Source organism: Limnohabitans sp. B9-3, assembly GCF_002778325.1.
GTDB lineage: Bacteria > Pseudomonadota > Gammaproteobacteria > Burkholderiales > Burkholderiaceae_C > Limnohabitans > Limnohabitans kasalickyi.
On record NZ_NESI01000003.1, the window covers coordinates 1 to 56,748 of the forward strand.

General features: G+C 55.2%; 54 protein-coding genes and 1 pseudogene (1 of these 55 only partly in view). 45 read left to right on the plus strand and 10 right to left on the minus strand.

Features of this window, described 5'->3' with window-relative positions; translation table 11 throughout:
* The first annotated feature begins 257 nt into the window (after positions 1 to 257).
* The 3 genes from B9Z42_RS05215 (at position 258) to B9Z42_RS05225 (ending at position 4,502) form a co-directional block, all read left to right on the plus strand.
* The gene (locus B9Z42_RS05215) at positions 258 to 617 is read left to right on the plus strand and encodes a flagellar protein FlaG (protein ID WP_100132315.1); all 360 of its coding nucleotides are present in this window, start codon (positions 258 to 260) and stop codon (positions 615 to 617) included.
* Positions 618 to 723: 106 nt separating this feature from the next.
* A complete protein-coding gene (locus B9Z42_RS05220) occupies positions 724 to 2,850 on the plus strand; it encodes a flagellin (RefSeq protein WP_100132316.1) in 2,127 nt (708 codons plus the stop codon).
* A 50-nt stretch (positions 2,851 to 2,900) separates the two neighbouring features.
* The gene (locus B9Z42_RS05225) at positions 2,901 to 4,502 is read left to right on the plus strand and encodes a tetratricopeptide repeat protein (RefSeq protein WP_100132317.1); all 1,602 of its coding nucleotides are present in this window, start codon (positions 2,901 to 2,903) and stop codon (positions 4,500 to 4,502) included.
* Here B9Z42_RS05225 and B9Z42_RS05230 read toward each other — a convergent pair.
* Together B9Z42_RS05230 and pseB are read right to left on the minus strand one after the other, a co-directional pair.
* Positions 4,494 to 5,114: a pseudaminic acid biosynthesis-associated methylase gene (locus B9Z42_RS05230; protein WP_100132318.1), complete on the minus strand. Its 621-nt coding sequence runs from the start codon at positions 5,112 to 5,114 to the stop codon at positions 4,494 to 4,496. The two genes, B9Z42_RS05225 and B9Z42_RS05230, sit on opposite strands and share 9 nt — an antisense overlap.
* Positions 5,115 to 5,124: 10 nt before the next feature.
* Positions 5,125 to 6,141 (minus strand): UDP-N-acetylglucosamine 4,6-dehydratase (inverting), encoded by a 1,017-nt coding sequence (gene pseB / locus B9Z42_RS05235; RefSeq protein ID WP_100132744.1) that lies wholly within the window; start codon positions 6,139 to 6,141, stop codon positions 5,125 to 5,127.
* Positions 6,142 to 6,294: 153 nt separating this feature from the next.
* Between pseB and pseC the strand changes: the two genes are divergently transcribed.
* Genes pseC through B9Z42_RS05275 form a run of 8 tightly spaced genes read left to right on the plus strand, consistent with a single transcriptional unit; the run spans position 6,295 to position 14,952 of the window.
* On the plus strand, positions 6,295 to 7,473 hold the full coding sequence (pseC, locus tag B9Z42_RS05240; RefSeq protein WP_199171985.1) for a UDP-4-amino-4,6-dideoxy-N-acetyl-beta-L-altrosamine transaminase: 1,179 nt from the start codon (positions 6,295 to 6,297) through the stop codon (positions 7,471 to 7,473).
* Complete coding sequence (gene pseF, locus B9Z42_RS05245) at positions 7,470 to 8,156, plus strand: pseudaminic acid cytidylyltransferase (RefSeq protein ID WP_100132319.1); 687 nt, start codon at positions 7,470 to 7,472, stop codon at positions 8,154 to 8,156. Before pseC ends, pseF begins: the two co-directional genes overlap by 4 nt.
* Before the next feature lie 5 nt (positions 8,157 to 8,161).
* Complete coding sequence (gene pseG, locus B9Z42_RS05250) at positions 8,162 to 9,685, plus strand: UDP-2,4-diacetamido-2,4,6-trideoxy-beta-L-altropyranose hydrolase (protein ID WP_100132320.1); 1,524 nt, start codon at positions 8,162 to 8,164, stop codon at positions 9,683 to 9,685.
* Positions 9,682 to 10,734, plus strand: a complete 1,053-nt coding sequence (gene pseI, locus B9Z42_RS05255; protein WP_100132321.1) for a pseudaminic acid synthase — start codon at positions 9,682 to 9,684, stop codon at positions 10,732 to 10,734. Before pseG ends, pseI begins: the two co-directional genes overlap by 4 nt.
* Positions 10,734 to 11,750: a Gfo/Idh/MocA family protein gene (locus B9Z42_RS05260; protein ID WP_100132322.1), complete on the plus strand. Its 1,017-nt coding sequence runs from the start codon at positions 10,734 to 10,736 to the stop codon at positions 11,748 to 11,750. The genes pseI and B9Z42_RS05260 overlap by 1 nt, the downstream gene beginning before the upstream one ends.
* Positions 11,747 to 13,033: a DegT/DnrJ/EryC1/StrS aminotransferase family protein gene (locus tag B9Z42_RS05265; RefSeq protein WP_100132323.1), complete on the plus strand. Its 1,287-nt coding sequence runs from the start codon at positions 11,747 to 11,749 to the stop codon at positions 13,031 to 13,033. The genes B9Z42_RS05260 and B9Z42_RS05265 overlap by 4 nt, the downstream gene beginning before the upstream one ends.
* A gap of 16 nt (positions 13,034 to 13,049) precedes the next feature.
* A complete protein-coding gene (locus tag B9Z42_RS05270; RefSeq protein WP_100132324.1) occupies positions 13,050 to 14,033 on the plus strand; it encodes a GNAT family N-acetyltransferase in 984 nt (327 codons plus the stop codon).
* On the plus strand, positions 14,026 to 14,952 hold the full coding sequence (locus B9Z42_RS05275) for a hypothetical protein (RefSeq protein ID WP_143474039.1): 927 nt from the start codon (positions 14,026 to 14,028) through the stop codon (positions 14,950 to 14,952). Before B9Z42_RS05270 ends, B9Z42_RS05275 begins: the two co-directional genes overlap by 8 nt.
* Here B9Z42_RS05275 and B9Z42_RS05280 read toward each other — a convergent pair.
* From B9Z42_RS05280 to B9Z42_RS05295, 5 genes and pseudogenes are all read right to left on the minus strand, one after another.
* Entirely contained in the window at positions 14,945 to 15,811 is an 867-nt protein-coding gene (locus B9Z42_RS05280; RefSeq protein WP_233203560.1) for a type II toxin-antitoxin system HipA family toxin, read from the minus strand. The two genes, B9Z42_RS05275 and B9Z42_RS05280, sit on opposite strands and share 8 nt — an antisense overlap.
* Before the next feature lie 99 nt (positions 15,812 to 15,910).
* A pseudogene (locus tag B9Z42_RS16410) lies at positions 15,911 to 16,183 on the minus strand (HipA N-terminal domain-containing protein); the annotation flags it as partial.
* Complete coding sequence (locus B9Z42_RS05285; protein WP_100132327.1) at positions 16,180 to 16,470, minus strand: helix-turn-helix domain-containing protein; 291 nt, start codon at positions 16,468 to 16,470, stop codon at positions 16,180 to 16,182. The gene B9Z42_RS05285 and the pseudogene B9Z42_RS16410, both read right to left, overlap by 4 nt.
* Before the next feature lie 92 nt (positions 16,471 to 16,562).
* Positions 16,563 to 16,781: a hypothetical protein gene (locus tag B9Z42_RS05290; RefSeq protein WP_143474040.1), complete on the minus strand. Its 219-nt coding sequence runs from the start codon at positions 16,779 to 16,781 to the stop codon at positions 16,563 to 16,565.
* 74 nt (positions 16,782 to 16,855) lie between these two features.
* A complete protein-coding gene (locus B9Z42_RS05295; RefSeq protein WP_100132329.1) occupies positions 16,856 to 18,934 on the minus strand; it encodes a flagellin in 2,079 nt (692 codons plus the stop codon).
* A 238-nt stretch (positions 18,935 to 19,172) separates the two neighbouring features.
* Between B9Z42_RS05295 and B9Z42_RS05300 the strand changes: the two genes are divergently transcribed.
* From B9Z42_RS05300 to B9Z42_RS05350, 11 genes are all read left to right on the plus strand, one after another.
* Complete coding sequence (locus tag B9Z42_RS05300) at positions 19,173 to 19,640, plus strand: hypothetical protein (RefSeq protein WP_143474041.1); 468 nt, start codon at positions 19,173 to 19,175, stop codon at positions 19,638 to 19,640.
* A 175-nt stretch (positions 19,641 to 19,815) separates the two neighbouring features.
* A complete protein-coding gene (locus B9Z42_RS05305) occupies positions 19,816 to 23,217 on the plus strand; it encodes a flagellin (protein ID WP_100132331.1) in 3,402 nt (1,133 codons plus the stop codon).
* 55 nt (positions 23,218 to 23,272) lie between these two features.
* On the plus strand, positions 23,273 to 23,557 hold the full coding sequence (locus tag B9Z42_RS05310; RefSeq protein ID WP_143474042.1) for a hypothetical protein: 285 nt from the start codon (positions 23,273 to 23,275) through the stop codon (positions 23,555 to 23,557).
* 63 nt (positions 23,558 to 23,620) lie between these two features.
* On the plus strand, positions 23,621 to 25,099 hold the full coding sequence (locus B9Z42_RS05315; RefSeq protein ID WP_100132333.1) for a sigma-54-dependent Fis family transcriptional regulator: 1,479 nt from the start codon (positions 23,621 to 23,623) through the stop codon (positions 25,097 to 25,099).
* Entirely contained in the window at positions 25,096 to 25,440 is a 345-nt protein-coding gene (gene fliE, locus B9Z42_RS05320) for a flagellar hook-basal body complex protein FliE (RefSeq protein ID WP_100132334.1), read from the plus strand. The genes B9Z42_RS05315 and fliE overlap by 4 nt, the downstream gene beginning before the upstream one ends.
* 19 nt (positions 25,441 to 25,459) lie before the next feature.
* Positions 25,460 to 27,505, plus strand: a complete 2,046-nt coding sequence (gene fliF, locus B9Z42_RS05325; protein WP_100132335.1) for a flagellar basal-body MS-ring/collar protein FliF — start codon at positions 25,460 to 25,462, stop codon at positions 27,503 to 27,505.
* A gap of 23 nt (positions 27,506 to 27,528) precedes the next feature.
* Positions 27,529 to 28,569 carry a flagellar motor switch protein FliG gene (gene fliG, locus B9Z42_RS05330; protein WP_199171986.1) on the plus strand — a complete coding sequence of 347 codons (1,041 nt, stop codon included), beginning with the start codon at positions 27,529 to 27,531 and terminating at the stop codon, positions 28,567 to 28,569.
* The gene (locus tag B9Z42_RS05335) at positions 28,553 to 29,893 is read left to right on the plus strand and encodes a FliH/SctL family protein (protein WP_158235907.1); all 1,341 of its coding nucleotides are present in this window, start codon (positions 28,553 to 28,555) and stop codon (positions 29,891 to 29,893) included. Before fliG ends, B9Z42_RS05335 begins: the two co-directional genes overlap by 17 nt.
* Entirely contained in the window at positions 29,880 to 30,506 is a 627-nt protein-coding gene (locus tag B9Z42_RS05340) for a hypothetical protein (protein ID WP_100132337.1), read from the plus strand. Before B9Z42_RS05335 ends, B9Z42_RS05340 begins: the two co-directional genes overlap by 14 nt.
* A 2-nt stretch (positions 30,507 to 30,508) precedes the next feature.
* Positions 30,509 to 31,828 carry a FliI/YscN family ATPase gene (locus B9Z42_RS05345; protein ID WP_100132338.1) on the plus strand — a complete coding sequence of 440 codons (1,320 nt, stop codon included), beginning with the start codon at positions 30,509 to 30,511 and terminating at the stop codon, positions 31,826 to 31,828.
* On the plus strand, positions 31,825 to 32,265 hold the full coding sequence (locus B9Z42_RS05350) for a flagellar FliJ family protein (protein WP_100132339.1): 441 nt from the start codon (positions 31,825 to 31,827) through the stop codon (positions 32,263 to 32,265). The genes B9Z42_RS05345 and B9Z42_RS05350 overlap by 4 nt, the downstream gene beginning before the upstream one ends.
* A 28-nt stretch (positions 32,266 to 32,293) precedes the next feature.
* Here the strand turns inward: B9Z42_RS05350 and B9Z42_RS05355 are convergent, their stop codons facing one another.
* Positions 32,294 to 33,049: a hypothetical protein gene (locus B9Z42_RS05355; protein ID WP_100132340.1), complete on the minus strand. Its 756-nt coding sequence runs from the start codon at positions 33,047 to 33,049 to the stop codon at positions 32,294 to 32,296.
* A gap of 104 nt (positions 33,050 to 33,153) precedes the next feature.
* On the opposite strand from B9Z42_RS05355, the gene B9Z42_RS05360 reads away from it, so the two are divergent.
* The 8 genes from B9Z42_RS05360 to B9Z42_RS16330 are packed head-to-tail and all read left to right on the plus strand — an operon-like array spanning position 33,154 to position 39,494.
* Positions 33,154 to 33,426, plus strand: coding sequence for a flagellar biosynthetic protein FliO (locus B9Z42_RS05360; RefSeq protein WP_158235908.1), 273 nt, complete (start codon positions 33,154 to 33,156; stop codon positions 33,424 to 33,426).
* The gene (gene fliP / locus B9Z42_RS05365; protein WP_100132342.1) at positions 33,416 to 34,183 is read left to right on the plus strand and encodes a flagellar type III secretion system pore protein FliP; all 768 of its coding nucleotides are present in this window, start codon (positions 33,416 to 33,418) and stop codon (positions 34,181 to 34,183) included. Before B9Z42_RS05360 ends, fliP begins: the two co-directional genes overlap by 11 nt.
* Positions 34,184 to 34,193: 10 nt before the next feature.
* Entirely contained in the window at positions 34,194 to 34,463 is a 270-nt protein-coding gene (gene fliQ, locus B9Z42_RS05370; RefSeq protein WP_100132343.1) for a flagellar biosynthesis protein FliQ, read from the plus strand.
* 12 nt (positions 34,464 to 34,475) lie between these two features.
* Entirely contained in the window at positions 34,476 to 35,246 is a 771-nt protein-coding gene (gene fliR, locus B9Z42_RS05375; protein ID WP_100132344.1) for a flagellar biosynthetic protein FliR, read from the plus strand.
* A gap of 1 nt (position 35,247) precedes the next feature.
* The gene (gene flhB / locus B9Z42_RS05380) at positions 35,248 to 36,396 is read left to right on the plus strand and encodes a flagellar biosynthesis protein FlhB (protein WP_100132345.1); all 1,149 of its coding nucleotides are present in this window, start codon (positions 35,248 to 35,250) and stop codon (positions 36,394 to 36,396) included.
* A gap of 17 nt (positions 36,397 to 36,413) precedes the next feature.
* Positions 36,414 to 37,940, plus strand: a complete 1,527-nt coding sequence (locus B9Z42_RS05385; protein ID WP_100132346.1) for an SPOR domain-containing protein — start codon at positions 36,414 to 36,416, stop codon at positions 37,938 to 37,940.
* A 13-nt stretch (positions 37,941 to 37,953) separates the two neighbouring features.
* Positions 37,954 to 38,418, plus strand: a complete 465-nt coding sequence (locus B9Z42_RS05390) for a hypothetical protein (protein ID WP_100132347.1) — start codon at positions 37,954 to 37,956, stop codon at positions 38,416 to 38,418.
* Positions 38,419 to 38,420: 2 nt separating this feature from the next.
* Positions 38,421 to 39,494: a hypothetical protein gene (locus B9Z42_RS16330; protein ID WP_199171987.1), complete on the plus strand. Its 1,074-nt coding sequence runs from the start codon at positions 38,421 to 38,423 to the stop codon at positions 39,492 to 39,494.
* A 22-nt stretch (positions 39,495 to 39,516) separates the two neighbouring features.
* On the opposite strand, the gene B9Z42_RS05400 is transcribed toward B9Z42_RS16330, so the two are convergent.
* Entirely contained in the window at positions 39,517 to 40,014 is a 498-nt protein-coding gene (locus B9Z42_RS05400) for a hypothetical protein (protein WP_100132348.1), read from the minus strand.
* A 280-nt stretch (positions 40,015 to 40,294) separates the two neighbouring features.
* On the opposite strand from B9Z42_RS05400, the gene B9Z42_RS05405 reads away from it, so the two are divergent.
* Positions 40,295 to 41,200, plus strand: a complete 906-nt coding sequence (locus B9Z42_RS05405; RefSeq protein WP_369806842.1) for an NUDIX hydrolase — start codon at positions 40,295 to 40,297, stop codon at positions 41,198 to 41,200.
* A 14-nt stretch (positions 41,201 to 41,214) separates the two neighbouring features.
* On the opposite strand, the gene B9Z42_RS05410 is transcribed toward B9Z42_RS05405, so the two are convergent.
* Positions 41,215 to 42,378: an ion transporter gene (locus tag B9Z42_RS05410; RefSeq protein ID WP_100132349.1), complete on the minus strand. Its 1,164-nt coding sequence runs from the start codon at positions 42,376 to 42,378 to the stop codon at positions 41,215 to 41,217.
* A gap of 106 nt (positions 42,379 to 42,484) precedes the next feature.
* Between B9Z42_RS05410 and B9Z42_RS05415 the strand changes: the two genes are divergently transcribed.
* The 14 genes in view from B9Z42_RS05415 to B9Z42_RS05480 are tightly spaced (at most 23 nt apart) and all read left to right on the plus strand, a layout consistent with a single transcriptional unit that may run on beyond the window.
* Entirely contained in the window at positions 42,485 to 43,282 is a 798-nt protein-coding gene (locus B9Z42_RS05415; protein WP_199171988.1) for a GntR family transcriptional regulator, read from the plus strand.
* Positions 43,283 to 43,302: 20 nt separating this feature from the next.
* Positions 43,303 to 44,505, plus strand: coding sequence for an ABC transporter substrate-binding protein (locus B9Z42_RS05420; protein ID WP_100132749.1), 1,203 nt, complete (start codon positions 43,303 to 43,305; stop codon positions 44,503 to 44,505).
* Between the two features lie 21 nt (positions 44,506 to 44,526).
* Entirely contained in the window at positions 44,527 to 45,399 is an 873-nt protein-coding gene (locus B9Z42_RS05425) for a branched-chain amino acid ABC transporter permease (RefSeq protein WP_100132350.1), read from the plus strand.
* Complete coding sequence (locus B9Z42_RS05430; RefSeq protein WP_100132351.1) at positions 45,396 to 46,373, plus strand: branched-chain amino acid ABC transporter permease; 978 nt, start codon at positions 45,396 to 45,398, stop codon at positions 46,371 to 46,373. The genes B9Z42_RS05425 and B9Z42_RS05430 overlap by 4 nt, the downstream gene beginning before the upstream one ends.
* The gene (locus tag B9Z42_RS05435; protein ID WP_100132352.1) at positions 46,370 to 47,122 is read left to right on the plus strand and encodes an ABC transporter ATP-binding protein; all 753 of its coding nucleotides are present in this window, start codon (positions 46,370 to 46,372) and stop codon (positions 47,120 to 47,122) included. Before B9Z42_RS05430 ends, B9Z42_RS05435 begins: the two co-directional genes overlap by 4 nt.
* Positions 47,119 to 47,829, plus strand: a complete 711-nt coding sequence (locus B9Z42_RS05440; RefSeq protein ID WP_100132353.1) for an ABC transporter ATP-binding protein — start codon at positions 47,119 to 47,121, stop codon at positions 47,827 to 47,829. The genes B9Z42_RS05435 and B9Z42_RS05440 overlap by 4 nt, the downstream gene beginning before the upstream one ends.
* 8 nt (positions 47,830 to 47,837) lie before the next feature.
* A complete protein-coding gene (locus B9Z42_RS05445) occupies positions 47,838 to 48,806 on the plus strand; it encodes a tripartite tricarboxylate transporter substrate binding protein (protein WP_100132354.1) in 969 nt (322 codons plus the stop codon).
* Positions 48,807 to 48,829: 23 nt separating this feature from the next.
* Complete coding sequence (locus B9Z42_RS05450) at positions 48,830 to 50,095, plus strand: 3-isopropylmalate dehydratase large subunit (RefSeq protein ID WP_100132750.1); 1,266 nt, start codon at positions 48,830 to 48,832, stop codon at positions 50,093 to 50,095.
* Positions 50,092 to 50,577 carry a 3-isopropylmalate dehydratase gene (locus B9Z42_RS05455; RefSeq protein WP_100132355.1) on the plus strand — a complete coding sequence of 162 codons (486 nt, stop codon included), beginning with the start codon at positions 50,092 to 50,094 and terminating at the stop codon, positions 50,575 to 50,577. Before B9Z42_RS05450 ends, B9Z42_RS05455 begins: the two co-directional genes overlap by 4 nt.
* The gene (locus B9Z42_RS05460; RefSeq protein ID WP_100132356.1) at positions 50,574 to 52,292 is read left to right on the plus strand and encodes a hydantoinase B/oxoprolinase family protein; all 1,719 of its coding nucleotides are present in this window, start codon (positions 50,574 to 50,576) and stop codon (positions 52,290 to 52,292) included. The genes B9Z42_RS05455 and B9Z42_RS05460 overlap by 4 nt, the downstream gene beginning before the upstream one ends.
* Positions 52,289 to 54,394, plus strand: coding sequence for a hydantoinase/oxoprolinase family protein (locus B9Z42_RS05465; protein WP_100132357.1), 2,106 nt, complete (start codon positions 52,289 to 52,291; stop codon positions 54,392 to 54,394). Before B9Z42_RS05460 ends, B9Z42_RS05465 begins: the two co-directional genes overlap by 4 nt.
* Entirely contained in the window at positions 54,391 to 55,005 is a 615-nt protein-coding gene (locus B9Z42_RS05470) for a cysteine hydrolase family protein (RefSeq protein ID WP_100132358.1), read from the plus strand. Before B9Z42_RS05465 ends, B9Z42_RS05470 begins: the two co-directional genes overlap by 4 nt.
* A complete protein-coding gene (locus B9Z42_RS05475; protein ID WP_100132359.1) occupies positions 55,002 to 56,402 on the plus strand; it encodes an FAD-dependent oxidoreductase in 1,401 nt (466 codons plus the stop codon). The genes B9Z42_RS05470 and B9Z42_RS05475 overlap by 4 nt, the downstream gene beginning before the upstream one ends.
* 10 nt (positions 56,403 to 56,412) lie before the next feature.
* On the plus strand, positions 56,413 to 56,748 hold the beginning of the coding sequence (locus B9Z42_RS05480; RefSeq protein ID WP_100132360.1) for an oxaloacetate decarboxylase. It continues 519 nt past the right edge of the window; 336 of the gene's 855 nt are visible here — the first part of the coding sequence; the start codon lies at positions 56,413 to 56,415; its stop codon lies beyond the right edge, outside the window.

The window sequence follows — 56,748 nt, forward strand, 5'->3', positions numbered from 1 at the left end:
CTTCAGGTTTTTTGTAATCCGCCAACAGGCGGTCTATGAGTTCGTTGCTTACGGTCATTTCTCTTCCTTTGAAGATGAAGGCAGTTTCCTGCCATTAGACCGTTTACACAAAATCTAGGACACGCCCGGGTTCTGAACTATTTTTAAAAATTTCGCTCAAGTTTTTTTTGAGCGTGTCGATTCACATCTCGTTGAACCTTCTTTGATGCGCTGAGCAATCGTGCTCAGCCTGTTCGTTAGGTTCTGAAAGGCACGATATGGGAATCGAAATTCAACCACGCAGCACCCCTTTGCCAGCGTCGAGTGAGCCTGTGCGTCATGAGCCTGCAACCAAGGTGGCAGCTCCCGTTGCGGCCAAACCCACCACTGAATTGATCGGTGACAGTGAGCGTATGCGTAAAAACTTAGACGCTGCCATTGAGCACATCAACTCGGTGATGCGAGATGGGGGCCGCAACCTTTCTTTCTCTATCGATCCAGCGTTAGGACGTCCTATCGTGGTGGTTCGCAAGCAAGACACTGGCGAAGTGATTCGTCAGTTTCCTAATGAAGTGGTCATCAAAGTGGCCCACAGCATTGACGCACTCAAGGGCGTTTTGCTCAACAAAGAAATTTAAATTTTTCTAAATTTCTCAAGTTTTTTTTGGTGTTGACGATCTATAGCTCATCAAGAAAACGTTCTTGTAAATTTTTCGGTAAATCCATCTTTCTAGGAGAAGCACCATGTCAGTGATTAACACCAACACGAAAGCGCTTGTGGCTCAAGAGTCTATGCGTTCAAGTAACCTTAACCTGAGCAACGCCATGGAGCGCTTGTCCACAGGTAAGAAGATCAACTCAGCCAAAGACGACGCTGCTGGTTTGGCCATCACCAACCGCATGACAGCGCAAATTCGCGGTATCGCCAAAGCAACGCAGAACACCAACGATGCGATTTCCATGACACAAACCGCTGAAGGCGCGATCAGCAACGTGGGTGATGTCTTGCAACGTATGCGTGAATTGGCCGTGCAAGCAGGTTCCGGCACGATGAACGACACAGACCGTTCTTCTATGCAATTGGAAGTGTCTCAGTTGAAAATGCAAATTGACGAAATCGCTACCAAGACTAACCACAACAACATCAAGTTGTTGGACGGGTCCTCTCAAAATGTGGTGATTCAAACCGGCACCAATGCGGGTGACACCATGAAAGTTGGTTTCGCCTCAATGCAAACCAAAGACATTGGTGTGGGTTCACGCGCATCTTTGTCTTCAGTGGGTGGCGCGTACACGGCTAACACCACATTAGATTCAATTTCTGCAGGCGCTTTGTTGATCAACGGTGTTTCAGTGGGCGCGTCCCTTGCCTCCGATGATTCTTCATCACCTGCAACTGCCGCTGCTGCCAGCGCGATTGCCAAAGCTGCTGCCATCAACAAAGTCTCTGACTTGAGCGGCGTTTATGCTAAGGCCGGCCCCACCACTGTTTCGGGTGCCAACTCGCAAGCCGTCGAAGCTGCGGCTTCCACGATTGCAATGACGATCAACGGCGTGACCATTGATTCGTTCTCTACATCGACCATTTCAACGGGTCTTTCCCGTCAAACTGCAGTGAACGCGATCAATGCCAAATCAGCGTTGACAGGTGTGGTTGCGACCGACACCCAAAACGACGATACAGGGGTCACTTTGACTGCTGCTGACGGCCGCAACATCGTCATCACAGGTACCACAACCAACCAAGCAGGTTTGGCTGACGCCAGCACCAACGTTGGTTCCTATTCGCTCTACACATTGGACGGCCGTGATATCAACGTCAGCATGAAAGATGGCGTAACAGGCAACGACGTTGAGGCACAAAGTGGCTTGCGTACAGGCACTTATAAGGCTGATCAAGCCATATTTACCACCATGAAGCGAACCAACCCAGCTGCCGCTACTGCACCTACCTCAGCTTTGCAGGGTTTGATGAACGGCAACAGCATGATCATCAACGGTGTTGCGATTGGCCAAGCCAACTCAAATGACGACACAGCCTCTAACACTGGCCCATTGTCTTCAGTGGCTAAAACAACAGCCATTGCCATTGCGGCTGCCATTAACCGTAAATCAGACATGACGGGTGTGAAGGCCACCGCTGCCCCTAACGTGCTGCGAGGCGAGGGCTTTACCGCTGCCGCTTCCAACGCGCAAGTCATGTTGAACGGTGTTTCGTTTACGCTGAACACACAAACACGTGATGGTGCCGTGGATTCTTACAACCAGTACTCTGGCCAAACCGGCGTGACTGCCCGTGCTGTGGGTGATGGCATTGAGTTGACAGCTGCCGACGGTCGCAACATCAACATTGGCGCTTCTGCGGGTTCTGCTGCGCTTGGTTTGACAGGCCTGACCATTGGTACCAGCGATACCTCGGCGCTTTCAGTGACCTTCATTTCAACCGTCACTTTGAGCTCTGACAACGCGTTCAAAATCGAAGCGGGTTCAAACGGCATCACCAACTTGGAAAAACTTGGCTTCCGCCAAGGTACGTATGGTGGCGCAGACAATGGCATGAAGGTCAACCAAATTGACATCAGCACGGTCACTGGTGCGAACCAAGCCCTTGCCGCGATCGATTCGGCCTTGAACACCGTCAGTGCTGCACAAGCCAAGTCAGGTGCGATCAGCAACCGTTTGGATGTGGTGGTGAGCAACTTGGCAGAAAGTTCGCAAAACATGCAAGCTTCTCGCAGCCGCATCATGGACACTGACTACGCCAGTGAGACCACCAACATGGCCAAGCAGCAGATCATTCAGCAAGCTGCAACAGCAATGTTGGCGCAAGCCAACCAGTCTTCACAAGGCGTGTTGTCTCTGTTGAAGTAAGTTTTGCTTATCTATTAAACTGGGGGAAGGGCAACCTTCCCCCTTTTTTTATGAGTAATCCCAAAAAAATACTAATAAAGGCCGAAAAGGCCATGTCAAGTGGGCACTTTTCTAAAGCCATTGAGCATTTGGATGAATTGCTTTTAGCGCATCCAGAAGAACAAAAATATTTGATGATGCGTGGCGAAGCGCATTTACGGTCTGAAAACTATGAGTCGGGATTGATTGACTTTGCCAAAGTCGTAGAAGCTGACAGTAAAAATATCAGGGCCTTGGTGAACTTCGCTGTGGCATTGATTCGTTGTAACAAACAAAATGACGCCAAAGATATTTTGGAGTATGTGCTTGAGCTCGACCCTGAAAGTTATGACGCACACATTAATTTATGTAACGTCTATCAAACATTGGGTAAGTCTGAGGAGTCTTTGAAGCTCTCTATTAAGGCAATTCAAATCAAGCCTGATTCTGTTGTGGCTTTTAATAATTTAGGTACCGCGTTTGCTGATCTGAATATGGTTTCAGAAGCGCGTGAAGCACTCATTATTGCAAACCAAATTGATCCCTCCTACATTCCTACGGTCATTAATCTAGCCCAGATTCAAGTAAAGCTAGAAAATTATGCTGAAGGTGCAAGACTTTATGAGGAAGCGCTTCTGCGCAAGAATATTTCTCCCAACGAAGCTGCGCTTGTCAAGTACTACCTTGGCTATGCCTATTTGCATCAGGGTGAATTGGGCAAAGGTTGGGACTATTATGAAAATGGTTTTGGTTCGTTACTGCCAGTGGCTGCTTTGCGATCTAAAAGAAAATTCCAACAGCCGCAATGGCAGGGCGAGCCAATTGGTGATAAAACCTTGCTTATTTGGCGTGAGCAGGGCTTAGGCGACGAAATAGAGTTTGCAACCTGCTTGCACGATGTGTCTTTGATGGGCATCAACGTCATTCTCGAATGCGAGCCTCGTTTGATTGATATTTTCAATCGTACTTTCCCCGCATTCACGGTGAGAGCGGAATCGATAGGGCCAGATTTTTTCCCTGCGGCACACGACTTCGATGTTCAATGCGCGATTGGCTCATTGCCACGTATTTTCAGGCGTGAAATGGCGTCTTTTACGCAACCTGCCACGCCACTGGCCTTGCGTGACTCGAGTTTGCAAACCTACAAAGAACGCTTATCTGGCTATTCCTCCAAGAAACTTGTGGGCATCTGTTGGCGAAGTGGTTTGTTTTCGATGGCCAGAAATTTCAATTACACGGCACTTTTAGACTGGAAAGAACTGCTTGTTCAGCAAGACTTTCAATTTGTAAATTTGCAATATGGCGATTGTGAAAATGAGTTGCTTGAAATTGAGGCCGCACTAGGCATTCAAATTCTTCGCTGGCCAGACCTAGATTTAAAAAAAGATTTAGAGAACGTATTAGCACTGATTAAGAATCTAGATGCAGTTGTGACTGTTGGAACTGCAGTCAGTTCATTGGCTGGCTCATGTGATGTACCAACGTATTTGTTAGCTAAGCCAGGCTGGATGATGCTCGGACAAACCGATCGCTACCCATGGTATTCATGCGTCACACCGCTTCTGGCTGCAAAAGGTGAACACCTTGCAGAAAAGATCCCACACATTCCGGAGTTAATCCGAAAATTAGGATGATTTTTCCATCAAAAACCACGTGGTGTCGTCGTTTGTGAAATACGCATCTCGGTGGTAATTGAACCCATAATCGATCAAGCGCAAGTTGTACTTTGAAATTAACTCGCCAGCAAAATCTCGTTTGAACAAGCGATCTTGATGGCCACGATATTCAATGGCCACGGGCGACGGGTTGTAGTACTCGCACACCATGATGTAACGATTGGACAGTTTATAAAGGTTTTCATAAACCGTATCCAGTTTTTCTGGATTGATATGAATAAGCACGCCTTTCGTGAAAGTCAAATCGAATTTTTTATCCATACCCAATGGCTCGGTGATGGTCGTATTGATAATTTCGGCCATCTTTTGATCTGCAGCGGATTGGGCTGCTGATTGGTTGATTTCGTAACCGCGAAGATCGAATTGCCGATGAATCCGATTCAGGGCTGATAGGTTGAGGCCAATGTTGCAACCCAACTCAGCCACCGATTTGACGGTGGACGCAGAACGAAATATTTTGGAGAATAGTGCGATATTAGATGCAATGAGCGCTTCACCTTCATTGCGGCTTGGGTAGTCGTTGCCAAAATCTGTGGCCCAAAACTTCTCTTGTTCAGTTTGGTAGTTCATTGTTAATTCCTCAAATAGGTTCGAATGCTGGATCCATGTGGAGTTTGATGAGCGAACGAATTTGTTCGACACTCAAAAAATCGGGATTAGAGCCTGACTCGTAAGCAAACCCAGCTGGCACGGGTTTGGCTTTTAATGCTTCAAGGTACTCAGGCATTTTGTTTTGTAAGCCCGCGCCCAAAATGGCGTAATACCCACCCAAGTCAATGGTGCTAGGGCTGTCGCTGCTGGTGATCATTTCTTCATGCAGCTTTTCGCCTGGGCGGATGCCGACAATCTCGTGCTTGCAGTTGGGTGCGACGGCCTCGGCCACATCGCCAATGCGGTAGCTGGGAATTTTGGGCACCAAAATTTCACCGCCCAATGCATGCTCTAAGGCCCAAAACACCATTTCTACGCCATCTTCCAAAGGTATGTTGAAGCGTGTCATGGCCATGTCGGTGATGGGTAGCACGCCTGTTTTGGCTTTGCTCATGAAAAAAGGAATCACGGACCCGCGTGAGCCCATTACATTGCCATAGCGCACCACAGAAAACCTCAGGTCGCGGTCGCCGCGAAAGTTGTTGGCTGCAATAAACAGCTTATCGCTGCAGAGTTTGGTGGCGCCATACAAATTGATGGGTGCTGCGGCTTTGTCGGTCGACAGGGCCACCACGCGGCGTACGCCTTTGTCAAGGCAAGCTTCGATCACGTTTTGCGCGCCCATGATGTTGGTTTTGATGAACTCAAAGGGGTTGTATTCGGCGGCAGGAACTTGCTTCAAGGCGGCAGCATGCACCACGGTGTCAATGCCTTCCATGGCGCGTGACAAACGGCCAGGGTCTCGCACGTCGCCAATGAAGAACCGAAGTGCAGGGTATTTGACTTGGGGAAACTCTTGCTGCATCTCGTACTGCTTCAACTCATCGCGGCTAAACACCACCAATCGTTTGATCTTGGGGCAGTGGTCCAGCACAGACTTGACAAACGCCTTGCCAAACGAGCCAGTTCCCCCTGTGATGAGGATGGATTGGTCGCAAATGTCCATGTTTTGATGCATACAAATGGCGTCGGTAAATCGACGATTTAATGAGAATGCAAGTTATCAAGCAGAAGGCGTGCCAACCTTGTCATTGCTGGTCTGCTAATTGCTTTGATCCAAGACGAACACCTACACATGACGGGAATTCGACATTCTTTTATGAAAAATTCACACGAAATAATTCCTTATGGACGCCAATCCATCTCAGAAGCCGATATCCAGTCGGTGGTAGATGTGTTGCGCTCTGACTTTTTGACGCAAGGTCCTGTGGTGCCCGCGTTTGAGCAAGCGCTGGCAGCGTATTGCCATGCGCAGCATGGCGTTGCCGTGAGCAGCGCCACCTCGGCCCTGCACATCGCGTGTTTGGCTTTGGGTTTAGGCTCCAGCGACTGGTTGTGGACCAGTGCCATCACCTTTGTGGCGTCTGCCAACTGTGGTTTGTACTGCGGCGCACAGGTGGACTTTGTGGACATCGACCCCCGTACCTTCAATATGTGCCCCATGGCGCTAGAGGCCAAACTGAGAGAGGCACAACAACTTGGCAAGCTGCCCAAAGTGGTGGTGCCCGTGCACATGTGCGGTCAACCCTGCGACATGGCGGCCATTCACGCCTTGTCAGTTCAATATGGCTTCAAAATCATTGAAGACGCATCGCACGCCATAGGCGCTCGGTACAAGAACGAGCCCGTGGGCAACTGCCAATACAGCAACATCACGGTGTTCAGCTTTCATCCCGTCAAAATCATCACCACCGCAGAGGGCGGCATGGCCGTGACCAACGACGCTGCGTTAGCCAATAAATTGGTCCAATTGCGAAGCCATGGCATCAGCAGCACGCCGTCAGACATGCAAGCGCGACCCGCAGATGAAATTTGGAACTACCAACAACTGAGCTTGGGCTTCAACTACCGCATGACTGAGCTTCAAGCCGCCTTGGGTTTGAGTCAGCTCAAAAAGCTGGATGAGTTTGTGCAAACCCGTCACGTTGTCGCCACTCATTACGACGAAGCTTTCAAGGAACTGCCTGTTAAAACACCGTGGCAGCACCCTGATGCTTACTCCAGCTACCACCTGTATCCCATTCAAGTTGAATCATCCATATGTGGCAAGTCTCAAAAAGAGGTCTATCAGGTATTGACCCATGCGGGCATTCGCGTGAATTTGCACTACATCCCTGTTTACAGGCAACCATACTTTGAGCGCATGGGCTTCAAGCCAGGTTACTGCCCCCATGCCGAGCATTACTTCAAGTCCAGCATCAGCATTCCTGTGTATGCATCCATGAGCGATGAGCAACAGGGCCGAGTGGTTGAAGAAATAAGGAGCGCCTTGCTATGAACATCGCTGTCATTCCAGCGCGTGGCGGCAGCAAACGCATTCCACGAAAAAACATCAAAGAATTTGGTGGCAAGCCGATGATTGCTTATGCCATCACGGCTGCAAAAAACTCAGGTTTGTTTGACCATGTGTTGGTGTCCACGGATGACGCAGAAATAGCAAAAATTGCGCAAGCGTGGGGAGCCGAAACACCCTTTGTGAGGCCAGCAGAATTGGCCAATGACTACACGGCCACAGTGCCCGTCGTGGTACATGCCATTCAGGCCTGTGAGGCGTTGGGTTGGGATTTTTCCAACGTGTGTTGTATTTATCCGGGTGTGCCATTCATTCAAGTGGAAGATTTGCAAGGTGCGTTCAAACACCTAGAAGCAGGCAGTGCTGACTATTGTTTTCCCGTCACAGAGTTTCCGTCAGCCATCCAACGCGCATTGAAGCAAGGTAGTCATGGGGTGATGCAACCCTTCTTTCCAGAGTTTCAACTCACCAGAACACAAGACCTAGAGCCTGCCTTTTACGACGCTGGGCAGTTTTATTGGGGCCAAAAAAAGGCTTGGTTAAGCAATCCACGCATTCACAGCAGTGGCGCAGGGTATGTCATTCCAAGTTGGCGCGTGGTCGATATTGACACGCCCGCAGATTGGGACCGTGCCGAGCGTTTGGCACTGGCCACAGACGTCAGGTAATTCACATGGCTTCGCAACGCATCGCATTTAGAACAGACGCAAACAGCGAAATAGGCACAGGCCATTTCATGCGCTGCTTGACATTGGCTGACGCGTTAAAAAAACAGGGTTCTGATATTTGCTTTGTTGCACGAGGAATACCTGAGCATTTGTTGCAAATGCTTCATGAAAGAAACTTCGCTTTCCATGCCTTGCCAGAATCTGTCAGGGTGGAAGGTGTGGATGAGTTGGCACATTCCAAATGGTTGAAAACAAGCCAACATCTAGACGCCGTTCACACACTGGAAAAGTTGGGACACCACAAATTTGATTGGCTCATCGTTGACCACTACGCCATAGACCAACGCTGGGAATCCACATTAAGAGTCATCGCCAACAGGCTCATGGTGATCGATGACTTGGCGGACAGGTCGCATGATTGCGATGTGTTGCTTGATCAAAATTACTACCGTGATGCACAGTCGCGTTATGTCAGTAAAGTCCCTGCTCATTGCCAGATGTTGCTCGGGCCAGCCTATGCTTTGTTGAGAAAAGAATTCACCGAGATGCGAAAGCATGTCATGCCAAGAATGGGAGAAGTGAGGCGTGTGTTGGTTTTTTTTGGCGGTGTTGACGCTGAAAATTTAACGGGCATGGCCCTGAAGGCATTGATAGAACTTAATTTGGATATCCATGTGGATGTCGTGATTGGTCAACAACACCCCAAAATTCAAGAGATAGAGTCCCTTTGCAAAACGCATTTCTTTGCGTGTCATGTCCAAACTAAGCAGATGGCTCATTTGATGGCCCAAGCTGACCTTGCGATTGGTGCGGGTGGTGCTTCTATTTGGGAGCGCTTTTGTATGGGGTTGCCGTCTATTTGCATTAGCACAGCAGACAACCAGCGACAACAAATCGCGGATTTACAGTTTGAAGACTTGGTTTTTGCGCCAAAACAAAAAATGCCCGCAATTGAATTCCTAAATCAAGTACTGCGTGAGCTTAAAAGTGGCTTGAACTTTCGGGCGGAGATGTCTGAAAAAATTTACCAATTGGTAGATGGGCATGGCGTGGTGAAAGTTAGCAATCTAATTTTTTCAGGCGATATCACCATGCGCTTGGCTGACAAATTAGATTCAAAAAATATCTTCACTTGGCGCAACCATCCAACGATTCGAAGTAAATCACTTTCTGCCGATGAAATTCAGTGGGTTGCGCATGAGAAGTGGTTTGACCAACGATGCGGGCAATTGCACAACCCCCTACTCATTGGTGAAATTGACAAAAAACCAGTTGGTGTCGTTCGGTTTGACATCACAGAAACCTTGGCCGAAGTTTCAATCTATCTCGTACCTGAGTCGGGCAACCATGGGCATGGACGCAAGTTGTTGGGGGCCGCTGAAGATTGGTTAAAGACGCATCATCCTCACGTGGATGCATTGCATGCCAAAGTGTTACAACAAAATGAGTCGTCAAAAAGGCTGTTCGCAAACTTGAATTACATCAAGCACGTTGATGCAGATCCAATTGAATTTGTAAAAAAATTATGACAAATATTTTGAAAATTGCTGGCAGATCGATTGGCAGGGGTTCGTCACCTTTCATCATTGCCGAAATGTCAGGTAACCACAACCAGTCGCTTGAGCGTGCTTTGGAAATTGTGGAGGCTGCGGCCAAGACTGGTGCGCACGCACTCAAAATCCAAACCTACACCCCTGACACGATGACGCTAGATTTGGACGAACGCGAGTTTCACATCAGCGACGCCAAAAGCCTATGGGCGGGCACATCGCTTTACAAGTTGTACGGGCAAGCGTACACACCTTGGGAGTGGCACGACGCTATCTTCAGACGTGCCAAAGAGCTGGGCATCATTGCGTTCAGCACGCCGTTTGACGACACGGCGGTTGATTTATTAGAGTCTTTGGACGTGCCCTGTTACAAGATTGCCTCTTTTGAAAACACTGACCTTACTTTGATTCGTCGGGTGGCTGCCACGGGCAAGCCCATGATCATCTCCACAGGTATGGCCAGCATTGCCGAGTTAGATGACACGGTCCGTGCGGCCAGACAGGCTGGCTGCAAAGACTTGATTTTGCTCAAATGCACCAGCACCTACCCAGCCGCTGCTGACAACACCAACATCTTGACCATCCCGCACATGCGTGAGTTGTTTGGCTGCGAGGTGGGCTTGTCTGATCACACCATGGGCGTGGGCGTGTCCGTGGCCAGCGTGGGTTTGGGGGCGACGGTGATTGAAAAACATTTCACCCTCAACCGTGCCGATGGCGGGGTGGACAGCGCCTTCTCAATGGAGCCCGCTGAAATGAGTCAGCTGGTGATTGAAACCGAACGTGCATGGCAGGCATTGGGCCAAGTGAGTTACGGCGCGACGGCGGCAGAGCAAAAGTCGTTAATGTTCAGGCGCTCACTTTACGTGGTGAAAGATTTAGAAGCGGGTGACGTGCTGACCCAAGACAACGTGCGTGCCATCCGCCCAGGTCTTGGCTTGCCCACCAAATACACCGAGCAGGTGCTGGGCAAAGTGGTGAAATATGCGGTGCCGCGTGGCACTGGCGTGAGTTGGGACATGTTTTGATGGCAGAGCAGGCCTACAAAGTCTTGATCATCGGTTGCGGCAACATGGCCGGCGGCTATGACCTGCTTCAGTCAGAAGACGCCTTGCCTTTGGGCCATGCCAAGGCGTTTTCAAAGCATGGCGGGTTCACCGTGTCTGCCTGTGTCGACCCCGACGCCGCCAAACGCGAGGTCTTTCAGCAGCGCTGGCAAGTGCCTGTTGGCTATACCAGTCTGCAAGAGGCCGCAGCTGTTGGCCCGTTTGACGTGGTCAGCATTTGTTCGCCCACGCATGCGCACGCCACAGACATTCAATTTGCCTTAGCACTCAAACCCAAGCTCATTTTTTGTGAGAAACCCATCACCGTTAACCTGCAAGAAAGCCAGCGCGCGGTGCAAGCCTGCGCTGACCAACAGGTTTTGCTGGCGGTGAACTACAGCAGACGGTGGTCGCCTCAGGTGGCCCAGCTCAAGGCAGATTTGGCTGAAGATCATTGGGGCGCTGTGCGATCGGTCTCAGCGGTTTACAACAAAGGGATTTTGAACAACGGCAGCCACATGCTGGACCTGTTGCTTTGTTTATTTGGGCCTTTGCGCATTTCCAGCGTGGGTCAAGCTGTGGACGATTTCTTTCCAAATGACCCAACGGTCGACGTCACCTTGCAGACAGAGCAGGGGCTGCCCATTCAGCTGAATGTGGCCCACGCCCAAGACTACACCTTGTTTGAGATGCAAATCGTCACCGAGAAGGGCGTGATCAACATGGAAGACGGCGGCGCGCGCTGGCGTTTTCGCCATGCCAAGCCCAGCGAGCAGTTGGCGGGCTACCGTTTTCTCAATGCGGGGGAGTGGGTTTCTCCTCAAGGCTCTTATGCCTTGACGGGTGCGGTTGCCAATATTTTTGACGCCCTGCAAAACGGCGCACCTTTGGCCAGCTCGGGCAGCAATGCCTTGCAGGCGCAAGCTTTGTGCGAACAAATTCAACACATGGCCTCGGCACAAGCCGCAAGCCTGAACCATCAGAAAGCGGCCGTATGAGCGCCAAACTTGCCTTGCTGGGCGGACCAGCCACCATCACCCAAACTTTCAAGCATTACAACCCGATTGGGGCTGAAGAGGTGCAAGCCGCCAAAGAGGTGATCGAGAGCGGTGTGCTGTCGCAGTTCATTGGCGCATGGCATCCAGACTTTTTGGGCGGGCCCAAAGTCAAAGCCTTTGAAGCCCAGTGCGCCAGCTACTTTGGCGTGAAGTACGCCATCACGGTGAACTCTTGGACCAGCGGTTTGATTGCCGCTGTGGGTGCTATTGGCATTCAGCCAGGTGACGAAGTGATCGTGCCGCCCTGGACCATGTGCGCCAGCGCCACGGCCATCTTGCATTGGAATGCCATCCCTGTGTTTGCAGACATTGACCCGGCCACATTTTGCCTAGACCCCAAGTCGGTTGAGGCGTGCATCACGCCCTACACCAAGGCCATCATGGCCGTGGATATTTTTGGTCAATCTGCCGACATGGACGCCTTGATGGCGATTGCCAAGCGCCATGGGTTGAAAGTGATTTCAGACACCGCACAAGCCCCTGGTGCGATGTACCAAGGCAAATACGCGGGCACCTTGGCCGATGTGGGGGGCTTTAGTCTGAACTACCACAAGCACATCCACACGGGTGAGGGCGGTATTTTGGTGACCAACGACGACGAGATTGCGCAACGCTTGCAACTGATCCGCAACCATGCCGAAGCGGTGGTCGAAGGCATGGGCGTGACCGACCTCACCAACATGGTGGGCTACAACTTTCGCTTGGGCGAAATTGAATGCGCCATGGGTATCAGTCAGCTCAAAAAGCTGCAAAACTTTTTGGACAGTCGTCAGCATGTGGCTCAACGGCTGAATGACAAACTGACTGGGTTAACTGGCTTGACCACACCCTACGTGATGCCAGACTGCACCCATGCGTACTACGTGTACCCGATGGTGTTGGACATTGAAAAACTGGGTGTGAACCGAAACACCTTGGTCAAGGCATTGCAAGCAGAGGGCGTTACAGGCTTGGGCAATGGCTACCAAAACGTGCATTTGTTGCCCATCTTTCAAAAGAAAGTGGCGTATGGCTCCAACGGTTTTCCTTGGACGTCAGACATTTGCCACCGAGAGGTCAGTTATGCCAAAGGCATTTGTCCCGTGGCTGAAAAACTGCACGATGAAACTTACCTGGGTTTTGCCATGTGTTTGCACGACTTGAGCGATGCGGATGTGGATCTGATTGCACAGGCCTTTCACAAGGTGTGGGGTCAGTTAGAGCAGTTGAAAACCATTTCTTAATCGTTTGCCGATCGCTATGCAAGAAAACGCTACAACGTCTTCATCACCTTATGTTTTGAGCATTTGCTCTGACATGTCGGCGTGGGACGCTTTGGTGAATGAGTCGCCACAAGGTCATGTGTTTTCCTGTCACGCCTTTTTAGAGTCTTTAGGTGCGCCTTTTGCATGCTATGTAGTGACTACTCCGCAAGGGGAAGTGCTGGCGGGGGCCGCGATCTTGAAAGATGGCAACAAAATGGCAAGAGCGCCTTTCGCGTTCACACCGCATCAGGGTATTTTGTTTGCCCAAAGTGTTTCGTCTTTAAGTCATCAAAAACGCCTGACAGCAGAATTTCGAATCACCACATTTTTCATAGATTCATTGCTGAATGTTTTCTCTAACTTCAGCATGGCTTTGTCGCCTTATTTCAGAGACCTGCGTCCTTTTCAGTGGCATAACTACGGCAAAAGTGAGCTGCCTCAATTTGAAATTCGGCAGCGTTACACAGGTCATGTGTCTTTGATCGATTTTGAGATCACTGGCTACTTATCGACGGTGCGAACTGTTCGACGGCAGGAGTACAAGAAAACACAGGCCGTCATTGAACCCTCGCAAGATTTAGATTTATTTCAGAAGCTTTACCGTCTGACGTTTGATCGACAAGGCATCGCCATGGATGCGCAAGCACTGGCGCGGGTGGAACGCATTTGCCAAAAGGCCATGGCCGACGGTTACGGATATTTGTCCTGCGCACACGTGGGTGGGCGTGCAGCGTCCATGGCTTTTTTTGTGACAGACAATAAATGTGCCTATTACTTGTTTGGCGCGAACGATCCTGATCTGCGCATTGCCAATGCCTCGTCCAAACTGCTCATTGACAACATTGCTTCGTTTGCCGCACATGGTCTAGAGCGATTCGATTTTGTGGGCGTTAATTCACCACAGCGGGGAGACTTCAAACTCAGCTTCAATGCCGAGTTGGTCCCCTATCAAGAAGTACATCTCTCAGCCCATGGTTGACCAGACGAACAATTGCTCTGCCGAGCTTCGTTCACCTGTGGCTGTGGTGTGTCACGATGCGGGTGCTGCCAACCTTGTTTTTGCATGGTTGCGCAACTGGTCGCAGTCAGGCTTTTTAGACCAACATGAGTTTCGTTTGGTGTTGCAAGGCCCTGCACACCTTGCATGGCAGGCACAAGCTTTGTCTTTGCCGCACATGCAAGTGCACTCTGAATTGAATTCAGCCTTGGCTGGCGCACACTGTGTGTTGACAGGCACAGGCTGGGCCAGCAGCCTAGAGCACGATGCCAGAAAATGGGCCATCTCGCAGCACATTCCTTGCATCGCAGTGATCGATCATTGGGTGAATTACCAGCCAAGGTTTGAGCGTGCCGGTGAGGTGGTGCTGCCCAACACCATTTGGGTGTCAGACCCATACGCAGTCGATATCGCGAAACAGACGTTCAACGACATCACAGTGATTGAACTGCCAAACGTTTATTTACAAAACATGGTCAAGGCGATTCCACCTGTTACACACGACTGCCGCAATGTGCTTTATGTTCTGGAGCCAATCCGCCATGACTGGGGCAGGGGCGTTGCGGGTGAATTTCAAGCGCTCGATTTTTTTGTGCAATGTTTGCCACAGATGGTGGGTCACCAAACGGTGAGCATCGCTTTGCGGCCCCATCCGTCAGACCCACGGGGTAAATACGACGCTTGGATTCAGGCCCATTCACATTTAAATGTTTGCCTCGATGCGCACCCGAGCTTGAACCAAGCCATTGCAAATGCCAAGTGGGTGGTGGGCGCAGAGACCTTTGCGATGGTGGTGGCCGCTGAGGCGGGCCGTCAAACTTATTCTTCTTTGCCCCCTTGGGCACACCGCTGTAGCTTGCCGCAAACTGCGATCAAGCATTTGTGTGATGGGGTCAATTAGCGGCAAAAGCTGAAGCGGTCAGTTCAATGTCGGCGTTGGAAATGCCGACTTGTCTTGCGGTTTGCCGCCAAGTGCTGGTGACCGTCAGCACTTCGTCAACGGTTTGTTTGGCTTGTGTGGGTGTGAGGCCATAAAACTCAGCAGTTGTTAAGAGGGTGTTCAGATCGGGGCGGTTATCGATCGCGTCAATGTTCAGAACGTGTTCTGATTTGTCGATGTTGGGGTTGACATCAAAGGCAGGTGACAGGCGCCAGCCTGTGGCCGCCAAGATAAAGCCATGGTTGCGAAGATGATCATCCCGGTTGCCGACGGCCACGTTAAACGCTACGCGTCGAAATAGCTGGGCGAGGTCTTTGGCGGTGTTTTCACCATCGCCTTGTGTTCGCAAAAATTGAGCGATCTCAAGGTAGCTGCACCCTTCGCTTTGTTCTTTTCTTAGCAAGGTCATAGCAGACGCATAAAACCGCCGCTTGCCCGCCAATCGGTCAAACCTTTGCGTGCAGTAGGTATGAAAGTCGTTATTGAGGCGCATCAGTCGAGACGCTGGCACATCGATGCCCGCTTTGAGCGCCATTTGATGAGTGGCGTATTCCCAGGCGCCCACATCACGGTCGTCATCGCGCGCGGGAAATTTGGCCATCCACAAAGAGCCGTCAGACTCCGTGAAGTTCGCCTTAGGCCTTGCGCCGCCTAGCGATGCGCCAGGCGCCACTAAAACGGACAGCCATCGTCTAAGTGCATCTAAGTCGTCAATACGGCGATGGCTCAGTTGATAGGCCACCGCCTCTAACTCGCGCAACGTGGAAATAGGAGGGGCAGCCAATGCGTCGTTGTTCAAAAAATCTTGGGTTCCTGACATGCGAAAACGAAGACCACCTTGGCGCGTCAGGTCCTGTACGCCAATTAAAAAATCCCATGCGTAGAGTGAGCGTGCAGCTCGGTTTTCGTCTTTGGCTTGAAGTGCCTCTCGACGCTTCATCAAAGTTTGTCCCCACCTGTCAGGTGAAGAGTCTAGAAATATGCCAAAGTTTCCCAGCTCAGGCTTAGGAAAAAAGGGGTGATCGTCCAGTGATAAGTCTGGATCAAGGACAAATGCGCTGGGGTGTTGCAGCCATTCTCGGTTGTAGTGAAACCTGATTTGCCCTCGGTCATGTGCCAGGGTACCGACGAGCATGGGTGGGGCCAAGTCGCAATCCAGCCAGACCTCGAGCATTTTTTTGGGGGGAGTCATTGGGTCAACGCCAAATCTTGAAGCTTTCGGCCGACTTTGTCGTCTGCAGCCAGTTGCTTGATGTCTCCGTCTAAGCCTAGGACCGCGAGTACACGAAGGTAAGTGCCAAGCGTGGCGCCGGCGTCACCCTTTTCAACTTTGTATAGTGATGTGCGAGAGATACCGGCACGTTGAGCGACCACCATGCTGCTGAGTTTGCGGCGTAATCTTGCGAGTTTCAGTCGCTCGCCCAGGTCGGTGAGGTTTTGTTGCTCTTGTGGAAAAACGGGTGGTGGTTTTTTAGGCATGTTTCTATTATGGACATTAAATTAATATTTTGTCCAAAATAGATTTATTTCTGTGGTGGCAGTTCAGCCAACTTGGTTGAGGTGGGGCGAAGTTACTTGATGCGAATGATGCGCCAGCCATGGTCCATTTTTCGAAACACAAACTTCCTGGGCACATTGCGCGTTCTGACGAAGTAATACGAAAGCGCTCGTAAGCTGTGCGCTTTCTTCATGTCTTCGCAAAAAATGCTGTCACCGATATCTAGCTTTTCAATCGTGACGATGTTGCTGCTGAGCGCTAGGTTGTTGAGTTCGAGTCTCTCGATGATCATGTGCTTCTGCCCAAAGATGTACCTTGTCAGAATCGGCATGACCTCCTATTTCTTAAGCCGCTTTGCGCAAAAAATTAATTGATGTATTGCTTGAGCAAATACGCCACCATGTCTTGGGACATATTGGCTTGCGCCAGCATGGCCATCGCACCGTTTTGTTTGGTTTGGGCCACCGCCAATGCGGTGGTCTCTGTGGCTAAGTCATAGTCCATGATGTTGCCGTAAGCGGTGCTGGCATGGGTGCTGAGGTCTTCTTGATAGCTGCTCTGGTAGCCCATCCGGGTGAGTTGTGCGCCTGCAATGGCTTGGTAGCTTGAAACCATATCGATGGCATCTTGGAGGGTCGCGATTGCATTGCTGCCGCCAGTGGCGGTAGAAATGTCTAGGTCTGACACCTTGGTGTCGCCGGTGGTTCCGCCATAAGTCCCCTCCCTGAAGCCAACAGTTTCTAAGCTGGTGTTGCCATTGGTGCCTGCGGCCACGGTGAAGGTGGAATCTGAGCTTAAGGTGACGGTTGCACGGTAGGTTTCGGCCGTTGCGGCAGTTTTGGCTGCTGTATTCATGCCCGAGATGCCCAGGGTGGCGCCAACGCCATCTGTGCTGCCAATTGAAATATTGCGGCCATCCGAGGCGGTCAGGGTGACACCACTGGTGTTATTTGTGGCGGTGACGCCGGTAAGGCCCGTGTAGGTGTTAAGCAACGTCACTACGCTCGCGATGCTGGTCAATGAACCTGCCGCGATGGTTTGACCATTTAAGAAAATTGAGGTGACGCTACCCGCTACAAACCCCGTGCCCACCACCACATTGGGGTTCACGGTAGCGGTGACGCCGGTGTTGGTGGTTTGGCGGTTGATGGCAGCTGCCAGGGCGATGCCACTGGCCACTTTGGTGGACGAGGTGGCTGTGGCATCTGATGCCGTGTCGTCTGAACTGAACGAGGCGCCAATGGCGTAGCCATTGATGGTCATATCGCCACTGGTGATGGCCGTGGCCGCGGAGGTGGAACCACCTAAGTTTTTACTGGCTACTTGAGCTGTATTGGCCGAGTAGGTGCCAAGTGCCAAGTCGGCATTGGCCAAGGTGCCGCCCACGTTGCTGCTGATGACGATGTCGCTTTGGTCCAAGCTGCGCAGGGTGTAGGTGCCGGCATAAGTACCCGCCGCTGCCACGCCCGTGTTGAGTTTGGTCAGGGTGCCACTGTAGGCAACGGTGATGTTGCGGCCGTCGCTGGCCGTGAGGCTTACACCTGAAGCCGTGCTGTAGTTGTCAACGGCCGTGACACCTGTTTGGCCGGAGTTGCTGTTGATCGCAGTGACCACAGAGGCACGGTTGGTGTCGTAGCTTGTGCCAGCCAGGGTGACCGAGATGGCGGTGCCATTGATGATGATGGTTCCTGTGGCGGTGGCAGACGACGTCATGGTGGTGCCGCCCACATCGGTGGTGCCAGCGGTCGCCTCGACATTGGTGGTGCCAGATATCAGGTTGATGGCCGCCGCTTTGGCAATCGCGCTGCCGGAAGCGGAGGCGTAGGAGGTGGTGTCGTAGCTGGCCAGCGAAGCCCCCACGGTGTAGCCATTGATGACCAAATCGCCTGAGGCTAGGGCGGTGGTCGATGCACCGAGTGAGCTCAGTGCCAACGCATCGCCAGAGCCCAAGGCTGACGACAACACGGAGCCAAAGCTCAGTGTGGTGGTGTCGCCGACGTTGATGCCACTTTGAACTTTCAGGGTGGGCGTGTCGCCATTGAGCAAAGAGGTGCCGTTGTACAAGGCGTTGTTGGCCAACGTATCAATGTCCTCAATGTAAGACGCAAACAGGGTTTGATTGCTTGCAAGCGTGGTGCTGTCTGTCGAACTGGCGGAGGTGGTGGCCAGTTCCAGCATGGCTGCTAATGTGGTTTGAATGCTCGACAGGGCCGTGTCTACGGTGTTCACTGCCGTAATTCCGGCGTTGATGTTGCCCACGGCTTTGGCATAAGAAGCTATTTTGGCGGCCCATTTGTTGGCGATGCCTATGCCCACGGGGTCGTCTTTGGCGCTGTTGACCTGCAGTTGTGTGCTGATGCGCGTGCTGGCTTGCGCGTAGGCCGTGCTTGCCGTTTTATAGGCATTGGCTGCAACGATTGCATTTGTATTGGTTCCGATGATCATGGCTTCACCTCATAGACGTTGGGCAACCTATCGGCAATGTTTTGCCGGTGGCAAAGCAAGTATGTGTGAGAGCGAAACCTGAACTTTAAAAACTTTAGCGATCTTTACACTTTTTACATTTTTTAAAGGTGTTGATAGTGTCGTTGAAACATGGCATACGTTTTGCTTTGGACAATTCATGAGCCAACGCATTTCGGCGAATGGCATGTTTTTCCGACACTTCAAGCAGGAGCTTTCCATGACCCTTATTCAAGAATTGATGAACCAAGCCGCCGTGGGTGGTTTGTTGAACGTCCAGTCAATCCAGCGCTTCACGCCTGCTGAGATTCGCGAAACCATTCAATCGTTGGTGGCGACAGAGCAATTTGATTTGGCCAATGCCTTGGGTGATGCTGGCATGAGCCTGCATCCACACAGCGCAGACATTTTGGCGATCACGAGCTTATTGGCCATGATGAACCAAGACTGGTCTTTGGCGGTTGAATTGATCGACGAGTTGATTGAAATTCAAGGTGCAACCACACCGGCATTTACCCACGTGATGTTGGTTCGTGCTTTGCGCTGTAACTTAGATCCTGCTCGCGCACTGGCTGCAGCCCATCAAGGTTTGGCGGCTTACCCAGAGCACACAGAATTGACGGCAGAAGCCATCGACCTCGATGCTTATGCCGACACCATGCAAGCCCCTAGCGGGTACGTCCACTAATTGGCAATTGCCGCTGGCAAAACTTAGCCGCTTTCAGCGAACAAAGCTTGCCGCAGCAAACAAAAGATTACTTTCAACCCCTTATTTGAACCGTCAAAAAAGCGCTAAAACACTTGGCACGCAGTTTGCTTTAGGGTTTGGGTAGTTAAAGACCGCATCGGTCAGGAGAATACAAATGGCAGTTATCAACACCAACGTCAAAGCGCTGTTTTCACAAGCAGCATTGAAGTCCACAGAGCGTACGCAGTCAACGGCTATGCAGCAGTTGTCGACCGGTAAACGCATTAACTCGTCACGTGACGACGCGGCTGGTATGGCGATTGCCACACGCATGACGCATCAGATTCGCAGCTTGAACCAAGCTGTGCGCAATGCGGGTGATGCTGTCACTTTGATTCAAACGGCTGAAGGCGCGACCAACGAAATCACGGACATGATGCAACGCATGCGTGAGTTGGCCATCCAAGCGTCCAACGGCACCAACGACAACAACCAACGTAGCTACTTGGACCTTGAGTTCCAGCAGCTGAAAAAACAAATTGTCCAAATTTCTGACAACACGGAATGGAACGGCTTTCCAGTCCTCAATGGCAGCACGGGCGAACGGGTGGGTATCAAGCCTGTTTATAAAACAACGTCTGAGCCATTGGTCGACAACAAAGTCAAGTTTGATGCTGCTCAGCCCACCACCACCTCTGCCACCGTGGGTGTTGCAGGCGTGAACCAAGTTGATACGGTCACTTTTTCTGCCATGGCCAACGGCGAAACCATCACGATTGCAGGTTTGACCTTCACCGCAAACCAAGCGAACACGGCCTCTGAAGTGGCTGCTGCGTTTGCCAACATTGCTGCTGGCACCGCTGCGCCTTTGTTGTCCAACCAGAAGGGCACTTATTCCGGTGCTTTGGCAGGTTTTAGTACGGGTAACAACACAGCCAGTACCGTCACAACCTCCAGCGTTGCGCAAGCGGCTACAGCCCCAGCTGTCGCGGTCACAGGAACTGCCACAGCAACATTGGCATCCCCAGCCACTGTGGTGGGTGTCCCCAATACGCTGGGTCGCACGCAAAGTTCGACTGTGACCTTCCCAGCACTGGGTGCAGGCCAGAGCATGACAGTGGCAGGTTTGACCTACACCGCCACAGTAGCCAGCAGTGGCTCTGAAGTAGCGACCGCGTTTGCCAATTTGGCAGCCGGTACAGTCGCAGCGACTTTGACTGGTCAAAAGGGTACTTATTCAGGCACTTTGACAGGTGTTAATACAGGTTCTGTGGCTGGCAGCGGTGTGACGTTCACAAGCACCACACGATTTACGGCCCTCACGCCCGTCACTGTGACGCCAGGGGGTGGTGCCTTGATGCCCACCATCACCACCGAACTGGGTGTTGCGGGTGGCGGTTCTTACTTGGGTGGCACGGCTACTTTTTCTAAGGCAGGTACCTTGTCCATCTTGGCCGCTGGCCCATCCTCAGTTTCAAAAGCCACTTACACGTTGGAGGATGGTCAAACTTTGGACATCTCCGCCAGCGTCACGATTGCAGCGGGTGTGATCACCTTGGACAAACTCAAGCTGGATCAAGCAGGACAAAACATTTTGTCGGGCCCTAGTACCGGCACTTTGACCATCACCCAGGTCGTCCCCGCCGGCACTGCGGCTGCATTTGCAGCGGCCGACCGCGTGTCCTTGAACGTGTCGCGTTCCTTGAGCAACTTGGAGCCCTTGTACGCCAGTGATGCGATCATCAACGGGGTCCAAATCGGCGCCTCTCGCGCAGCGGATGACTTGTTATCACCCAAGACCAACGCCATCGCCAGTGCCATCGCCAAGGTGGCGGCAATCAACGAAAAATCCCTTGCCACAGGCGTTCAAGCCACGGTCAACCCCAACTTGATGACCGGTGCAGCCATGTCGGGTTCGGGTCAAGCCACAGGTACGGTGCGTATCAACGGTTTCATCACACCCATGGTGACCACCACCTTGGACAACCCCCGCGATTCACGCATCAACATGGTGAAAGCCATCAACTTTATTTCTGACCAAACAGGGGTGAAAGCGATCGACACCTTTGCGGACAACAAAGGCATTACCTTGGTTGCAGCAGATGGTCGCAATATCGAAGTGATGTTCAACACAGCCAGCACTGACGCAGACTTCTCACGTTTGACGGGTCTGAATCAAGGCGTGCAATCAGGCAGCTACTCGTTAGAAAGCTCGGTGGAAACGCCGATCGACGTCACCAGTGGTACAAATGGCAGCATTGCCCGCGCGGGTTTGGAAACGGCCAAGTACGACAGCCAAACCTTGACCACCGTCACCTCTAAGCCACGTTTGCAGGCTTCGACGGTCAGCGATATCAAGATGCTGGCTGTGGGCGATTTGCGCATTAATGGTGTCGACATTCGCCCAGCTGTGCCTGGTGACGACACGCTGTCCAACACACAAAGTGTGACAAGCAAAGCCGTGGCCAGTGCCATCGCCACAGCGGCCGCGATCAACGCCAGCACTGCGAAAACGGGTGTCACGGCTGTGGCTGTTCCTGTCACCGTGACCGGCAACATCACCAGTGTCGCTTTGCCAACGGCGGCTAACTTGGCAGCTTCGAACAACGTGCAGTCCTTGTTCATCAACGGTGTGAACGTTCAAGTTGAGATGTCGTCGACACAAACAGAATCGGCACGTCGCACCGCTGTGGTGGCTGCGATTCATAAAAATGCAGGCTTGACGGGTGTCGATGCAGAGGACACCGGCAACGGTGGCGTAACCTTGAAGGCGGTCGATGGTCGTAACATTTCGATTTGGTACGACAAAACCAAAGCCACCGCCGGTAGCTTCGGTTTGGGCTTTGGCACAGAGACCAACAACCCATCTGGTGTGACGGGTATTCCCAACGCCACCCAGTTGTCCACTACAGCAGCGACGGCCTACGGCTCTATTGCTTTGCAATCGACCAAAGCCATCACCGTGGAGCCGGGTGACAACGGTTTCAACTCGGACGGCGACTTCAACAACCTTGGGTTCTCTCAAGGCACCTTTGGTGGTGAAGTGAACGAGGCGACCTCTAAGATGAGCCCACCACGCACAGGCCGTTTGGCCTTCCAAGTGGGTGCCAATGCCAACCAAACGATCAACATCGACTTGGCCGACTTCGGCAAAGGCGGTCCGATCACAGGTGAAATCACCTGGGACGTGGACTTGACGCCTTTGGGTGTCAACCAACCGATTCCTACGCCTGACGCAGGGGGACCCAAGTTGTTTGGCAAACCTTTGACACGCACGTCGATCAGCACCATGGATGGTGCCCAAGCGGTACTTTCCAAGTTGGACTCAGCTATGGACAAGGTCAACCAAACCCGCGCTACCATGGGTGCGGTGATGAACCGACTGGACCACGTTATCAACAACCTGTCCAACGTGTCGATGAACTTGTCGACATCGCGCAGCCAGATTGAAGACGCCGATTACGCCTCGGCTTCGACCGAATTGGCGAAAAACCAAATCATGCAGCAAGCTGCGACAGCGGTTTTGGCGCAGGCCAACACCAGCCAGCAGTCTGTGATGAAGTTGTTGGGCGGTTAACCGAGCCCCTCCTGACGCTGTGAAAGCTGAAGAGGGCGCTTCGCCTGGACCCAAATTGTCTAAGTCACCCAACTTACCCAAGGGCCCCAATTGCTGGGACTGTCGTTACTTGACGACCACCTGGGACGTGAATGCGCCGTATGGCTGCAAGTTCATGGGTTTTCGTTCGCGTGTGATTCCCTCGCTGGAAGTGCTGCGCACGGACGGCCGTTTTTGTGGCGCGTTTGTGGCCAAACCTCCCCGTGTAGAAAAAAAGACAGACAAGCCTGTCGAGCAACCGTCGGATCGTCAGAAAACTGACTTTCGCAGGCCTGTTGTGCGCATCAACTTAATTACATAGGTTACAAAAACACCTGGCACGCACCTTGCATAACAGTCTTACCTTTATTTCAGGCTGTTCAAAGTGATTGCTTCTTCTGTCAACGTTATTCATGCCGTGTGGTTGGACCCCTTCAGTCCACTGCAAGCGGCAGATCGCGCCCAGCTGGATGCCGCCGGTATCAGCTTGCAAACCGTCTCAACATTGGGCGACCTCACCTTGGCTTTGCGCCGTGCGCATGTGTTGGTGATTCGTCTGGGCGACAGCGCTGAGCTGTTGCAAGAAGTTCAAACCCTCGTGGCCCAACTGGGTCACACCGTGCCTGTGCTGTGCCGCGTCGAGCGTCGTCGCCTAGAAGTGGCTGTGGACGCGATGCGCATGGGCGCTTTGCATGTGTTGCCTGCGGACGAGTGGTCGGCTGGCGCTTGGCAAGATGCCGTCAAAGGCTTGAACGCCCCCGAACTCAAAACCAAGAGCTACGTGTTTGTGGACCCGACCAGCCAACATTTGCTGGCCTTGGCCCAACGTGTGGCCCAAACTGAAGTGACCGCCTTGTTGGTGGGACCCACGGGCGCCGGTAAAGAAGTGTTGGCCCGTGTGCTGCACGAATCGTCACCGCGCGCCAAAGGCCCGTTTGTGGCCTTGAACTGCGCGGCCATGCCTGAGCATTTGATCGAAGACATGTTGTTTGGCCACGAGAAGGGCGCATTCACCGGCGCTTTGAAAGAGCACAAAGGTTTGTTTGAACAAGCCCATGGCGGCACCATCTTCTTGGACGAAATTGGCGAGATGCCCATGAACTTGCAAGCCAAGTTGCTGCGCGTCTTGCAAGAGAAAAAACTCAACCGTTTGGGCGGCGAAGGCACCATTGACCTCGATGTACGTGTGGTCGCTGCTACCAACAAAGATTTGAAGCTGGCCATTGAGCAGCGCGAATTCCGCGAAGACTTGTACTTCCGCATCAGCACCTTCCGTTTGCGCATCCAGCCTTTGAAGGACCGTCCAGGCGACATCGTGCCATTGGTGGCCCAGTCTTTGGCGCGTCATGTCAAGGGCGGTGTGCCGTTCACCGTGACCGAAGATGCCCAAGTGTTGTTGCAAAGTTACCCTTGGCCCGGCAATGTGCGCGAACTCGAAAACGTGGTGCAACGTGCTGTCGTGTTGTGTGGTGGCCGCACCATCAGCCCTGCACATTTGATGTTTGACGATGCGTCCATGGACGACCAAGCTTTGCCCGCGCTGCACGCTGCGCCTGCTGCGTCTGTCATGTCCGCTTTGAACGAGGCCTTGGCCCAAGCCATGCCGGTAACTCAAGAACCGCAGATTCCTGCCTTCAACGCGGCTGTGGCTGCGATGGCGCCCATCGCAACACGCGACGCGTCTGCCCCTGTGAATTTGGGCCATGCGGTGAAAGCCAGCGAGCACCAAGTGATCATGGCTGCTATTCAAAGCACCGAAAGCCGCATGGAGGCTGCTGCCAAGTTAGGCATCAGCCCACGCACCTTGCGTTACAAACTCGCGCAGTTGCGCACCTTGGGTATGCCTGAAGGAGTGTCCGCATGATTGACCGTATTTCTAACGCCAACATCATGTCGATGATGGAAACGCTGCGTGCGCACCAAGCGCAGGCGAACGGACCGTCATCGCAGGTGAGCGAAGCCAGCTCGGCCAAGATCGAAGGCCAGTCGAACTTCTTTGACTCGGTCAAAACCGCGCTCGACAAAGTCAACGACACGCAGGCCAAGTCCAGCGCCATGTCGGACGCATTCGACCGCGGCGAAAACGTGCCCCTCACCGATGTGGTGTTGAGCATGCAGAAATCCTCGCTGGCTTTTGAAGCCACTTTACAAGTACGCAACAAGGTGATGAAGGCGTACGAAGAAATCATGAACATGCCGGTGTAATCTGGATTGAGAGACTGATATGGCAACTGATACCCTGAACATGAACCCCTTGGCCGTCGCCTCGTCGGGCAACGACAACTCAGCCATGAGCACCACGGCTGGTGGCGCGAGCAGCAAAGCCAGCAACAGCAATTTGCCTGCCTGGCTCAACGCCAAAGAAGGCCCAGGCGCCTTTGTGGGTGACATCTTGCGTCAGCCCACGGTGCGCAAAACGCTGCCCTTCATCGTGATTTTTATGATGCTGCTCTCGATTGCCGTGTTTTTCACGTCCATGAAGCCCACGCCTTACCGTCCCTTGGTGTTGATGCTCAACGACGCGGACAAGCAGTTGGCCATCGAAGCCCTGAAAGCCGGTGAATTCAAGCCTGAAGTCGATGCCAACAGCGGTCAGCTGTCGGTGCCAACCAGCCGCTACCAAGAAGCCCGCATGTTGTTGGCCTCTAAAGGTTTGCCACGCACCGAAGCCTCGGGCATGGACAACCTCAAAGACATGCCTGCCATGACCACCAGCCAATTCATGGAGCAGGTGCGTTACAACAACGCGATGGAGCAAGAGCTGGCGCGCAGCATCACGCAAATTGGCGGCATCAAGTCGGCCCGTGTGCATTTGGCATCTCCAAAGCAAAGCGTGTTTGTGCGTGACCGCGCTACCACCAAAGCATCGGTGGTGATCACCCGTTTGCCTGGACACAGCGTGTCGTCAGCCAACGTGCAAGCGATCATCCGTTTGGTCGCATCGAGCGTGCCCTACTTGGCACCCGAAAACGTGTCGGTGGTCGACAACTTCGGCAGCTTGATGAACGAAATGTTGGTGGAGCAGCCTTTGGGCATGACCTCGGCACAGCTGACACAAAAGCAGCAAATGGAAGACCTGTACCGCACCCGTTTGATCCAGTTGCTGGCCCCCATCGTGGGTGAAGCCAACGTGAGTGCCCAAGTGAGCATGAGCTTGGATTTCACACAAACCGAAATCACCACCGAAGACTACGACGCACAAGACAAAGGCCCCAAGACCCGCTCCGAGCTGTTTGTCGAAGACCGCAACAACCTGCGTGATGCGATTGGTATTCCCGGTTCGTTGTCCAACACACCTCCCGCGCCGACCAACCCGCAAGCGACCACCCAAACCAACGCCGACCCTTTGAAGGGCGTCAGCGAAAAGGGAACGCAAGTGACGGCGCGCAGCACCAAAAACTACGAACTCGATCGCTCGGTGCGTCACACCAAGGGTGCGATGGGCAACATCACCAAAATTGGTGTGGGCGTGTTGATCAACGAGCGTCCTATTCCTGCAGGCACGAAGGTTGAAAAGCCTGCCGATGGTTCTGCGCCTGCCACGTCGATTCCCTACACGGCTGAAGAGATTGAGCGTTTGAACCAGTTGGTCAAAGGCGCCGTGGGCTTTAACGCTGAGCGTGGTGACGCCGTGACGGTGGTGGGCACCAAGTTTGAGCCTCAAATTGACCCAACCGCTGTGCCTTGGTACCGCGACGAAAACTACCAAATCTTGGTGAACGCTGGTGTGGTGGGTGGCATCTTCTTGCTGGTCTTGTTGACCATCGTGATGCCCATGGTGCGCCGTTTGACCACACCGCCCGTAGACACCGCAGCCATCGCTGCCGCCGCTGCCGCCGCCGCTTCTGCTGATGCGCAAATGGCCATTGATGTGGCCACGGCCGAATCGGCTGCTGCACAAGCCAGCGCCAGAATGGCCAAAGAAGCTCATGAGGCTGAGATTGCTCGCCTCGCGGCGGAGGCCGAGAAGGCCGCAGAAATGGCCCGTGTCGCGGCTGAGGAACAAGCCGCTGCAGCCAAGGAAGAGGCGCTGAAGGCGGTGGAAGGTGACACGGATACCGCCAACATTGAAATTCAAGAAGGCGAGACGCTGGATGAAGTCAAAGCGCGCATGGCGAGCCTGAAGCCGAAGAAGCAATCGATCTCTGCTGATCTGTTGAACACGGCCAACTCGTATGATGACAAAGTGGCGTTGATTCGCATGATCGTGGCAGAGGACTCTACCCGCGTGGCGGGTGTGTTGAAGTCCCTGATTCGACCAGCTGCTTAAAAGAACAAGTGTGAGGAAAAAACATGGCTGATAACGACAACGGTGTTGTGATGACTGAGGCGCTGCGCGCCGAGCTCGCATCCATCACCTCAACCCAACGTGCGGCAGTCTTGATGTTGCTGTTGGGTGAAGAGCAAGCGGCAGACATCATCAAGTTTTTGAACCCCAAAGAAGTGCAAGCCTTGGGCGGTGCCATGGTGTCTGTGGCCGACTTTTCGCAAGATGCGGTGAACGTGGTGCTCGACGAGTTTGTGGAGCATTTGAAAAAGCAATCCACCTTGAGCATGGGCAACACCGATTACGTCGAAAACGTGATGCGACGCGCCTTGGGTGACGACAAAGCCGCTTCGGTGTTGGGCCGCATCATGCCCGACCAAGGTACCAAAGGCTTGGATATTTTGAGCTGGATGGACGCCCGCGGTATTGCTGACATGATTCGTGGCGAGCACCCACAAGTGGTGGCCATCATCTTGTCGCTGTTGGAAAGCGAAGTGGCAGCCGATGTGCTGAACTACTTGCCACCCGACACCCGCGCCGAAGTGATTCAGCGTGTGGCCAGTTTGGACACGGTTCAGCCGTCGGCCATGGCCGAGCTGGAGTCGATCATGAAGCAGCAGTTTTCTAAGAGCGCGTCGGCCCAGTCGTCGAGCTTTGGGGGCGTGCAGGCGGCGGCCAAGATCATGAACTTGACCAAGACGGCGCTGGAAGCCAGCATCATGAACGGTTTGAACGAAATCGACCCCGACTTGATGCTCAAGATCCAAGACAACATGTTCACGTTCGAGAACTTGATGAGCGTGGACAACAAAGGTATCCAGGTGCTCATGCGCAACGTCGAGCCCGACATGTTGATGATGGCCCTCAAAGGTGCCAGCGACGGTGTGAAAGACCGCTTCTTCGACAACATGTCTGAACGTGCCCGTGGCATGTTCCGTGACGACATGGAAGCCAAAGGCCCTCAGCGTATGGCGGACGTGGAAGAAGCGCAGAAGAAGATCATGCGCATGGCGCGCAAGCTGTCGGATTCCGGCGAGCTGGTTTTGGGAGGTGCGGACTTTGTTTAATCGGCCCAGTCCTGCACGCCCCACTCAGGTGTGGCATCCCAACTTAGCCGCATTGCCTGAGGGGAGCGATCGCGCTTTCACCACGCGCCGCTGGCAAGGTGAGGCAGTGCAAAGCTTTGCGAATGATGACTTTGGCCTGAACGGCTCAGGTTTCATGCTTGATGCTCGCCCGGTGTCGCATGACGCGATGTCCGAGAGCGCCCAGCGTGCCTTCAGCCTGCTGGACGATGTTAAGAAGCAGCATGAACTCGCTAAGAAAGCTTTAGAAGAACAAGAGGCAGCCAGCGCCAATGCGCATTTGCCTTTTGTGTTGGACGTGTATGAAGCGCCAGAGGTGAAACGACCTGTCCAGGCTGCGCCTACTTTGCATAAGGATGCAGGTGATGCCAAAGCGTTAGCTGTTGAGCCAGATTTGGCCGATCAGGGGGGCGGTGACGAGGTGACGCACGACGAGTTCATTTCTGATTCGCAGTTGTCAGCCCAAGCGCCTGTGGCCAATGACGATGTGCCGAATGACGACGTGCATGCTGCTCCGACGCGAATTGCTGCAGAGGTAGAGCCAGCCATCCCTGTCGGCATTCCGGCAGAAGAAGTGTCTCAGCGAGAGGCCGAGCAATTTGAAAAAGGCTTGGCCCAAGGTGTCGAGCAAGGCTTGGCTCAGGGCTTAGAGACAGGTTTGGCGCAAGGCCTCGAACAAGGACTGGCGCAAGGCCTCGAACAGGGTTTGGCCGAAGGTCGTGAGCAAGGCATGAAAGAGGGCTTGGCGTTGGCTGAAGAGCAAGCGCGTGAATTGCAAGCGCGGGCCGAGCAAGAAACGGCTGTCACCCATGATGTGATGACCGAGGTGTCTGCCAAGCTCAATGCGTTGTTGGAAGACCCGACCCAATTTTTTGAACCACTCAAGCGCTTGGCTTTGCACTTGGCCGAGCAAGTGGTGAAGTGCGAGCTACGCACGTCTAGCCATGCGGTGGAGCAGTTGATACAACGTTGCTTGGACGACCTGGACCACCCTGCCAAAGGTGCGGTGGTGATCGAGCTCAACCCAGAAGACAAGGTGCGTTTGCAAGAGGGCGGCAGTCCCTTCATTCAGGGCATGCGTCTCGACGCTGTGCACGACATGAAGCCGGGCAGTGTGCGTGTGTTTGCGAATGACATGATTGTGGAAGACTTGGTCGAGCACCGCTTAGAAGCGCTGGCGCGTACCCTGTTGATCGACGTGGACAGCTGGCGCAAACAGTCGGCCTTGGTCAAGCCTGAGGCACCAGTTGATGCTGAAGGACGGGCAGACCATGTCATGGAGGAAACTTCAGATGTACATCCCTGACGTGCTCAACACCCTGTTGATGGGGCTGATTTTCATGGTCATTGTGGTGACTGTGGTGCGCCCCATCATGCTCAACCTGTTGACGGGCCAAGCGAATCCGCAAGATGTGCAGCGCGCCGCGATTGAAGACGTGCACGCCCATGTGCAGCGTGCGACGCTAGAAGCGGCGGCCCATCGCACTGGAAAAATTCGTTACCAGCAGTTGTTGTTGGCGCTGCCCGAGCGACGTCAACCTTTGCCGCCACCCCCTATGGCGACTGAGGCAAACGTAGCCAAGGCTGAGTCTGACGTGGGCAATGGCACGTCCTCTGATGTGCAAGGTTCAAGCAACTTGGCAGGCGTGGATTCAGCTGCAGGTGATGTTCAAAGTTCTGCTGGCGTTTCCGATGCGCCCAAAGCGGGCGAGATTGAAATCGGCGAAGGCGAGTCTTTGCACGACATCAAAGAGCGCATCAAGCGCGAGAAAAAGAATTCGGCCAAGCCCACCATTCCGCCCGAGTTGCTCAACAGCGCGAAGAGCTACGAAGACAAAGTGGGCGTCGTACGCATGGTGGTGCAGCAAGACAACAGCCGTGTGGCCGGCGTGATTCGCGGCATGATTGAAGTGAACTAAGCATGTTGGACTTTGGCAAAGAAGTCGCCGCTACGTTGCCCCAGCTGCGTGTGCCTGACCCTAAACGCAGCGGCACCTTGGTGCGCTTGGTCGGTTTGACGCTGGAGACCCGCGGCATCATGGCGCCCTTGGGGGCTTGCTGTGAAGTATTGGGTCAACACGGCCATCGCGTCGAGGCCGAGGTGGTGGGTTTCAACGACAAAACCTTGTACCTCATGCCCTTTACTGACCCCGTTGGCGTGGGCCCTGGCGACACGGTGCGGGTGATGAGTAACTCTGGCCAAGTGCGTTTAGGCGCGGGCCTGTTGGGTCGCGTGATTGATGGCCGAGGTCAGCCTCTGGACGGTCGTCCTTTGCCCCACTTGCCTGATCAACTCAGTCTGTTGGGCTATCCCTTGAACCCCATGGAGCGCGGCCCCATTGACACGATTTTGGATGTGGGCGTCAAGGCCATCAACAGCGTGTTGACGATTGGCCGTGGCCAGCGCATCGGCTTGGTGGCTGGCTCTGGGGTGGGTAAAAGCGTGCTCTTGGGTATGTTGACCCGTTTCACCAAAGCCGACGTGGTGGTGATTGGTTTGATTGGCGAACGCGGCCGCGAAGTGCAAGCGTTCATTGCTGAGTCGTTGGGTGATGAGGGTTTGGCCAAGTCGGTGGTGATTGCCGCACCGGCCAACGTGTCGCCTGTGCTGCGCCTCAAAGCCACGCACATGACGCATGTGATCGCAGAGTATTTCCGCGACCAAGGCAAAAACGTGTTGATGCTGTGCGACAGCTTGACCCGTGTGGCCCATGCGCAGCGCGAGATTGGCTTGGCCATTGGCGAGCCCCCCACGGCCAAAGGCTACCCGCCTTCCGTGTTTGCGTTGTTACCTAACTTGATTGAGCGTGGTGGCGTGGGCCGTCATGGCTTTGGCTCCATCACCTCCATTTACACGGTGTTGGCCGAAGGTGACGATGCCTCAGACCCGATTGTGGACATCGCACGGGCCTCCTTGGATGGTCAGGTGATGTTGTCGCGCCGTTTGGCCGATCAAGCGCATTACCCCGCGATTGATTTGAATGGTTCGATTTCGCGTGTCATGCAAGTGTTGGTCAGTCCCGAGGAATTGCGACAGTCCAACAAATTTCGGCGTTTGTGGTCGGTCTATCAACAAAACGCAGACTTGGTGCAAGTGGGCGCGTATGAACATGGCTCCAACCCCGAGCTTGATGAAGCCATTCGCTTGCGCGATCAGATGGTGACGTTTTTGCGCCAAGAGATGCATGCCCCTGAAGATTACGACGTCACGCGCGATCAGTTGCGCCACATCCTGTCATGAAGCCCCGCGCCGCTTGGCCGATCTTGGCTAAAAAAGCCAAAGAAAAGTGTGAAGAGGCGCAAGCTGACGTGGTCAAGTCGCGCGAACGTGTGACGCATTTGGAGCAAAGCCGCGAACGCATGGAAATGCTCTACCTCGATTACGTGCACCGTTCTAAAGAAGCCGAGAAAAAGCTGCACAGCATGGCCGAGACGCTGAACTTTCGCGGTTTTATGCAGCAAGTCAAAGCGTTGGTGCAGCGCGTGGATGCAGACTTGGTCAAAGCCAACCAAGACCTAGACAACAAAAAAATGATGCTGTTGGCCGCAGAGAAAAAGCGTATTCAGATGGAAACCTTGATGGAGCAAGACCTCAAGCAAGTGCGCGCGTTTCACCAAAAACGGGAGCAGCGCGAGATGGATGCGGCGGGTGTGATGCTCTACAACCTCAAGTCTTGAGCCTTTAACCCACCCGCTTCAGAGTCCTTTACGGGGCTTCTATCCAGCCCGCTTGCAGCCAATGCCAGTCGTCATGTTTAAACGCCCACGGCAACAATTGGGTGGCGGTGCCGGTGGGGAACACGTCTTGCGTCAAATGGTCGCGCCATTCGCCGGTGGCGCCGACGCTGCTCAACAGGGTTTGTGAAACAGCCGTCACTTCAGCGCCGCTCAGGGCGAATCGCGTGGGGATGTTGGCCAAGATGGCTTGGCCGTTTGTCGGGCCAGAGAACAGGTCGTGCACGCTGCCCCATGCGCGTCCCTTCAAGTGCACTTTTAAGTTTTGTAGTTCTTTTTCCGCACGCACCACATCACCGACGCGGAACCGATGTTGGCCCAATACGTTGTCAAACCAAACACTGGCCTGGGGGTGTTGGCGCAGTAACTCGGGCAGAGTGGCGAGTGCGTCCTGACGGTGGTGTGTGACCTGAACACCCCGTTGTTGCAGATGAGCCCCGTGGCGCCAGTTGAAAAGTCGGGCAGCCAAGGGGTCGATGTCGTAGGCAGCGATGGTTTGAAACCGAGCGAGCCAAGCGGGCGGCATCATCCAGCCAGCGCTGCCACCGATGAGCAGTAGGTGTGGGGTTTGCGGTTGCACCTTGGCTAAAAAATCGTCCAGGTGCTGCACCGTGGCTTGCCACCTTGGGCGTGAGCGCCACGCATGCAGGTGCCAGCTCAAGCCGCCCGTGCCTCCCGCATGCAAGAGGTCCAGCCAAGACGGTATGACGGCTTTGTGGGAAGACATGCAATGACTATAGCGTCAGTCTTACTTGGCACGCCCCTTGCATGACACCTCCATACAGGCACGCCAGGTGTCGAAAAAGCGTCAGTGCGCACAGGAAATTCAACATGCAAAGTTTCGATTGGGGCCAGTTCTTCGCCAGTACCTTGGGGGTGCTGTTGTTGCTGTGCGCAGCGCTGTGGTGGGTCAAACGCAACCGCGTCATGGGCAACGGCGTGGTGTCTGACCGACGCATTCAGGTGAAAGAGGCCTTACCTTTGAGCCTGAAGCACAAAATTGTGTTGATTCAAGTAGACAACCAGATGGTGCTCACCAGCGTCAGCCCTGGCGAGGTGAAGACCTTACACACTTGGACTGAAGGGACTCACCATGTTGCGTAAGCCCATCACCAAAAAGATTCTTTATGTCATCTTGGGCCTGCTGCTGATCGCGTTGATATCACTGCCCATGATGGGTCACGCCCAAGGCTTGCCCATGGTGAACGTCACCGGTGGCAAGAGTGGTCAGCAGTACAGCATGAGCCTGCAATTGCTGGGCTTGATGACCACGCTCACGCTGCTGCCCTCGATGTTGCTGATGATGACCTCGTTTGTGCGCATCATCATCGTCTTGTCCATCTTGCGCCAAGCGCTGGGCACAGCCCAAACGCCGCCTAACACCGTGTTGGTGGGCTTGGCTTTGTTTCTCACGTTTTTCATCATGTCACCGGTGTTTGAGCAGGTGTACAAGGAGGCCATTGGCCCTTACATGAACAGCACGCTTGACTTTGACAAAGCCCTCATGAAAGCTGAAGCGCCAGTGCGCGACTTCATGACCAAGCAGACGCGGGAAGACGACATTGCGATGTTCATGCAAATCTCCAACCGCCGTGAATTGCAAGACGCCGCACAAGTGCCCTTCACCACCTTGATGCCTGCGTTCATCACATCAGAGATCAAGAGCGCGTTCACGATTGGTTTCTTGATTTACATCCCCTTTGTGGTGATTGATTTGATCGTTGCCAGCGTGTTGATGTCCATGGGCATGATGATGTTGTCGCCCATGATCATTTCGATGCCCATCAAGCTCATGTTGTTTGTGCTGATCGATGGTTGGACGCTGTTGATGGCGTCGCTGGCCAACAGCTTTGTGTTTTAAGGAGAGACGTATGGACACCGCAACCGTCGTCGATTTAGCCCGTCAAGCCTTATGGATGACCATGCTCATTTCTGCCCCCTTGTTGGGCGTGGGCTTGGTGGTGGGTTTAGTGATTGGTATTTTTCAGGCCGCCACCTCGATCAACGAGCAGACTTTGAGTTTTATCCCGAAGCTGGTGTGCATTGGCTTGACCATGGCGATTGCCGGTGGTTGGATGATCAACACCATGGTGGACTACACCAAGGGCATCTTCACCCGCATTCCCAGTTTGTTCATCTGATAGCCACAGCGCATGAACGCCTCACTCATTGAAATTTTGGACAAGTTTTTGGTCGTCATTTGGCCAATGCTGCGCTTGTCTGCGTTTCTGGCGTTCACGTCTATTTTTTCGATCCGTGCGGTCAACATGCGTATTCGCGTGTTGCTTGGGTTTGCAATGGCCTTTTTGGTGTCGCAGCAACTCGACATTCCCCGCATCGACCCGCTCAGTGCTGAGGGCTTGATGGAGATCTTCCGTCAAATTTTGATTGGGTTGACCATGGGCTTGGTGTCGCAAGTGGCGTCAGCTGCGATGGTGGTGGCAGGGCAGGCCATTTCGGGTTCGATGGGTTTGTCGATCGCCAACATGATGGACCCGAACATGGGTAACGTGCCCGTGATTTCTCAGTTTTTCAACATCTTGGGCACGCTGGTGTTTTTGGGCATGGGCGGCCATTTGATTGTGTTTGGTTTGGTGTTGGAGTCGTTTCAACTCATCCCGATTGGACAGCCGTTTTTCAGCCAAGACATGTTGGGCAAGATGCTCAACTGGAGCGCCATGATGTTCTTGGGCGCGTTGCTGATCGCTCTTCCCGTGATGATGACTTTGTTGTTCATCAACGTGGGCCTTGGTTTTGTGGCGCGTGCTGCGCCCAGCTTGAATATTTTCACAGTGGGTTTTCCGGCCTTGATCTTGGCGGGTTTTGTGATTTTGATTTTCTCCATGGGCAACAACGTGATGCGCATTCAATGGGTGTGGACGCAGGCGTTCATGGTGCTTCGGTCGTTTTTAGGAGCCAGCTGACATGTCAGAAGAAAGCGGCGCAGACAAAACCGAAGAACCGACGGCGCAGCGGCTGAAAAAAGCGCGCGACGATGGCCAGATTGCCCGTTCGCAAGAGCTGGCTCCTGCTGCCATGATGGTGATTGCCACTTTGTTTTTCACCATGATGGGGCAGTACCTCTTTAATGGGATGGGCAATTTGTTCAAAAAGCAGCTGCAGTTTGATCGGCTGATTGTCGACAAGCCAGATTTGTTGCCGGCTATTTTTGGACACTCCATGCTGGACGGTTTTTTGATCATCTTGCCCTTGATGGCCATCCTTTATGTGATCGCTATTTTGTCGACCGTTTTGGCAGGTGGCTTCATTTTTGCACCCAGTTTGGCGATGCCCAAGTTCAACAAGCTCAATCCGTTGACAGGCTTGGCACGCACGTTCGGGCCGCAGGCGTTGATCAACTTGGGCAAGGCCTTATTGAAGTTTTTGGTGGTGGGCGCGATCTTGTTGGTCTCGGTCATGAACAACTTGCAAGACCTCACCCACATCTCGCAAATGGATTTGGGGCCTGCCATCAAAGTGGCGGGCACCATCATTGTGGATTCCTGTTTTTGGCTCAGCCTCGGCCTGGTGTTGGTTGCTTTGGTGGATGTGCCTTTGCAACGCCATCAACTCAACAAGAAGTTGAAGATGACCAAGCAAGAGGTGCGCGACGAGATGAAGAACTCGGAAGGTAACCCCGAGGTCAAAGGTCAAATTCGTCGCCGTCAGCATGAAATCTTGAACAACAAAATGATGTCGAAGGTGAAAGACGCCGATGTCGTGATCACCAACCCCACCCACTTTGCGGTGGCTTTGTCGTATGACCCAACGGGCGATGGCGCGCCGATGTTGGTGGCCAAAGGGGAGGACGGTTTGGCTGCTCGCATTCGTGAAGAAGCCAAGGAGCATGGTGTGTATCTGTTTGAGGCGCCTTTGTTGGCTCGCGCCTTATACTTCACGACGAAGCTGGATCACCCGATTCCAGAGGCCTTGTACCACGCTGTTGCACAGGTGATTGCCTTTGTGTTCAGCTTGAATCAGTCCTATGGTCGAGGGCACGATGTGATCAAACCCGATCCGTCCATCCCCGACGAGATGAAGTTCGACGCCAACGGCAAAGCCATGAACGCTTGAGACACCACTGAGCCACCATGACAGATATTTTCCAAAGCCCCGGTGACCGGCTCCGGTTTGAAATTCTCCTCAAGTCTTTGACCGAGGGAAGCATCAACTTGGCCGTCTTGAGCGAGCACGACATGGTGCTCGACTATTACGGCAATTTGTTTGAAGAACGGTTGCGCGCCAAGGGCAACCACCAAGTGGAGTTTTGTTTTTCCACCAACTCTGAACGCTTGGTGCAAAAGTTCAATGAAATTTTGTCTGAGCTCACGCTGAATGAGGCGTTGGACAAAGACAAAAACCACGCGCCACGTCGTTTTTTGATCTTCCGTGACTCGGTGTTGATGCAAGACTTCGAGTTGCAGCTGTTGGCGCGTTTGGTGAACGGTTTTCCAGCAGGCAATATCAACGTGATTTTGTTGATCAACAGTGCGGCTGATTTCCGCAGCAAGATCGCAGCCTTTGGAAAAAATTTACTCGAGTGGGACGTCGAAACCCAAGCTGGCGAGGCTAAAAAACCGCTGACTGATTGGGTGGCTGATTCTGCAGAGGCGCAGGATGCTCAGATTGAGCCCACCTTGTCTCCGTTTCCCACAACGCTCGCGCCACCCAGTGCCGACGCGCTGGAGCTTTTAAAGCCGCCGGCAAAAACGTCATGGCGTGTGCCTGTGTTTGGCAAGTCAGCTGAGGCTGCCCCTGTCAACGATGCATTGCCTGCCGCACCGATGCCTGAGGTGTCGCGTGAGCCCGTGTTGCAAGCCAGTGCTGCGCTGACTGCCCCCAAAGTTGCTGAAGCTGAGGTACTGACGGCCCCTCGCAAATCAATCTGGGGCTGGCTGTTGTTGGCATTTTTGTTGTCAGTGGCTGCTTTTGGTGTGATGTACCAAGAGTTGGTCATGCAAGAGGTTGACGCTTTTAAGAAGTATTTGTTGCGCGGCACACCGGCTGCTGTGTCGTCTGAAAAAGATGCGGCTGTGGCTGCTGCTGCCGCGGCTGCTGCCAGTGCTGCCGCGTCGGCTCAAGCGCAAGTCGCATCGAGCGCGGCGGCATCTGCCGCGGTTGAGCCCGCGTCGCAGGTTGCCAGTGCCCCTGAATTGGCCGCATCAACGCCTGCGCTGATGCCAGCCTCAGCCGCGTTGCCTGCCGTCGTTTCGGCGCCACTTGTGGTTCCTGATAAAGCAGTCCCTGTTGTCGAACCACCCAAAGTGGCGGATAAACCCAAGCTCAAACCGATCGAAAAAGCGCCCGCCAAAGTTGCGGACGTTTCTGCCGATGACGCTTGGTTGGACAAGTTGCCGTCCAATGGGTTTGTTGTGCAATTGGCGGCGTTTGACACACAGGCCGAGGCGCTGGCCTTTCAGCGCAGCAACGCGGTCTTCGCCAATGCGCGCATTGTGGGTGCGCCCAAGAAGGGCTCAGCCCAGCGGTACTTTATTGTGTTGTCACGGCCCATGGCAGACAAAGCCCAAGCTGATGCTTTTATGCAGTCCAGTCCTTTGTTGGCCAAAGGATGGCTGCGCAGCGTGAAATCGCTGAAAGCTCAATTTAACAAGCCCTAAGAGGGGACGAACCATGAGAATTACAGAAGATACAGACGCGAAGAAATTCGTCGATGAGATTGAAATCCCTGATGCCGATGACGTGGAGTTATCGCCCGCCAAGTCAGCCGGTGACGTGGTTCGCTCCTCGGGTGAGGCCCCTTTTGCCAAAAGCTATGCACCCGAGTCGTTGCCCAAAATAGAGCTGCCTGATTTGCCGGTTGATGCGGTGAGTGTGTCTGCGCAGACTTTGGCTGAGATCGATGATTCGGACGAGGAAGATCCACTGTCTGAGCCCGCGCTGGCTTTGTCCGCGCCAGATCCAGAATTAGACCCAGAGATGGAAGCTGAACTGTTGGCGGCCATTCAAGTAATGAAGGCTCAAGCCGATCAACGTGCAGAGATCATGCAAGCTCGCATGGGCAAGCTCTCCGGCAAGATTAGTTCGTTGAACGACAAGCTGGATCGACTTGTAAACAGTTCAAGGATAGAGGTTTGACCATGGCTGATGATGCCCAACAACCCGCCCAAGGTGAACCCTTGGTGAATGTGGCCTCCACGGCAGATCGCTTGAGAGAGATCGCCAGTCAAGCTTTAGACAGCAATGAAGTTGCACGGCAAATTGAAGAGCTCACCTCGGTGGTGCTCGACTCTGCTGAAGTGTCTACGCGTTCGGCGTCGGTGGCCGCCGATATCAGCGCAACCATGCGCGCTGTGGTGGTCAAGATTCAAAGCAACAACCGTCGCAACATTTTGCATTCGCGCATTGTGTTGGCCGTTTTTGCGGCGTGCTTGCTGGTGGCGATTGGCATTTTCTTGGGCATCAGCTTGAAAATGACCAAGTCGATCAAAGAGCTTGACACCATGATTTATGCAATGGCCAAACGTGTCATCGAAGTGGATGCCAGTTTGACCGCCATCGGTAAAACCAACTCTGATTTCTCGGAGTTGACCGACAAGCAAGACGCCTTGACGATGACCCAAACACAAGTGGCTAACCGTTTGGAAGAGTTGAGCAAAGCGATGACGGCGTTGCCAACCAACATTGCCGACCAGTCCAACAAGTCCAGCGATGCCAAGTTCCAAGCCATGCAAAAACAGCTGCAAGGTTTGGAGGCCAAGTTGCAGTCCATGGAGAGCAAGTTGCAATCGTCTAGCCAAGCTGCGTCGCGTCAGCCTGCGCCTGCAGCGCCAAGTGGCCCGAGCACACAAACGCTGTTGAATGAAATTCAAAAGCTCAAACAAGACTTGAACACCTCGAGCCAGTCGCACGAAAAAGCGATGGCAGCCGCAGAGCGTGCTGCGGCCAAGGCTACGGAAAAAGCGGCTGCAGCGACCTCTGCTGCGGACAAGGCCGTGGCGTCTGAACGCGCTGCTGCGGCTGAGCGTGTGGCTTTGCAAAAGGCTGCGGCTGAACGGGCAGCCGCCGAGAAGCTGGCGTCCGAGCGTGCGGCCGCCGAAAAAGCTGCGGCTGAGCGCGCTGCAGCAGAAAGAGCGGCTGCAGAAAAAGCCAAAGCCGCCGCGGCAGTGCCGCCTAAAGACCGACCGATTCAATACCCGCGCGCTGCGGATTAAAAATGTGCTGCGCTGGCTTACTTCAATAAAGTTTGTCTTGCAGTTTTGCCGCTAACTTAGATTGTGCCAAGGCAGAGACTTCGGCACGCAGTCGTGCAGAGGACAGTTGCTGGTCGGCTGCTTGTTGCACTTCTTGCAAGTGCGTCGTGATGTTGGTACGTAGTTCGGCCAAATCTTGGTCCAAGTGTTTGAGCCTATCTTGCAACTCACGCTGCAGCGCCATGCGTTGGCTCAGCAGGTTCACTTCCGCAGCGATGGTGCGCCAAGTTTGGGTCAGCTCGTCCGTCGGCGAGACCCGAAGTTGGTCGAACAATTCATGAATCAGCGGGTCAAAAACGTGGGGTTTGGCGTCACCTGGGCCCAGCGCTAGGGGTTCAGTCAAGGTGGGCACGTTGTCTGGCACGCTTTTGAGCAAGGTCGGTGGCGTCGCAGGCGCCATCGTTTTGGACTCATTCCAGCTGGGTTGAGGGGCCTGAGGCTGGAGACCCGGGAAGGACAAAAATTGTGGTTCGGCGCGCATGGGTTGTTCATTCCTTTCATAGACGGTTAAAACATGCCTTGGACTGTAACTCTAAAATTATGAAAATCAAATAAATTAGTACTTTTTAATGATTTAAACATTAAATAAATTACAAAATTACTAAAATATTAATGTATTCGATGCCGTCGAATTTAAGCTGTCGCGTTTGGCAACGTCGATGCCGAAGCACATGATTAAAACTGGCCCTTAGAATTTCAGTGTTAAATTTTGTAAAAAAATCATTTCAAATTTCTAGCCTCAATAAAACCTCATTCTCAACATGATGCAACTCAACAGCGAACTGGTCACGAGCCCTGCGCGTGCCTCGGCCACAGTTATTTTGTTGCGCGATACGCCTCAGGTGGGTTTGGAGGTGTTTCTGTTGCGCCGCCACGCCGCTTCTGCCGTGCTGGGGGGCGCCTATGTGTTTCCGGGTGGCAAACTCGATGAGGCCGATTGCGCGCCAAGTTTGCACCAGCATCTTGACTGTTCCCCCCAAACTTTGCACCAAGCTTTGGGCGAGGCCGATTTAGACGCCCCAACTGCTGCAGGACTGTATGTCGCCGCTGTTCGGGAGTCTTTAGAAGAGTGTGGCGTGTTGTATGCGCGCCATGCCGACAGTGAGGTGTTGGCCCATGATGCGGCACAGCGCCAAGTTTGGCAGCAGCAGTTACACGCCGGTCAAAGTTTTGAGCAGGTGCTGCAAGACGCCGCCCTGCGCATCGACACCCAGCACTTGGCCCCATGGTCGCGCTGGATCACACCCTTGATGCCTTCTGTCACCAACAAGCGTTTTGACACCCGATTTTTTGTGGCGGTGTTGCCCAACGGCCAGGCCCCCATTCACGACAACGTGGAAGCCGTGGACAGCATTTGGCTCACACCCCGCGCAGCGCTCGAAAAATACTGGGCCCGCGAGCTGTTATTGGCCCCTCCGCAAATCATGACGCTGGTCAGTTTGCAGGGCCATGCCGATGCGGCCAGCGTCTTGCGCGCGGCAGCGCAGCAGCAGCCTCCCCGTGTGATGCCTGAGACCTTTGATGCCGACGGACTGCGTCACATTTGCTACCCCGGCGATCCGCTTCACTCCGTGCGCGAACGTGCCCTGGTTGGACCCACACGACTGCGTTTCATCGAGGGGCGCTTTGAACCTTTGGGTGGAATCGACGCGTTGCTCAACCCCTGACATTCAGGGCGTATTTACTTTTGGCGCAGTGACTGCCAGATATCACGCTCCACCGCAGTGGACTTGGATTCATCGGTCAGCAGCGTGTTAATTTGCTCAGCGCTTTTGCCATGCGCCATGCTACGCAGATTGCTGATTTGCTGGCGATAACGCTCCAGCATCACCTCGGGGTCTAAGCCTTCCGTCACGTCGTGGCCCACGCTGCGCATTTCATTGCGTACGCGTTCCATGATGCGGTTCACGTCTTGGGGGGTGAGGTGCAAACGTTCTGCTTCGGCGTCCAAGGCTTGGCGGTCGTGGGCGGAGTAGCGGCCGTCGGCCACGGCTTTGCGGAACTCGTTTTCAAAGGTTTCGCGGTCTATGCGCAACTGGTCGGTGAAAGCCGAGGCCATCAAACCTGCGGGGATGGCAAAAATGCCAATACCAATCAGGCTGATCACCACCGTCATGGCGCGGCCCAAAGGTGTGATGGGTGTGATGTCGCCATAACCCACGCTGGCCAGGGTGATGACGGCCCAATACATGGTGGCCGGAATGCTCTCAAATTTGTCGGGCTGGGCGGCGTGCTCTAGCTCAAACCCCAAACTGGCCGTCAAGCTGACCAGCAGCAGCATCATGAATGCAGAGGCCAACAACACCCGTTTCTCGCGCTGAACCGCTTTGAAAAGTGTGTTCAGTGTGCCCGTGTAGCGCGTGAGTTTGAGCAAGCGCGAGAGACGAAAAACCCGCAAAAACCGCAGGTCGACGTTTTCGTGAAACAGCAAATCAAAGTAAAACGGTGACACCGCCAGCAGGTCAATCAAGGCGCTAACAGACACCATGTAGCGCAGTCGGCCCCGAATCGGGTGCGCGTACTCCTCGCGCTCGCAGCAGCTGTAAACACGACCGAGGTATTCCAGCGTGAAGATGGCGACCGTCACCCATTCCAGCAATTTGAACTCGGGACCAAAGATTGCGTGAATTTCAGGCACGGTCTCCAAAATGATGCTCACCACAGACACCAAGACCGCCGCGATGATCACGTGGTCGATGTAGCGGTGCAGCGGTCCCGATGTGGCAGTCGGGTGCAACAAAGCAAAGACCTTTTGGCGGAGCGTTCGGCCTTTGTTCTTGGTGATGAAGTAGCGAAGCGCTAGATAAATAGCACCCAACATATTGAATTTCTGTAATTGCTTCATGCAGAAATCTTGCCATAAGCCTTGGAAGGTCAAATTTTTCGTGATGTTGATTCCCTAGTAAATGTCCTATTGACAGGTCAATAGAACTGATTCAACATTCAAAGTTATGAATCAAGCGATGCCATTGCCCAAGTACCACCAAATTTATTTGGTGTTGCGTGAGCAGTTGCACGATGGCAAATTTGCCCAAGGCGTGCCCAGTGAGTTGGCGTTGATGCAGCAGTTTTCTGTGGCCCGTGTGACAGTGCGTCGCGCCTTAGCACAGTTGGCACAAGAGGGTTTGATCAGTCGCGAGCCCGGTCGTGGGACACGCGCCTTGGCGCCACTGGGTGCAGCCAAAGCCAAGCCAGTGGGGCCTAAGTCTCAGCGCGCCCAACTGACGGGCTTGCTGGAAAACTTGGTCACGATGGGGCTTCGCACCACGGTCAAAGTGTTGTCCGTGCAGTACCTGCCAGCGCCAGAGGAAGTGGCCATGGCTTTGCAACTTCAGGTTGGCGATGGGGTGCAAAAAGCCCAGCGTGTGCGTCTCACCAAAGATGGTCCGTTGTCGCACATCACTACTTGGGTGCCTGAGACGATTGCGCGCAATTTTGGGCGCAAGGAGCTGGCCCAAAAGCCGATTTTGATGCTGCTTGAGGAATCAGGCGTCAAAGTGGGTCGGGCCGAGCAAAGTATTTCTGCGAAATTGGCAGATGCCAGCATGGCGCAGCATTTAGATGTGGCCCTCGGCTCAGCCTTGCTAGCCGTCAGCCGTCTGATCTATGACACCGAAGACAAACCGATCCAATGGTTGCATGGTTTGTATCGCCCCGATCGCTATGAGTACCAGATGCAGTTATCCCGCGTTGGCAGCATTGATGCCAAGGTCTGGGTGAGCAAAGAGTTATCCGCCAACTTTCATTGATTTTTCAAAAGGAGCATCGCATGACATCACGTCGTCAGTTTATGGGTCAATCGGCAGCCGCAGCTTCGGCTTTGGCATTTCCCTTGGTAGGCGGTGCGCAGCCTAAAACCGTCAAGGTGGGTGTGTTGCACCCCGTCACGGGCGCCTTGGCCTATTCCGGCCAGCAATGCCGCGAAGGCGTGATGATGGCGATTGAGGACATCAACAAAGCCGGCGGCATCAAGTCACTGGGCGGTGCCAAGATTGAAGCCTTGTTGGGTGACGCACAGTCCACCCCACAAGCGGGTGCCGCTGAGGTTGAAAAAATGAACGAAGCGGGTGTGAGCGCCATCGTCGGCGCTTTTGCCTCTGCCATCTGTTTGGCCACCACACAGGCAGCAGCCAAATACAACTTGCCACACGTCGTGGATGTGGGCGTGGCCGATCAAATCGTCGAGCGCGGTTTGAAAAACACCTTCCGCTTTGGTCCAGGCTACAAAAAGTGCGCCGAAGTGGCGGTGGCCAACTTGCACGTGCTCAACACCGCAGCAGGCAAGCCAGCACGCACCGTGATGATCATTCATGAAGAGTCGCTGTTTGGCACAGGCACGGCGAACTTGCTGTCCCGCGAGCTGCCCGGCTATGGCTACGAAGTCAAAGAAATCGTCAAGCATGCCAACCCCACGCGCGATTTCAACAACATCGTGTTGCGCATGAAGCAAGTCAACCCTGACATCGTGATCCCAGCCAACTACTACAACGAGTACGCCTTGTTGGTGCGCACCATGCAACAGCAAAAGGTGACACCCAAAGCGATTTATTCGGTCTTGGGTGGTGCGGCTTCGAGTTACAAGTTTGTCAAAGAGTTCCCCGATGCTGCCAACGGCATCATCGATTGCAACCACTGGTTCAACCCCCGCGACAAGCGTTCGATTGAGCTCAAAAAGCGCGTGGAAGCCAAGGGCTTGTTCTTCAGCTACGAGGTGTTCATGGCCTACACGGCGATGCGTTTGTTGGGCGACGCCATTGAGAACGCCAAGTCGACAGACCGCGCGGCCATCATCGACGCCTTGGGCAAGAGCACCTTCTCCGACCACATCATGCCGTACGGCACCACCCAGTTTGTCAACGGCCAAAACATGGGTGCCCAGCCTTTGATGACCCAGGTGGTCAAGGGCGACATCAAGGTGATCATTCCACGCGACTACCGCGAAGTCGAACCCCTGTTCCCCTTGAAAGCCTAAGCCGTATCGCTGAGTCACGCCATGTTTGATCTGTCTATTTTGTTTGCCTCGGTGCTCAACGGCATCACCACGGGTGCTGTCTACGCGTTAATCGCGCTGGGGCTGACCTTGATCTATGGCGTGCTGCACATCATCAACTTCGCCCATGGGGCGTCGTTGATGGTGGCTTTGTATGGGGTCTATTTTTTAAAAGAAAAGCTGGGCATCGACCCTTACTTGGCCTTGCCCATCATGGTGCCGGCTATGTTTGCCTTGGGCTATGTGTTGCAGCGTGGGGTGATCAACCGCGCCAGCCACGGCAAAGACGAAAACATCCTGTTGGTCACGCTCGGCCTGTCCATCATTTTGGAAAATTTGGCCTTGCTGTTTTTTAAATCCGACACGCGCACTATTGAAACCGCTTACACCTTGACCACCGTCAGCATTGGCTCCGCCATGATTGCGCTGCCCAAACTCGTGTCCTTTGTGGGCGCCCTGGTGGTGTCTGCCGTGTTGTTGGCAGTGATGCGCTACACCGACCTCGGACGCGCCATCCGCGCTGTGGCCAAAGAAAAACATGGCGCCCGTTTGATGGGCATTGATGTGGACCATGTCTATGCCATGTGTTTTGGCATTGGCTTGGCTTGTTTGGGGGCGGCAGCTTGCTTCTTGTTACCCGCGTATTACGTCAACCCCTTGGTGGGCAGCGGTTTTGTGCTGGTGGCTTTCACCATCGTGGTGTTGGGCGGCATGGGCAGTTTTGTCGGTGCTTTGGTGGGCGGCTTGCTGATTGGTGTTGTTGAGTCCATCGGCGGTTTGTACTTGGGCGAGTCTTTGGGGCAAGTCGGTATTTTTGCCATCTTCATTGCGGTGCTGTTGTTCCGTCCACAAGGTTTGTTTGGAGCACGCGCATGAAAGATGTCCGCGCTATTGCGCTGTTTGTGTTGTTGGTGGGCAGCATCCCGCTCCTCACCGATTCGGGTGTGGTGTTGAACTTTGTGATGATGGCTTTGTACGCCTGCTTGCTGGCGCAAGCTTGGAACGTGTTGGGCGGTTTTGGCGGCCAGTTCTCGTTTGGCCATGCGCTGTTTTTTGGCACCGGTGCTTACGTGCAAGTCATGGCTCAGGTGCATGCGGGCTGGAATCCTTGGTTCACCCTCGTTTTGGCCATTGCTGTCAGTGCGGCAGTGGGCGGGTTTGTGGGCGCCTTGTCTTTTCGCTATGGTCTCAAGGGGTCTTACTTTGCCTTGGTGACTTTGGCGTTTGCGGAGGTGTTTCGCATCGTCGCGCTGTCGGTGCCATTCACAGGAGCTGGTGTGGGTTTGATGTTGCCGCTGAGTGAGTCTGTCGGCAATATGCAGTTTGCCTCGCGGGCAGGTTATGTGTGGTTGATTTTGGGTTTGGTGACTGTGGCCTTGTGTGTCACCGCTTGGTTGCGTCACTCCCGTTTTGGCGCTTATTTGCAGGCTGTGCGTGACAACGAAGACGCTGCACGCGCGATTGGCGTCAATCCCTTTTGGGTCAAGTTGTGGGCCACGGTGTTGTCGGGCGGTTTGATGGGCGCGGGTGGTGCGTTTTATGTGCAGGTGTTTCAGTACATCGACCCAGGCTTAGCTTTTGGTCCGCACACCTCGGTCGAAGCCTTGGTCGGCGCCATTGTGGGCGGCATGGGCACGCTGTGGGGGCCTGTTGTGGGCGCCTTGGCCTTGCATGTGCTGGCTGATGTGACGCGCAATTTGTTTGGCCAATTGCCGGGGATCAACATGGTGGTTTATGGCTGTGTGCTGGTGTTGATCGTGATGTTCTTGCCCCGCGGCGTAGGTGGCATTGGGCAGCATGTGTTCAAGCGTAGCAAGGCGCTTTCATCAGACAAGAAGGAGGGCGCATGAGCTTGTTACAGGTTAGCCATGTGTCGCGTGCCTTTGGCGGCTTGCGCGCTGTGCAAGATGTGAGCTTGGAGGTGCCTGCAGGCAGTTTGACGGCCTTGATTGGCCCCAACGGCGCAGGCAAAACCACGCTGTTTGCCTTGATGTCGGGCTTCTTGTTGCCCGATGCCGGACGTGTCACCTTTGACGGGCTGGACATCACGGGTCGTGCACCACACCTGAATGCGGCTTTAGGGCTGACACGGACGTTCCAGATCGTACAACCCTTTGCCTCACAAACCGTCCGTGAAAACATCGCGGTCGGCGCGCACTTGAAACATGCCAAACGCAGCGATGCCTTGCACGCTGCCGAAGCGGTGGCCGAGCGCGTGGGCTTGTACGCGCAGCTGGACAAACCTGCCGGGGACTTGACCGTGGCAGGCCGCAAGCGCTTGGAGTTGGCGCGAGCCTTGGCCACCCAGCCCAAATTGCTGTTGCTCGACGAGGTGCTGGCTGGTTTGAACCCGCAAGAAATTCAAGACATGTTGCCCGTGGTGCGCGGCTTGGTGGACAGCGGTGTCACGGTGCTCATGATTGAGCACGTCATGCAAGCCGTGATGAACTTGGCCGAGCATGTGTGGGTGTTGGCGCAAGGGCAGCTGATTGCCCAAGGCGCACCGAACGAGGTGACACAAAACCCGCAAGTGATCGAGGCCTACTTGGGCCACGGCACCGCCGCGCGTTTGCGCAAAGCCCAGCAGGAGGCCGCATGAGCCATTTACTCACCCTCGAAGGCCTGCGCGCAGGCTATGGTGCTGTGGAGGTGTTGCGCGGTGTCGATTTGCACATCGCGCCTGGCGAATTGGTGGCTTTGCTCGGCAGCAATGGCGCTGGCAAAACAACCCTGAACTCGGTGGTCTCGGGCTTGGTTCCTGCTTGGTCCGGACGCGTGTTGTTTGACGGGCAAGACCTCACCGGCGCCCACTACCGTCGCGTGGTGCAAGCCGGTTTGATTCAAGTGCCTGAAGGTCGCAAGGTGTTTCCTAACCTCAGCGTGCTCGAAAATTTAGAACTCGGAGCCTTCACCCGCGCACGCGCACGCCGTGTCGAAAACTTGGTGCGTGTGTTCGACACCTTCCCCCGCTTGCGCGAACGCCAAGCGCAACTCGCGGGCACCATGAGCGGTGGCGAACAACAAATGCTGGCGATTGGTCGTGGCCTGATGGCCGAGCCCAAGCTGCTGATCTTGGACGAACCCTCGCTGGGGTTGTCGCCGCTGTTGGTGGAAGAAATGTTTGCCCTGATCGCGCAATTGCGTGCGGGCGGGTTGGCCGTGTTGTTGGTGGAACAAAACGTGGGCCAGTCACTCGAGATTGCCGACCGCGCCTACGTGATGGAAAACGGCAGCATCCGTTTCTCGGGTACGTCAGCAGAACTGTTGGCCAGCGACACCCTGCGTCAAGCTTACTTGGGCGTGTGAGTTTGCAGATGCATCGCCTAGGTTTTGTTTGCTTGTCGTGGTTACTGGCGCTGGGGACAGGTGGTTCAGCTTTGGCGCAAACCACCAATGCGACAGCGCCGGTGCGCATCTTGGTCGGCGCACCTGCGGGTGGCAGCACCGACACCATGGCCCGCGCCGTGGCACACGCCATGGGCCAGCAACTGGGCCGCACGGTGGTGGTCGAAAACCGCCCCGGCGCAGGCGGTAATCTGGCCGCCGAAGCGGTCGCCCGAGCCGCACCGGACGGCCAAACTTTGTTGATGAGTTTCACCAGCCACGCCATCAACGCCTCGCTGTACCCGCGCTTGCCCTTTGACCCCGTGAAAGACTTCACGCCACTGACCTTGGTGTCCACCTCACCCTCGGTGCTCGTGGCCCACCCCTCACTGCCTGCCAACAACGTGGCTGAGTTGGTGGCCTTGGCCAAAGCCAAACCGGGCCAGCTCAACTTCGCGATTGGGGCCTTGGGCTCATCGCTGCATTTGGCTGGCGAGGCCTTCAAACTCAAAGCGGGTGTTTTTATTGTGAACATTCCTTACCGCGGCACAGCGCCTGCTGTGCAAGACGTGTTGGCCGGTCAAGTGGAATTGATGTTTGCGGCGGTGGGCAATGTGCAACAACACATCCGTGCCGGCAAGCTCAAAGCCTTGGCCGTGACCAGCCCACAACGCTTGGCTGCACTGCCCGATGTACCGGCCATGGCCGAGACCTTGTCGGGCTATGAGTCCAGCGCTTGGTTTGGTTTGTTCGGGCCCGCCAAGATGGCGCCAGACTTGATGCGCGCTTGGAGCGACGCCGCCCGTGCGGCGGTACAAAGCCCCGAGGTGCGCCGTCGCATTGAAGCCGAAGGTGCCACCGCCGTGGGCAACAGTCCGCAAGAATTTGGCCGCTTTGTGGTGGCCGACATCGCGCGCTGGCGCGAGGTGGTGAAGTACTCTGGAGCCAAACCCGAATGACGCGCGTTTCTTCCTCTGCTGACATGCCCCAAACGCTGGCACAAAAACTCATCGCCCGTGCTGCAAGTCGTGCGCAGGTCGCGGTGGGTGAGGTGGTGACTTGCCAAGTTGACTTGGCCATGTTCCACGATTCTTCAGGCCCACGCCGCTTGAAGCCCATGCTCGACGACTTGGGGGCCCAAATTTGGGACCCGACCAAAGTGGTGTTGGTGATGGACCACTATGTGCCCGCACAAGACGCTGATGCCCAGCGCATTGTGCAAATGGCGCGCGACACCGCACGCGAATGGCGGCTGCCCAACGTGATTGACTCCGAGGGCATCTGCCATGTGGTGTTGCCTGAGCGCGGCCATTTGCGCCCCGGCATATTGTGTGTGGGCGGCGACTCGCATTCGCCCACGGGCGGTGCGTTTGGCACTTACATGTTTGGCATTGGTGCCACCGAAATGCTGGGTGTGGTGGTGACCGGTGAGATTTGGGTGCAAGTGCCGCGCACCTTGCGCATGCTTTGGAATGGCCAACTGGCAGCCGGTGTGTGCGCCAAAGACATGATGTTGCACATGATCGCCCGCTTCGGCATGAACGGTGGCCAATACCAAGCGGTGGAGTTTGCCGGTGAGGCCGTGATGGCCTTGGGCATGCAAGAGCGCATGACGCTCTCCAACATGAGTGCCGAGATGGGTGCGCAAGCGGGACTGATTGCGGCGGACGACACCACTTGCGATTACCTGCGCAGCGTGGGCGTATCCGAAGATGCCTTGGCGCACGCACACAGCTGGCACACCGATGCCGGCGCTGATTGCGAAGACTTTGTTTTTGACGCTTCCACTTTGAGCCCGCAAGTGGCGGCCCCCCACAGCCCCGCTAACACGCGTGCGGTGGGCGACTATGCCGACGTAGCATTGGACATCGCCTATATCGGTGCTTGCACGGGTGCCAAGCTCGAAGACTTGCGTGCAGCAGCCCATGTGTTGCGCGGTCACCATGTGGCGCAAGGTGTGCGTCTTCTGGTCGCCCCTGCAAGTGCCCGCGACCAAGCACAGGCTGAGCGCGAAGGCGTGATGCAGGTGCTGCGCGATGCGGGCGCTCAGGTGCTGCCTAACAGCTGTGGTGCCTGCGCCGGTTACGGCGGGACTTTTGAAGAAGGTGCGCGCGTCATCTCTAGCACCGCACGCAATTTCAAAGGCCGCATGGGCCCTGCCAGTGTTCAGGTTTATTTGGCATCGCCTTGGACTGTGGCCGCCTCCGCCTTGCGCGGCCGCATCAGCGATGTGCGGGAGTTGCTATGACGCCCTCACGTGTGTGGAAACTCGGTGCCGATGTGGACACCGATGCGCTGGCCCCCGGGGCCTACATGAAAAACGGCATTGACGTGATTGCCCAGCATTGCCTCGAAGCCTTGCGCCCTGACTTTGCCGCGGGTGTGCAACCCGGCGACGTGCTGGTCGCAGGCCCCAACTTTGGCATTGGCTCCTCGCGCGAGCAGGCTGCTGGCGCGCTGGTGCACTTAGGCGTGCGCGCCGTCATTGCCCCGTCGTTCAGTGGTTTGTTTTTTCGCAACGCGTTCAACCTTGGGCTGCTGTTGCTGACCTGCGCTGAGGCGGAGCAGTTGCAAGAGGGCGATGCCGTCACCCTCGTGCCTGCAGGTGTGCAAGGCCCTGATGGCCGCGTGTTGCCGTGCCAACCGATTCCCGATTTTTTGATGGACATGGTCCATGCTGGAGGTTTGATGAATGTCTTGAAACAACGCAGCCAAGGAAAAAAGCCATGAGTGCACACACTGCCGCTGCCACCCCAAATTCAGCCACCCTTGACCCAGTCACGCTGGCCGTGCTCAAAGGGCGACTGGAACAAATCGCCGACGAGATGGACGCCACGCTGTACCGCAGCGCGTTCAACCCCATCATTGCCGAGGCTCACGACGCCTGCCACGGTTTGTACGATGCCCAAAGTGGTGACACCTTGGTGCAAGGCAAATCGGGGTTGCCTGTGTTTGTGGGTGCGATGGCGTTTGCCGTGCGCGCCGCAGCGCGTGTGGCGCAAGAGCGCGGCGGCATGATTGACGGCGACACCTGGTTGTTCAACGACCCCTATGAAGGCGGCACCCACGCCAACGACTTCAAGCTGGTGCGTCCTTTCTTTCGCAACGGCCAGCTGTTTTGTTACTTGGCCTCTGCCGCGCATTGGCACGACGTGGGCGGTGCCGTACCCGGCAACTACAACCCGGCGGCCACCGAGTGCTGGCAAGAAGCGGTGCAAATCCCACCCGTGCGCATCGTGCGTCAAGGCCAATTGGATGGCGACGTGCTGGCCATCTTGCGAGCCAACACGCGTTTGCCCGACAGCTTGTGGGGCGACTTGAACGGCCAACTTGCCGCCTTGGAATTGGGCGTGAAACGGCTGGACGGTTTGCTCGACGAATACGGCGACGCCGTGGTGTTGCAAGCCATGGGCGAGTTGCGCAAACGCGCCTTGGTGTTGATGCGCGCCCACATTCAGAACCTGCCCGATGGCTGCTACAGCTTTGACGATGTGCTCGACAACGATGGCGTGAAAGACGAGTTGCTGACCATCGCCTTGGACATGACGGTGCACGGTGACCGCATGACGCTCGACTTTTCTCGCACCTCGCCGCAGTGTGCGGGCCCTGTGAATATTTCGCGTGCTACGGCCGTTGCCGCTTGCTATGTGGCCCTCAAACATGTGTTCCCCGATGTGCCAGCCAACGCCGGTGTGTTGGACGCGGTGGACTTTGTGTTGCCCGAGGGCTTGGTCATCACCGCCGAGCGTCCGCGTCCGGTGGGGGGTTACACCGAAACCATTTTGCGCATGATCGATGTGATCTTCAGCGCCACGGCCTTGGCCGACCCGAACCGTGCTGTGGCCCATGCCTACGGCACCATCAACGCTTTATCCATCGCCGGGCACCGAACCGATGCCGCTCGCAAAGGCCAGCGTTGGGTGATGTTCAGCTTCTTTGGCGGCGGTCATGGCGGCCACAGCACGGGTGATGGCTTGAGTCACAGCAATGCGCCCATTTCAACGGCCACCATTCCCCCTTTGGAGATTTTGGAAGCAGCCTATCCGGTGCGATTCACCGAATGGTCCTTGCGCCCCAACTCGGGCGGCGATGGCACACACCGAGGCGGCTTAGGTGCGGTGTATGAAATTGAGCTGCTGGAAGACAGTGCAGAAGCCTTCATCTTTGGCGAGCGTGGCAAAGCCGCACCCAAGGGCATTGCGGGCGGCAGCGAGGCGTTGCCCAACGTGTTCTCTTATCAGCAGAACGGCCAATGGCACAAGCCTCCGATGGTGTCCAAGATGCTGGGCATCCGTCTGAAAAAAGGCGAACGGGTGCGTTTAGAAACACCGGGCGGCGGCGGCTGGGGCCCTGCGGCAGGTCGTGACGACCAAGCGCGTCAACATGACGTGACCTTGGGCTACGTCAGCGATGCGATCACCACTTCTTCAAAGGTCAAACCATGAGTACGCAACTCCCTGTGAAGCCACATCTGGTGGTGGGTGTCGACGTGGGCGGTACGTTCACCGACTTGTTTGTGCTGGACGAGCGCGATGGCTCGGTACGCATTGTCAAAGTGCCGTCCACCCGTGGCGAAGAAGCCCGCGGCTTCATGAACGGCGTGGTGCGGGTCAGCGAAGGTCAGGCCTCTGACGCCAGTTCAAGCACAACCCCAGCCCAAGGTGTGGCGGCGACGTTGGCCACCATCGTGCATGGCACCACCGTGGGTACCAACGCTTTGTTAGAGCGCAAGGTGGCACGCACCGGCATCATCACCACGCGTGGTTTTCGCGATGTGCTGGAAATGCGCCGTCGCGACCGTCCGCAAACCTGGGGCTTGCGTGGCAGCTTCACCCCTGTGGTGTCGCGTGACCTGCGCCTCGAAGTCGACGAGCGTGTGCTGGCCGATGGCAGTTTGCATACGGCAGTGGACTTGGACCAAGTACGCGCCCAAACCCAAGCGCTGTTGGACGCGGGTTGCGAAGCGGTGTGTGTGTTTTTCATCAACGCCTATGCCAACCCTGTGAACGAGCAACAGGCGGTGGCCGCCGTGCGCGCTCTATGGCCGAACCCTTATGTGACCTCGGCTTGCGAAGTGCTGCCCGAGATTCGTGAGTTCGAGCGGTGCTCCACCGCCACCTTGAACGCGGCCCTGCAACCCGTGGTGGGCAGCTACTTGGCCAAGTTGGAGAACGACTTGCGCAGCCAAGGCTTTGGCGGTGAACTCTTGATTGTGCAAAGTAACGGCGGCGTGATGTCGCGTGAGACTGCGTGTGATGTGCCGGTGCGCACCGCGCTCTCGGGCCCCGCCGCTGGCGTGATCGCCTGTGCTGCGGTGGCGCGTGCCTCCGGTTACCCCAACGTGATCACGGGTGACATGGGCGGCACCTCGTTTGACGTGTCGCTGGTGGCCGAGGGCGAGGCGTCGCTGGCGGCCCAAACCTCGATCGAGTTTGGGCTGGTGGTGCGCTCGCCCATGATTCAAATTGAAACCATCGGTGCCGGTGGCGGCTCGATTGCCTCGGTGGATGCCAGTGGCATGTTGCAAGTCGGCCCTGAGTCGGCTGGCAGCAATCCGGGCCCCGTGTGTTACGGCCGTGGCAACACCCGTCCCACCGTGACCGATGCGAATGTGGTGTTGGGTCGTATCGCCGCAGACCGTCCTTTGGGCGGCGGCTTGTTGCAAGCGCTGGATGCCAAGGCCGCAGAGCTGGCCATTCAAACCCATGTGGCAACTCCGTTGGGCTTGGATGCCTTGGCCGCTGCCGAGGCGATTTTGACGGTGGCCAACGCCAAGATGGCTGGTGCAATTCGCGTGGTGTCGATCGAGCGCGGCCATGACCCACGCCAGTTTGCCTACATGCCCTTTGGTGGCGGTGGTGCCTTGCATGTCTGCGCCATGATGCGTGAGGTGGGCGTGACCACCGGCATCGTGCCGCGTTACCCCGGCGTCACCTCGGCTTTGGGTTGTGTGATGGCCGACATGCGCCACGACGCGGTGCAGACCTTGAACAAATCGTTGATGGATTTGGACTTGGCGCAGCTCAAGTCGCGTTTGGGTGACTTGGCTGCAGCCTGTCAAAAACGCCTCGATTCTGCTGGCGTGCGTTTTGATCGCGTGCAAGAAGTGCTGGCGCTGGATATGCTCTACATGGGGCAGACACACACCTTGCAAGTGCCTTTGAATCCGGCTGACATCAGCCGCGAGAGTATTCAAGCCGCGTTTGAAAAAGCCTACGCCGCCTCGTTTGGCCGTGTGCTCACGGGCATGACGATTCGGGTCATGAACCTGCGTTACGCGCGCATTGGTGTGCGTCCTAAATTTGATTTGGCTGTCTTGGCGCCGAAGGGCGCAGGCAGCACCGCGTCTTTGGGCGTGCAGCGCGTGTATCACGCAGGCCAGTGGTGGGATGCGCAGCGCTATGCGCGTTTGGATTTGCCTGTTGGCGCTCAAGTGCAAGGCCCCGCTATTCTTGAGCAGGCCGACACCACGGTGTGGCTGGAGCCCGGCTTTATCGCCCGCGTTGACACGCTCGGTAACTTGCTGGTGGAAAGGGCTGCGTCATGAGCGTGAGCCCAACATCCGCCACACCTCGCCGCATAGGCTTGGTGATCGTTGATTTACAAAACGACTTTTTGGCCCCCGAAGGCGCGTATGCGCGCGGCCAGACTGTCAGCCCCGAGGCCCTGTTGTTGCCCGCGCGTGTGGCGCCGGTGGCCGAGGCGGTCAAGCACCACCATGGCTTGGTGGCTGCGAGTTTATTCACGCTTTGGCCCGATGCCGATGGCCAGCCCATGATCTCGCCGCACTTGCTGGAGCGTCGCCCGTTTCTGCGGGCTGGTGACTTTGCGCCTGGCAGTTGGGGGCAAGCCAATGTGGACGCCATCGCGCCTTGGGTCGATGTGTCGGTGTGCAAGGTGGCGTATTCGGCCTTCTTCAACACCCAGCTTGATTGGTTGCTGCGTCGTGCAGGCATTGACACGGTGGTGGTGTGCGGCATCGTCACCAACGGTGGTGTCGCCAGCACGGTGCGTGATGCCCACATGCGTGACTACCGCACCGTGGTGCTGAGCGATGGCTGCGCCACGTTTTCAGACGCGGCGCACCAAGCCGCGCTGACTGACATGGCGTCGGTGGCCGAGGTGATGACCTGCGCCCAATTCTTGGCCACGCTATGAGCCCAACAGTTGAACGTGTGGACAGTTTCAGCGCCCCCGTGCACACAGCGGTGGCGATTGTGGGGGGCGGTGCCTGTGGCCTGACTGCGGCGCTGACTCTGAGCCAGTTGGGCGTGGACTGTGTGGTGTTGGAGCGCGATGCCTTGCCCACGGGCTCGACCGCGTTGTCCTCGGGTTTTGTACCCGCTGCGGTTACGCAAGCCCAGCAGGCGCAAGGCATCAGCGATTCGGCTGCTCTGTTTGCACAAGACATTCAGGCCAAGGCCCATGGTCGGGCTTCACCCGTGTTGGTCGAGGCCTACAGCCAAGCCATTGGCCCCGCCATGGACGCTTTGGCACAACACCATGGCGTGCCTTGGCAAGTGCTGGACACATTTTTGTACCCCGGCCACAGCGTGCACCGCATGCACGCGGTGCCTGAAAAAACGGGTGCTGGCTTGATGATGCGTTTGCACAATGCCGCCGAAGCAGCCGGCGTGGTGGTGTTGACTGAGGCACAGGTGTGCGTGCTGTATGTGAACCGGGCCGATCAAATTTTGGGCTTGGGTTTTGTGCGACCCGATGGCCAGTTGGAGCAACTCAGCTGCGACGCCGTGCTGCTCGCGTGCAATGGTTTTGGCGGCAACACCCCGTTGGTGCGCACCTTGCTGCCTGAGATGGCCGAGGCTCTGTATGCGGGCCACACGGGCAACGACGGCAGCGCCATTGAATGGGGCCAACAACTCGGTGCCCAGTTGGCCGATTTGGGTGGCTACCAAGGTCACGGCTCTTGGGCCGTGCCACAAGGCGCGTTGATTTCGTGGGCCTTGATGATGGAAGGGGCTGTGCAAATCAACGCCCAAGGACAACGTTTTCACGACGAAACCCAAGGCTACTCAGAAGCCGCTGTGCATGTGCTGGCGCAGCCGGGTGGCGCCGCGTGGAACGTCTTTGACGACACCTTGCTCACTTTTGCCCAAGACTTCCCTGATTTTTGTGATGCGCAAGCCGCAGGTGCGGTGCACAGTTTTTCTGATGTGGCCGCGTTGGCGCAGCACATCGGTTGCGCGGAGGACACCCTGCGCCACACCCTGGCAAGTGTGCAAGAGGGACTGGAGCCCATCACCGGCCGCCATTTCAAACGCAGCTTGGTGGCGCCGTTTCACGCCATTCGCGTGACGGGCGCTTTGTTCCACACACAAGGTGGACTGGACATCAATGCCCAATGCCAAGTGCTGCGCCCAGACGGCAGCCGCTTGCCCAATTTGCTGGCGGCAGGTGGTGCCGCGCGTGGCGTGTCTGGTGATGCGGTCTGGGGCTATTTGTCGGGCAATGGACTGTTGAGTGCCATTGCAGGCGGTTTCATCGCTGCCCATACGGCCGCCCATTCCGCGGCCTCTATCTCGGCCCAAAACTGAGGGAAACCCCATGAATTTGAAACACCGTTTGAACCAGCCCGAGGTGTTGCTGGCCCCCGGCGTGTACGACGCCTTCAGTGCTTTGATTGCTGAGCAGGCGGGTTTTGAGGCGCTGTATTTGTCTGGTGCGTCAATCGCCTACACGGCGTTGGGTCGCTCCGACATTGGTTTGACCACAGCCACCGAGGTGGCGACAACCTTGGCGCGCATCACCGACCGCGTGCGCGTGCCCGTCATCGTCGATGCAGACACCGGCTTTGGCAATGCCTTGAACACGCAACGCACGGTGCGCGACTTTGAGCGCGCGGGCGCGGCGATGATTCAGCTGGAGGACCAAACTTTCCCC

Coding starts and splice junctions, on each gene's coding strand:
- B9Z42_RS05215 (WP_100132315.1), top strand. CDS start 258: ATGGGAATCGAAATTCAACCACGCAGCACCCCTTTGCCAGCGTCGAGT.
- B9Z42_RS05220 (WP_100132316.1), top strand. CDS start 724: ATGTCAGTGATTAACACCAACACGAAAGCGCTTGTGGCTCAAGAGTCT.
- B9Z42_RS05225 (WP_100132317.1), top strand. CDS start 2,901: ATGAGTAATCCCAAAAAAATACTAATAAAGGCCGAAAAGGCCATGTCA.
- B9Z42_RS05230 (WP_100132318.1), bottom strand. CDS start 5,114: ATGAACTACCAAACTGAACAAGAGAAGTTTTGGGCCACAGATTTTGGC.
- pseB (WP_100132744.1), bottom strand. CDS start 6,141: ATGGACATTTGCGACCAATCCATCCTCATCACAGGGGGAACTGGCTCG.
- pseC (WP_199171985.1), top strand. CDS start 6,295: ATGAAAAATTCACACGAAATAATTCCTTATGGACGCCAATCCATCTCA.
- pseF (WP_100132319.1), top strand. CDS start 7,470: ATGAACATCGCTGTCATTCCAGCGCGTGGCGGCAGCAAACGCATTCCA.
- pseG (WP_100132320.1), top strand. CDS start 8,162: ATGGCTTCGCAACGCATCGCATTTAGAACAGACGCAAACAGCGAAATA.
- pseI (WP_100132321.1), top strand. CDS start 9,682: ATGACAAATATTTTGAAAATTGCTGGCAGATCGATTGGCAGGGGTTCG.
- B9Z42_RS05260 (WP_100132322.1), top strand. CDS start 10,734: ATGGCAGAGCAGGCCTACAAAGTCTTGATCATCGGTTGCGGCAACATG.
- B9Z42_RS05265 (WP_100132323.1), top strand. CDS start 11,747: ATGAGCGCCAAACTTGCCTTGCTGGGCGGACCAGCCACCATCACCCAA.
- B9Z42_RS05270 (WP_100132324.1), top strand. CDS start 13,050: ATGCAAGAAAACGCTACAACGTCTTCATCACCTTATGTTTTGAGCATT.
- B9Z42_RS05275 (WP_143474039.1), top strand. CDS start 14,026: ATGGTTGACCAGACGAACAATTGCTCTGCCGAGCTTCGTTCACCTGTG.
- B9Z42_RS05280 (WP_233203560.1), bottom strand. CDS start 15,811: ATGTCAGGAACCCAAGATTTTTTGAACAACGACGCATTGGCTGCCCCT.
- B9Z42_RS05285 (WP_100132327.1), bottom strand. CDS start 16,470: ATGCCTAAAAAACCACCACCCGTTTTTCCACAAGAGCAACAAAACCTC.
- B9Z42_RS05290 (WP_143474040.1), bottom strand. CDS start 16,781: ATGATCATCGAGAGACTCGAACTCAACAACCTAGCGCTCAGCAGCAAC.
- B9Z42_RS05295 (WP_100132329.1), bottom strand. CDS start 18,934: ATGATCATCGGAACCAATACAAATGCAATCGTTGCAGCCAATGCCTAT.
- B9Z42_RS05300 (WP_143474041.1), top strand. CDS start 19,173: ATGACCCTTATTCAAGAATTGATGAACCAAGCCGCCGTGGGTGGTTTG.
- B9Z42_RS05305 (WP_100132331.1), top strand. CDS start 19,816: ATGGCAGTTATCAACACCAACGTCAAAGCGCTGTTTTCACAAGCAGCA.
- fliE (WP_100132334.1), top strand. CDS start 25,096: ATGATTGACCGTATTTCTAACGCCAACATCATGTCGATGATGGAAACG.
- fliF (WP_100132335.1), top strand. CDS start 25,460: ATGGCAACTGATACCCTGAACATGAACCCCTTGGCCGTCGCCTCGTCG.
- fliG (WP_199171986.1), top strand. CDS start 27,529: ATGGCTGATAACGACAACGGTGTTGTGATGACTGAGGCGCTGCGCGCC.
- B9Z42_RS05340 (WP_100132337.1), top strand. CDS start 29,880: ATGTACATCCCTGACGTGCTCAACACCCTGTTGATGGGGCTGATTTTC.
- B9Z42_RS05345 (WP_100132338.1), top strand. CDS start 30,509: ATGTTGGACTTTGGCAAAGAAGTCGCCGCTACGTTGCCCCAGCTGCGT.
- B9Z42_RS05350 (WP_100132339.1), top strand. CDS start 31,825: ATGAAGCCCCGCGCCGCTTGGCCGATCTTGGCTAAAAAAGCCAAAGAA.
- B9Z42_RS05355 (WP_100132340.1), bottom strand. CDS start 33,049: ATGTCTTCCCACAAAGCCGTCATACCGTCTTGGCTGGACCTCTTGCAT.
- B9Z42_RS05360 (WP_158235908.1), top strand. CDS start 33,154: ATGCAAAGTTTCGATTGGGGCCAGTTCTTCGCCAGTACCTTGGGGGTG.
- fliP (WP_100132342.1), top strand. CDS start 33,416: ATGTTGCGTAAGCCCATCACCAAAAAGATTCTTTATGTCATCTTGGGC.
- fliQ (WP_100132343.1), top strand. CDS start 34,194: ATGGACACCGCAACCGTCGTCGATTTAGCCCGTCAAGCCTTATGGATG.
- fliR (WP_100132344.1), top strand. CDS start 34,476: ATGAACGCCTCACTCATTGAAATTTTGGACAAGTTTTTGGTCGTCATT.
- flhB (WP_100132345.1), top strand. CDS start 35,248: ATGTCAGAAGAAAGCGGCGCAGACAAAACCGAAGAACCGACGGCGCAG.
- B9Z42_RS05385 (WP_100132346.1), top strand. CDS start 36,414: ATGACAGATATTTTCCAAAGCCCCGGTGACCGGCTCCGGTTTGAAATT.
- B9Z42_RS05390 (WP_100132347.1), top strand. CDS start 37,954: ATGAGAATTACAGAAGATACAGACGCGAAGAAATTCGTCGATGAGATT.
- B9Z42_RS16330 (WP_199171987.1), top strand. CDS start 38,421: ATGGCTGATGATGCCCAACAACCCGCCCAAGGTGAACCCTTGGTGAAT.
- B9Z42_RS05400 (WP_100132348.1), bottom strand. CDS start 40,014: ATGCGCGCCGAACCACAATTTTTGTCCTTCCCGGGTCTCCAGCCTCAG.
- B9Z42_RS05405 (WP_369806842.1), top strand. CDS start 40,295: ATGATGCAACTCAACAGCGAACTGGTCACGAGCCCTGCGCGTGCCTCG.
- B9Z42_RS05410 (WP_100132349.1), bottom strand. CDS start 42,378: ATGAAGCAATTACAGAAATTCAATATGTTGGGTGCTATTTATCTAGCG.
- B9Z42_RS05415 (WP_199171988.1), top strand. CDS start 42,485: ATGAATCAAGCGATGCCATTGCCCAAGTACCACCAAATTTATTTGGTG.
- B9Z42_RS05420 (WP_100132749.1), top strand. CDS start 43,303: ATGACATCACGTCGTCAGTTTATGGGTCAATCGGCAGCCGCAGCTTCG.
- B9Z42_RS05425 (WP_100132350.1), top strand. CDS start 44,527: ATGTTTGATCTGTCTATTTTGTTTGCCTCGGTGCTCAACGGCATCACC.
- B9Z42_RS05430 (WP_100132351.1), top strand. CDS start 45,396: ATGAAAGATGTCCGCGCTATTGCGCTGTTTGTGTTGTTGGTGGGCAGC.
- B9Z42_RS05435 (WP_100132352.1), top strand. CDS start 46,370: ATGAGCTTGTTACAGGTTAGCCATGTGTCGCGTGCCTTTGGCGGCTTG.
- B9Z42_RS05440 (WP_100132353.1), top strand. CDS start 47,119: ATGAGCCATTTACTCACCCTCGAAGGCCTGCGCGCAGGCTATGGTGCT.
- B9Z42_RS05445 (WP_100132354.1), top strand. CDS start 47,838: ATGCATCGCCTAGGTTTTGTTTGCTTGTCGTGGTTACTGGCGCTGGGG.
- B9Z42_RS05450 (WP_100132750.1), top strand. CDS start 48,830: ATGCCCCAAACGCTGGCACAAAAACTCATCGCCCGTGCTGCAAGTCGT.
- B9Z42_RS05455 (WP_100132355.1), top strand. CDS start 50,092: ATGACGCCCTCACGTGTGTGGAAACTCGGTGCCGATGTGGACACCGAT.
- B9Z42_RS05460 (WP_100132356.1), top strand. CDS start 50,574: ATGAGTGCACACACTGCCGCTGCCACCCCAAATTCAGCCACCCTTGAC.
- B9Z42_RS05465 (WP_100132357.1), top strand. CDS start 52,289: ATGAGTACGCAACTCCCTGTGAAGCCACATCTGGTGGTGGGTGTCGAC.
- B9Z42_RS05470 (WP_100132358.1), top strand. CDS start 54,391: ATGAGCGTGAGCCCAACATCCGCCACACCTCGCCGCATAGGCTTGGTG.
- B9Z42_RS05475 (WP_100132359.1), top strand. CDS start 55,002: ATGAGCCCAACAGTTGAACGTGTGGACAGTTTCAGCGCCCCCGTGCAC.